The following is a 57671-nucleotide window of genomic DNA, read 5'->3' as shown; positions in this document are numbered from 1 at the left end:
GGTTGCTGGTACCTTCAATTTCTACTACAATAAACCCCAATTCGGCAAGAGCGCCATTGTCTCCGCGTTCAGTAGCGAACGACCAACTGCCCACACTCCCACCTTGCGGACCAGGATAGATATAATCAATAACCGGATATTTTTTATTTGGATCAATTGTTTTTGGCACCCACATTAAGCCATATATATCTGTTTTGCCATCATGCGCTTTAACAGAGAAAGGAATTACAGGTTTCCAGCCGGTAGCGCTAAGTTTGGATAGATCATTTTTTTCCAGTTCGGTAATTTGTTTGCCCTTCATATCACGTAAAACCGTAACCGGCGGAACATCAGGCTTAGAATAAGTATCTATAATATAATTACCCATTGGCGAAAAGCTTGTAGTATGGTTGCCAGAACCCGGAGTTAACACAGTGAAACCTTTACCATCAAACCCGATCTTGCAAAGCTGCGTGAAATAAGGATTCTCCGTTTCTAATCCCCCTGCCGTAAAATAAACAACCCTATTTTTTTCATCTATTTTATCTATTCCTGTTACCACCCAATCACCTTTGGTTATCTGGTTCTTAAGCTTACCGGTAGTAGCATCATATAAATAAAGATGCCCCCAATTATCACGTTCAGAGAACCAAAGTATCTCGTTAGTCTTGCTCAGGTATCTCCAGTTTACCGCTGCCCATCCAGATTCGAATTGGGTGAGTACAGTTTCTTCAAAAATTTCGCGCACGGCGCCTGTTTCGGCATCAGCCATACGTACCTTTTCTTGTTTATGATCGCGGTTGGTAGAGGCAAAGACCAGCTTGGTAGCGTCGTCGCTCCAATATACATCTGCCCATCCGGCACCGCCTTTAATGTCATCACTTAGTGTAGATCTATGCGGATCAGGGGCTACCTGTAATTTAATTACTTTTGGATTTTCCACGTTAATAATAACGCGGGTAAGCATCGGTATTTCTTTATCACCCGGGAAAGGATATTTCCATGCTTTTAAGGTTGGCGCACCTACTTTGGTGGGCACCAGGTACATATTATTTACTTTACGCTCATCCTGCTGAAAGGTGGCTATCTTTTTTGAATCAGGCGACCACACCAGGATGGCCCTTTCGCTTGCGGCCCAGCCGGCATTGTCAGTTGCGTAACCATTATCCTTTACCCCATCAATAGTTAATTGAGTTTCCTTACCGGTTGGCACGTCACGAACCCATAAATTGAAATCTTTTATATAGGCAGCTTTCTTTTTATCTGGTGACAGCACGTCATTTCCCCCTCCAATCCCACCACCGCGGCGGCCACGGCCGCCAGTCAATGCAACTACTTTTACCGTGCTGGTATCAGTTACAACCTGGTTGTTTTCAAATCTCCATTGTTTACCTTCTGCCTGGAAGATGACGCCCTTTCCATCTGCTGAAAAACTAATAGCCTGGAAAGGTAATTCGGTTGCTTTATATTGCTTGCCGGTAGCTGTTGATAAAGTAGTTGCCAGTTTTTGATGATCAAAAGCGGCAACTTTAGTTGCCTTAGCAGGATTGAATAAAATGAATTGATTGCCTTGGGCAACTGGTGTACGGTAATAAAAACGGTCATCAGTAAGCCACGTAGGGCGTATTCCTGTATGCTCAACTAATGGCTCAGTATTATAAGCCATCATACTTTCGGCACGTTCGTAATCTTTTGCGGTTAAAATTTTACCCTGTTGGGCATGTGTAGTTAATGCCAGTACCAAAGGCATAGCGGTAAGAAAAAACTTATTCATAGCGATTTTAAGACAGTTAATTTTAGGCAACCAATATACAGCTATTTATGTTTTTCAAGTACCTGTATGGAAAATTATGCTTTAGTGAAAATAGCTATATAGTTGTTCCGCTTATTTCTAAGTGGATATTTGAAGATTTAAGTTTTACAACCAAGCCCGGGAGATTCAAACCAGGGGTTTAATATTCTTAAACCCCTAACCAGTTTGCGCTTACATAATATTTATTTTGATTAGCCAATTGGCAGCTCGAAGGAAAAGGTTGCCCCTTTACCTAATTTACTTTCAACCCACATTTTACCTTTATGCCTGCTGATAATTTCATGGCAGATATACAAGCCGATACCCAGGCCAGACATATGCGCCGCCAAATTCTCTACACGATAAAACCTGGAGAATATTCTCTCTTGTTGATTTTTAGCTATACCAATACCAAAATCTTGTACCGATACATTTATTTTATTGCCTAAAATTGCCGCTTTTATAATAACCTTATCAGTGCCCGGCGAATATTTGACCGCGTTAGTGATAAGGTTAATAATTACCTGCTCCATACGTTGATGATCTGCCCTAAGCAGGATAGGCTGCATATCATATTGCAGTTCTATTTTATGGCTGTTATAGCTTTGCTGCATCATTTCTATAACTTCGGTTAACATATCAACCAAATCAAACTGAGTGTAAGATAGTGGTAGTTTACCGGTTTGAATTTTGGATACATCCAACAGATCAGATATCAGTGTTGTGAGTTTATTAACTTGTTGCAAAGCTTTACTTATAAAGGCTTTGTTTCTGTCGTCAGACGAAAGGTTACGTTTAATAATTTGCAAATAGCCACTAATACTGGTTACAGGTGTTTTTAATTCATGGCTGGCCAAACCAATAAACTCATCTTTTTTGGCATTTAATACATGTACTTCTTCATATAGCTTAGCATTGTCTAAAGCTACAGATGCTTGAGCAGCTACTCCGGCTACTAATTGCTCATGTTCTTTTTTAAACATTGCGGGCTCAGGGTGCCCAAAAAATAACCCGCCAATAATCTCTCCTGTTTTAGAGGTTACAGGTACAGCCAAATAGCTTATTACTGGCAAATGCCCTTCAGGTATACCTGCATAGGGCGGGTTCTTGCCATATCTTGGATCTTTTGTAATATCATCAACCCGTACTATACCTTCGCCATTAAAGGTTGAAGCAAAAACAGTTGTATTGCGCGGCATGCCAAATTTTTCAAATGCTTCACGGGGGGCACCGGATAATGTATACAACATATATGATTCGCCTTTCTCATTAACCTGATTATGAAAAAAGCCTCCAAAGGATGCGCCGGTGAGCTGAGTGGTGGCATCGGTTACTTTTTGTAATATACTTTCCGTATCTAAACCGGCCGATATGGTCTGTCCTATTGAGTTCAATATTTCTAACCGCTCTGCATAATTTTTCAATTGCTCATCGGCTTGTTTTTGCTTGCTAATATCGCGTACAATTTTAGAAGCGCCAATTACTTGCCCCTCTTCATTCCTTATAGGCGATACAGTAAGTGAAATAGGAATTTCAGCACCCGATTTTGTTTTCCGGATAGTTTCAAAATGGTCAATCCGTTGGCTGTTTCTTATTTTTTCAATTATTAATCGCTCTTCCTTTTGTCTATCTTCCGGTATAACTAAAGTGATATGTTTGCCAATTGCTTCATTTTCAGTATGTCCAAATAAGTTTTCGGCTGATTGGTTCCAGCTGGTAATAATGCCATCTAATGTTTTACTGATGATAGCATCCTCTGATGATTCAATAATGGCTGCAAGCATGGCCTGTTTATCTTTACTATCAGTAAGCTGTTTTACAGATAATTGCAGGCTTCTTTGAGTATCTGCCAGCTCTTTATTGGCAGCGGCTAATTCTTTATTATAATACTCTTGAAGCTTTAAAGTTCTTTGATTTTGTAAAAAATCTGATTCTGTTTCGGCAAGCTGATCAAAAGTGGTTAAATGATTAGAGATCAATTCGGCAAAAAAGTTAAACATTCCTGTTACCGCCGGCGAACTAACATTAGCCGGTTTAGAGTCGATAGCGCAAAGCGTACCAAAAAAATTTCCATCTTTACGAAAGATAGGAACCGAGATATAACTTTGAAAACCATACATAGCTGGGATATGATGCTCACAAAAAAAAACATCTTTCAAAACATCATCAATAATAACCGGTTTACCGCTTTGACGTATCTCATTACAAATGGTGGTTTCCAACTGTAACTCTCCACCTGCCTCTATTCCAAAGCTTATTTCATCACGCACACTGCAGGCTACCCACCTATCCTCTGTTACACGCGCTATAGCAGCAAAGCCCATGCCTGTAGTACGACATATAACTTCAAGCAAGGTTGATACCATTGGCAAATTACTAACCGCTTCAATATCGGCTTGAATATTAGGGTCAATATGTTTTTTCAGGCTTCTGTTATCTTCTTCTATCACTTATTGGGGTATACTTTATGCAATTATAAATATTTGCTGTAAAAATATTGATGTGCTTATTATAAAAAAAGACTTATCTGGTCATTATTTATCTTGAATACAACAATATTGTGCCATTATGGTTTTATACTAATAAACTATTTCTATGGAAAAATTCGAGATATCCGTTACCGATAATAATGAAAACCTCCATTTTGAGGTTTTCGACTATATGCATCACGACGGCGAAAATTGTAAATATGAAGTATTTAAGAACGGACAATTTGTAGGAAGTTTTGAGCCTGATGGACATAAAATTTTACATATCTGTAAAAACCCGGGGGTTATTAAGAAAAGCATGTTACACCTTATTGCTGATCAGTTAGAGAGCTACAATATTTAACTAAAAACCAAAAAGTTGAATGATATGAAAAGTAACGAAGTATTAATTGCTGGCTTTACCGGCACAACTTTTATGACCCTGTTTAGCTATCTGGTTTCTGTAGCCGATGATGAAAATTTTAGTGAACCTGAAAGATTGGGGCAACTGACCCATGCCTTGTTACCTATGCTTAATGAGGAAGAAACCCAGTTTATGGGGTGGACCGGACATTATGCCGTTGGTTTATTATTCGCGATGGTGTATGTAGAGCTTTGGCGCAGGAAAAAGATAAAATCATCTATAAAAAACAACCTGGTATTGGGTGCAGTAAGTGGGCTTGTTGCCGCAGCTATATGGAAAACCACTTTTAAAATGCACCCGCTACCTCCTGCAATGAGCTTTAACAAGTACTACCTGCAGCTTGTACCGGCGCACGTAGTATTTGCTGTTTTTGCCGGGATTGGGTACCAATTGTTTAAGAAATTTGGTGAGGGTAAAAGGATAAAATAAGACCCAGACAACAATTAAACATATTAAGTTATTGTGGGTTCGATATAAGAATTGATATTATAAATGATATCGCCCCATCGTTAACTTATTTCTTCTCCACCATTAAGGCCGTCAACTCTGCAGCAACCTTTTGCGCCAATGCGGTATAACCAACAGGCAATGGATGCGCGCCATCGCCACCCTGATAATATTCGGGATGATCTATAACCGTTTCCCATAGGTCATCCACCTTTATATCTTTTTGAGCGGTTACATAATCAAGCGCTATTTTATTACGGATTTTTATGCGTTCTATCTTTAGGTCGAATATTTTGGCATCGGCGCGGGTATGTAATGGTGTAAGCGTTGCCCACATTAGCTTAGCATTAGGCGCGTTTTTACGTATGCTTTGTACAAAGGCCGGGAAAGCTGCCTTGTATTCATCTTCGGTATAATCAAACCCGTGCAGGCCATTATTAAACTGAACGATATCAAATTTATAATAGCTCATTATCAGGTCTATCTCTTTTAGCAGCGCCGGGTCGCACAGGCTTTTTGAGGTAGCTAAACGTGCTACGTAGGCTTTACCTTTCATCAGCTCAACAACCTCGGGATAATATCCCCTGGTAATCGAATTACCAATCAACAATATCCGCGGTAAGGCCGAATCATTAGTGTTTGGCATAAATGCGTCTATCCACTCGGTACCTTCTCTTCTTGGTTTGGTATCCTGCGCTATGGCTGGTACCGCGATAGCAAATAATAAAATAGCGGTTAGTAAAAATTTAGGTTTCATTTTATATGGTTTAGATAGGTTGATCTTCTTCTTTTTTTTCTTCCGCGGTTTCTTGTCTTTCAACAACAATGGTGCACTCGCCAATTAATGCCGCTATAGCTCCTACAGCTGCAAACATAGGCATCAATAACATACCTATCACGCCCAGTGTTAGCGGAAAACTTGCTATTTCCTTTCCTGCCTTATCAGCAATAGTAATGCGGGTTATATTACCTTCTGCTATTAGTTCTTTTACCTTTTTAAGCAGGCCCTCTCCATTTATAGAGAAGAATTCTTTGTTGGCCATACAGTATTGGTTTTAATATTATTTGTTCGCTTCACCTTAAATGCAGAGGACTTTCTATCCGCTTTTATTTAATCCCTATCCTTTGGAGAGGAATCGGGGTAAAACTAAATATAATTGAAGATAATATTTTAAATAAAACATTAGCAGTACAAACCATTTATTAAATACTTGGTTTATACTTTATGAAAGCTAACGGACTGTCGCAACCACTTGCAAAAGCGTTAAACGACCAAATGACCAACGAGGCGCGTAATGCGCAGATGTACCTGGCGTATGCTTCATGGGCAAGCGAGAATGAGTATACTGGTATTGCAAACTTCCTCTTCAGGCATGTAAACGAGAGGCGTAATTACATGATGAAATTCCTGGAATATATTTTAAAACGCGGCGCTAAAGTTGTGGTTAAAGCTATACCTGCACCCGGCCCGGACCCGATAAGTATAAATGATTGCTTTGAAAAAATATTCACATCAGAAGTTGAAAACATATCCAAAATATATGCCATTGTGAACATGAGCATGGCCGAAAAAGACTGGGCAACCTTTAGCTTTATGCAATGGTTTATTAAAGAACAAACAGAAGAAGAAACCCTTGAAATGGACCTGTTAAATAAAATAAAAGCTGCCGAAGATCCGGATGCCAAAGACGACGATACCGCTTACGCATTGGATAAGGACCTTGTAGAAACGCCAGCGATGCCACATTGGCACAGGATGTAACCGTAGAGAAACCATAATCAATTATAAACCAATAGCTCACACCATTGGCAAGCGGATGATATTAAAAGATCATCCGCTTTTTTGTTTTAATGAATTTTTTTGTAATATTTAATTATCCTTTCACATTTAAATATTATAGTTATGCCTAATCATTTATCCATCCTTGGCATTATACATACTGCAATCAGTATCCTTGCCTTATTAGCAGCTTTTTATTGTTTGTTTCGCGATGGTAAGATCACCCCATTAAACGGCTCTGGAAAACTATATATTTTATTAACGGCCATTACCTGCTTAACAGCCTTCCCTATCATGAAAACCGGGCATTTTACCGCTGCTCATGGCGTTGCCATAGTAGTTTTAATATTGCTGCCCATTGGTTTATATGCAAAAGCCATACGTGCATTAGGGAAAAGCGCGGCGTATATAGAAACTATTGCAATGTCGACAACATTATTTCTTTCGGGTATTCCAACTATAGTTGAGACGTTAACAAGGCTACCTATATCTCACCCCATAGCAAGTGGTCCTAACGACCCGATCATACAAAAGGGACTAATGGTGTTAGTTGTGCTTTATACTGTTGGTATAGCCTACCAGCTATACAAAATCTGGAAAAAGAAAAAATCTGCCCAAACGCCTGATAGTACCGTAAAGCTTAGCTAAATTTTATTGTTAATTATTGCCGAAAACCCCTAAATTGGCTGCCCATACCTGTAAGGTATTATTATAGCAACCAATAAAAATTCAGCTTTCAGCAATAAATCAATGAGATCAATTAGTTTTTGTTTTGTATTATTATTTGCAGCAGTAGTTAGTACCGCTTTCGCGCAGGAAACTGACCTGGTTAAATACGTAAACCCGTTAGCCGGAACGGCAAACAGCACTACACCATCCGCGTTAAAGCATGGTTATGAGGCGCTTACTAATTATGCCAATACAGCACCATCTGTAACTACACCGTTTGCCATGACGCAATGGATACCACAAACACAGGCAGCCGAACAAAAATGTATCCCGCCATATTATTATAAAGACAACGCTTTCTCTGGCTTCCGTGGCTCACACTGGATAAGCGGCTCCTGCACGCAGGATTATGGCAGTGTAACCATTATGCCTATAACCGGCAAGTTAAAAACAACAGGTTATGCCGCGCAGTTTACGCATAAAGATGAAAAGTCTACCCCCTATGTATACCGTGTTAATTTGCCATCTTATAAAATACACACCGCTGTTACTGCTACCCCGCGCGCAGGCATTATAGAAGTTACTGCCGATGCCGCCGACAGCCTGTATCTGTTAATTACACCAAACAGCGACTGGGGCGAAGGTTATGTTAAAGTAGACACAAAAAACAACGAGATATATGGCTATAACCCGGCGCATCGCATTTACCAGGGCTGGGGCAAAGCGGCTGGATTTAGCGGGTATTTTGTTATTAAGTTGGAAAAGAAAATTGGCACAAACGGAATGTTCCTTACTGATAATTCTAACATACCTGATAGCCTTAAGGGAAGAAAAAACAAAGGCGCTTATGTGGGTTTCAGGGTACAAAAAGGCGAGAAACTGCATATCCGTATAGGTACATCATTTACCAGTATAGATGGCGCACGTAAAAATTTAGCAGCCGAATTACCGGGATGGGATTTTGAAGCTGTTGCCGCCAAATGCAAAGCGGTATGGCAACAGGCTTTAAAGCAAATTACGGTTAACACCACCAATACAGTTGATAAGCATATTTTTTACACATCGTTTTACCATGCCATGCAGGTGCCGCGTTTGTATAATGATGTGGATGGCACTTACCCTAAATTTTCATCAAACTATAAACTGGCTAAAATGCCAAAAGGCGGCAATTATTATGATGATTTCTCGCTGTGGGATATTTTCAGGGCAGAGATACCATTGTTTGAAATACTGAAACCAACCTATGTAAATAACTTTGTACAATCGCTTTTAACCAAAGGCGAACAAGGCGGATGGCTGCCTATTTTCCCATGCTGGGATAATTATACATCAGAGATGGTGGGCGACCATACCACATCGGTTATTTCATCAGCTTATTTAAAAGGTATCAGTACAGGTAATGTAGAAAATGCCTACCGCCTGATGCGCCAAAACGCGTTCGATCAGCCTAAAACCAGGGCCGAGTATGTAGAGGGTAAAGGTCGCCGTGCTTTAAATTCGTACATTAAATATGGTTATATCCCGTTAGAGGATAGCGTGTTGGAAGCTTTCCATAAAATGGAGCAGGTGAGCCGCACATTAGAGTATGCTTATGATGATTACGCGCTGGCCCAGCTATCAAAAAAATTAGGCAAGACGGATGATTATGACAAGCTTTTAAAAAGGTCAAAAAACTATGTTAATGTATTCGACCCGTCTACAGGTTTTGTAAGGGGGCGCTATCAAAATGGCAGCTTTATAAAGCCATTTAACCCCGACTCTAAACAAACCTATATAACCGAAGGCACACCAAGGCAATATACCTTCTATGTGCCACAGGATGTACAGGGATTAACCAAGCTAATGGGTGGTCGCCAAAAACTGGAAACCGCTTTAGATAGTCAATTTATTAAAGGCGAATACTGGCACGGCAACGAGCCGGGGCATCAAAGTCCGTTTATGTATAACTATACTGCCAGCAGCTGGAAAACACAAAAACAAGTACGCGCCATATTAGCGGCCGAATACAGCAACGGCCCGGGTGGTTTGGGTGGTAATGATGATGCAGGGCAAATGTCGGCGTGGTATATGTTTGCCTCGATGGGTTTTTACCCGGTTAGCCCAATATCCGGCGAGTACATCTTATGCTCGCCCCTATTTGATAATGTAACTATTAACCTAAACGACGGTAAAAAGCTGCAGATAATTTGTCATAAAAAATCTAAAAATTCCATGTACATCAATGCGGTAAAATGGAATGGACAGGCCTATGCAAAAAATTACATCACTTATGCCAACATTGTAAAGGGTGGCACACTTGATATCTACTTACAGGATACGCCTGATAAAAACTGGGGAGTAAACCCTGCACAGCAGCCAACGGGTGTACCAGCGGCGGTTAAATAATACTTCACTTGTTACATTTTGTTTCACGAAATAGTGTAACAAAATGTAACAAGTGAAACAAGATTTTGACTTAAAATATTGATTGTTAGACAATTGCGAAAAAGTGATGTAACAAAATGTAACAACTTATTCGTCAGTATTTTTAAGTGTAATTTTAAGTTTTATCATTGATAATCAAACAATTGCAGATTGCCAATTTTTGAAGTGGTGAAACAAATTTTTGAAACAAGATTACCGTCTGTGAAACAAAAAATAGGAAACAACTTATCGTCAGCTTTTTTACGAATAAATTTAATTCATAACCTGATAATCAACCAGGGAATATCAGTCAGCTACAATAATTATTGCTTCTTTTCATCCAATGGGTTAACAAAATAATCTATTGGTACCAGGTCGGCTGTTCTTAACCATGACCAATATCCGGAATATCTAAAACCTTTTGCGAGCCATTCGTAATTTTTGTCTATCGTTACCACATCCATAAGCGATATGATTTGGGATACCTGCATGTTACGCCTTTGCTTTGCCGGAAGCGGTATAGGCAAATTATAAGACTGGCCCGTTTTATAGAACAAAGGCGATTGTTTTTGTCCCGTATAAATAATAAGTAATCCCAGCCGTGCAACATCCTTCTTCAGCGTTTTAAAGTTTTTCTTATCATCAATAAACAAAGAATTGACATCTGAAATTTTAACAGCATACCTTTTTATTTTGCCGGTAGGTGCAGTTTGATAAAATTCAATAATTTCTGCCGGTGATCCTTTATGCACCGCCGTTATTATGGCAGGGTCATTTATATTTTGATAAACCAGATAACCTTCGGCTTTTGTTGTATTATTCATTACCGCCCTAAAAAAATGCCTGCTGGAGCTTAAATACGTTATTCGGCGGTTATTCGCCCATTTTTTTTGTTCGGCTGCCGTTCCTTTTAAGTCCTCAAAATACAGCGACCCTATAATACCACATATATAATTATTTATATCCAACTCAAACTTGGTTAACAGATATTTAAGCCTATAACCTAACGCTTTATTTTCAACTACAATAAAGTCATCAGCGCTTGCTGTAAGAAATTTTGTTGTTTTGTTATAATGAAAACTTAAAACTTCAGGATTTAATATTTTGCAGTGTTGTGCATTTACAGTTTCACCAATAAAATTTTTAATAAATTGCGCCAGATATTCTTCCCTTTTTGGATCAGGACGCCCACGTATGGTTACTGAATTAAGTATGGTGTTACTTGCTTTTAACCGGATAGATAAGTAAACCGGTTTTTCCTGAACTATAACACTTTGAGTAACCGCAATAAACCCTGCCATTTTAATAACCACCTCATAACTGCCCGATTGTAATTTATTGAAGCTAAATTTCCCCGCATTATCTGTTGAAGTGACATACTTAGAATTAGTTAAAAAAACGGTTGCCCCGCTAACAGTTGCCCCTTTTTCATCGGTAACCGTACCGCCTATAGAATAAGTTTGTGCCTTTACGTTAAAAGCTATAAATACCAATAAAACACAAACCAGTTTTTTCATATTATTTCTTTTCCTCCAATGGGTCAACAAAATAATCCAGAGGTGTTAGGTCGGCTATTCTTTGGCTTGCCCAGTAACCATTAAAATAAAAGCCATTACCTGGTGTTATAACACCTCGCTTATCAACCGTTATGGTATCAACAAACTGCTTTATCTGGCTTATCTGGTTCAAATAGTAAATATGCAGGGTAGATCTTATCGTGTCCTTTTTTAAAACTGTCTGGCGGGCCAGCATCACTTTAAAATTTTTATTAACCGCCACCATTTCCGAATCAACATCAATAAGCCGTCTTAACGGCGACTCTTTTGCTGATAATTTTTGCCTGTATTCATAAGTATAAAATCCCTGCGCGCGCGAATTGCCGGCCATTACCGCTTTAAAATAATGCCTGCACGAGCCCAGGTAAGCTGCTATCCTGTTTTTCTCCCATTGCTTTTGCTCCTCGTCGGTGCCTTTCATTTCTTCAAAATAGGGATCGCCTTCAAAATAACATATTGCGCTTCTAAATTGGTACTGAAACTTAGTTAGCAAGTATTTCAGTTTATAGCCAAGCGCGTCGTTCTGTATCACCAGGAAATCATCTGCTTTAGCCTCCAGCATTTCGGTTTTGTTATTTTTTTTAAAGCTCAGCACTTCGGGGTTTAATATTTTGCATTGTGGTGCATTGCCAGAAAAACCAAGAAAACTCGACGTAAATATTCTTAAATCCTGCGGATCTTGCTTTATAGCTTTGCCTTTTATGGTAACCGTTCTAAGCATGGTGTTGCTTTCTTTTAGCTTAAAAGCAATATCAAGCGATTTCTCTTCTAATTTGATGCTTTGTTTATCAGAAATAAAACCAATCATATTTATAACTACTTCGTATGATCCCGGCTGTAATCCGTTCAGCATAAATCTGCCCGAAGCATCTGTTGATGTTGCTTTTTTTGTATTGGTCAAAAAAACCGTAGCGCCGGATAGCGCCCCTTTATCATCTTTCACAGTACCGGTTATAGAATAAGTTTGAGCCTTTATGCCTATGCTGATAAATATCAGCACCAGGCAGATGAAGTTTTTCATTAAATGTTTTTAGGTTAGATTTAATTGTTTACAATATCGGTTATTGTTTTGATTGTTCGACATCATTGTGAACTATACTAAAATTAACACCCTCCAATTTTAATTCTTTTCTTTTTTGTTCAAACTCATTTAAAGATAATGGGCCTATCAACCCAAAATCATTACCGGTTTTCTTTTTACCTTTTAATGGCAAAATATAATAATTAACAATATCATTGCTATTGTTGGGATGCTGCTGTGCTATTATATACTTGTTATTATAGCCTGCTGCAAAAACATTTTCTTTAATAACAGGTTTAAAATCATTTGCCGCACGATCAAAGTAAGATATGCTTTGTTTATCCGCAGCATCTATGGCTACCAAATGATATTTATCAGAAATATACTCATCTGGCAGTTGCTCTGCAAAATAATCTAAAGGTGTCATATCAGCCACACGTTGATATGTCCATTTGCCCCAAAAACTAAAACCCACACCATCTGTAATACCCCTATTTCCATTAATTGCAGACCGACTATTAAAAAGCTCATATCCGGCAGATGAGGTGCTCCCGTTTTTATCAATCATTACCGTATCAATGCACTGGGTTACCCAGGTTAATTGACTCACGTTCTTAATATCTTCGTATTCTTCATATGCTATCCTTGTATAATAAATGTACAGATCGGGCCTGAGGGTACCGTAAGGTTTTAATATAAATTCTTTATGATCTTTGTTAATTGTTACCGCCAGGCTGTCAATATTAAAAGGTTTCAGCCAGGGTGCGCTTTTATTTAAAACATATGTATAAAACCCTTCCGTTCTTGATGTATTATTCATAACGGATCGAAAAAAATGCCGATACGAACCCATGTAAGCTTTTCTTCGGTTATTTGCCCATTGTTTTTTCTGTTGTTCATTGCCCTCAAGCTCTTCAAAATAAGGGCTGCCGTCATAATAACAGATATCGTACTTATAATAATAGATGAATTTTTTTAATAGATACTTAATTTTGTAGCCAAGCGCGTCATTTTCAATTATCAGAAAATCATCAGCGTTTGCTTCAAGTATATACTGCCCTTTTTTTCCCGGATGCAGATTAAGTACTTCGGGATTTAAAATTTTGCATTGAGCGGCATTGACAGAGGTACCAATAAAATTTTTGATGAATGATTTTAAGTCTCTTTTACTTTGCTTACCGGGAGGTATAGCTTTTATTGTAACCACATTAAGTAATGTGTTACTTTCCTTAAGTTTAATATTAATATTGATAGATTTATCTTTGATCTTGATCGTCTCTATATGATTTGTAAATCCTACCATTTTGGCTACCAATTCGTAATCTCCGGTTGGTAGTCCGTTTAATATAAATTTTCCGTAACCATCTGTTGACGTAGCTTTTTTTGTATTAGTTATAAAAACAATAACACCGGTAAGGATTGTTCCATTTTCGTCTTTCACAGTACCGCTTATTGAATAAGTTTGTTGGGCAACTTCTTTAATTACAATTGTTCTTTTATACATAGTATAATCGAGTGGCTGTCCTAAAAACATCAGCCTTAAAGCTTCATTTAAGGGTAAGTTGTTTATTTCTACATTTACAATGCTGGCTTTTTTTAGTAGCTCTTTTGTATAAATAAAGGTATAATTGGTTTGCTTTTCTATTTCCTTGAATACTGTTTCAAGATGAGCATTTACTTCTTTAAGATTTATTTGTTGGGCAGATACCTTTGCGGTAGCATTTATACAAATACCTAATAGCAATATGATGCTAAGCTTCATGGTAAGCAATATTTAATTGGCATTACTAATCTCATCATTTATATGGATATATGCTAAATACTCCATTTTTAAAAAACCGGGGGATAGATACAATCATTTATCCCTGTCTTTAATCATCCCTAAAATTGTCTTGTACGCACCCTGTTATTGCTGTTTATTGAAACTATATTTGTTTATAGGCAAATGCAAACAATAAACCTATACCCGTTAAATATTATTACTGTACTGTACCATGTACACGTTGGTACACCTTGGTACACCTAAAATTGCAATACATTGAAAATAAACATGTTAAATAATTGCCAAATAAACCAACTATTAAGCATTAACCTAATAAAGAAATTATGAGCAAGATAACCCCGTTTTTATGGTTCGACAACAATGTTGGCGAGGCCATAGCATTTTATACTTCTGTATTTAAAAACTCAAAGCTATTGTACGAGGTAAAATATACCGATGCCGGTCCCGGCCCAAAAGGAACCATCATGACCGCCACATTCGAGCTGGAGGGTCAAAAATTTATGGCATTGAACGGTGGCCCCATGTTTAAATTCACAGAAGCTGTATCGTTTTTTATAAGCTGCGAAAGCCAGGACGAAATAGATTATTACTGGGAACAGCTATCTGCAGGAGGCCAAAAAAGCCAATGCGGCTGGCTTAAAGATCAATTTGGCTTATCATGGCAGGTTGTGCCTTATAATCTTGGCGAGCTGTTGCATAACAGCGACCCCAAAAAAGCAAACAACGTAATGCAGGCCATGCTTAAAATGAGCAAGCTGGATATTGCAGTATTGAAGAAAGCCGGTGAGTAAGCCCCCTTTTTAAAGGGCGAGAACGGCGGCGAAGACTCACCCGGTCTTTGCTTCGCCCGACCACCTTCACGGTAAAGAGGGTTAATTTCGCTCAAACGGCCCTCTTTCCGCGCAGCGAAGAGAGGTCGACAAGCGTAGCGATGTCGGGGTGAGCAAAAGGCGCAGGGTTACTATTTTACAACCTCCCCCATATCGCTATTACTAACAAAAGCAATCTGCTTACTATCAGGCGACCATGATGGGGTGTTGATAGAACCTTGTCCGCCATAAAAATAGGCCAGTACCTTTGGTTTGCCACCTGCCACAGGCATTAAACGGATATAAACATGCTTGTATGCCGGATGCGCGCCCGGCTCAACTTCTTCTTTTAAAAACGTAATAAAAACCATCCATTTCCCATCAGGCGAGATATGGGCGAACCAGTTATTGTAATCATCGTTGGTTACCTGCTCCTGCCCGCTTCCGTCGGGCTTCATGCGCCATATTTGCATCAATCCCGAGCGTACAGAGTTAAAATAGATGTACTTTCCGTCGGGCGTATATTCGGGGCCGTCATCCAGTCCTTTGGTGTTGGTTAGCTGTACTTCGGGACCGCCACCTGCGGGTACTTTATAAATATCGAAATCGCCATTTCGTTGTCCGCAAAAAACCAGGCTCTTCCCATCCGGCGACCAACCATGCAAATAAGACGGCCCCGTAGGTGTAATTTGCTTAGGGGTGCCGCCTGCAACCGGTACTGTATAAACAATAGAACCCTGTTTGGTATTACTGCTCAGGCCAAGCATTTTACCGTCAAAAGAAAGCACATGGTCGTTATTATTCTTTACACCGGGGGTATTAATTATTGATGATTTACCACTTGCCAGGTCAAAATTATATAATAGCCCTTTTTCATCATTGAATATCAATTTGTTATCCGGTGTCCAGTTAGGTGCTTGTATAGAGTACGGAACGGTATAGACAACCTTACGGTTGCCGGTAGCTATTTCCATCAGCTCTACATTACTGCCCAATATCATTCCCATTTTCTTATTATCCGGGAAAGGTACCGCTATCCGCACATTGCTGAATGCAGCGGTCTCATTAGCATCAGCATTATGTGAGCCAATAAAAACGCCAACGTATACATCATCGCCTAAATCAATATCTGTTATTTGTTCGGTAACAAAAGGCTCACCGTATTTAGCTACGCGCATGGTATAGGTTTTGCCCTTGCGCTCTAACTGTATAATACTGGCATGATCTGTTTTTGAATGGATCTCCTCGGTCTTAGCACCTGCCGTGCGCCTAAATTGCAGTGAAGTAAGCCCGTCGCCATGCACAACCGTGTTAACATGTGCCGAATTGCCATCCAGTGATTTACGTACCATCCAACCCATTTTACGATGCATCTCTACACCGTTCCATCCCAAAAAATCAGCACGGGCGTTAAGGATAAAATCACCCTTCATTTTCTTGTACATAAAATGAAACTCATCGCTGGCGTTCCAGATATTTTCGCCGGCACCCGAAAGGATATATTGCTGTGTTTGCGGCAAATATGTGCCCGAACCGGGTTTGGTTTTTGCACCAACATCGGCTTGTCCATCAAAAACACCTAAAGTATTTTGCTGCGCTAATGCGGATAAACTAAACAAAATGGCAAATACTGCCGAAAGGAACGCGAATTTTCTCATTATTACAGGTTTAAATTGAGGGATACAATTGGTAAATATCCATTGCAATTTAATAAAATTTCTATCTTCACGCTATAGAAGCGGGTACAATTTCAGGGCAAACGGCATTAAAATTTCTTTGCCCTCTTTCCGCGCAGCGAAGAGAGGGCCGACCAGCGTAGCGTAGTCGGGGTGAGTAATCGCCACCGGGCATTGGCGGTAATGTCGCTTTGTTAGTACTCACCCGATCATCGCTAAGTCGCTCGATCACCCTCTCTTCGCTGTGCGGAAAGAGGGTTGGGATGGTGGATTTTTTTTTAATGCATTTGCCCTGGGTACAATTTCATGGCACGGAAAAAATAAATCCTGATTTTATTTAAAAAAATCAGGACCTTGCAGCGGTTAAAAAATTCACTCCTCTAAATGAAAAAAATAACAGAACAAAACGCCGCAAAATATACGCTGGTATTAATAATTGTTACTTTTTTCATCCGCTTGCTTATTGCCGCGTATACGGGTTTGGGTAATGGCGAATCATATTATTTTAGGGGGGCCATCCATCTTGACTGGAGCTATTTTGACCAACCGCCTTTGTTTTTCTGGCTGGGCGGATTAAGCATCCGGCTATTGGGCTTAACCAATTTAGGGCTGCGCTTTCCTGATGTGTTAATGTTTGCCGGTACAAGCTGGCTGTTGTTTATTCTTGGTCGTAAATTGTTTAATGCTGCAGCCGGATTTTGGGCGGTAACCGTCATGAATTTAAGCGCATTATTTACCGTAGGGGTTGCCTGTTGGTACCAACCAGACGCACCGTTAATGTTCTTTTGGTTACTTAGCACCTGGTACATAGTTAAGGTATTAGGCATTGGCGACGCCCTCCCCCCCGACCCAAAAACCAATAGCCGCAAAGTGTATTTACTATGGATAACCATTGGCATATGTATGGGGCTGGCTACATTGAGTAAGTACCACGTATTATTTCTGTTTGCCGGGGTATTTATGTTTATCAGCACCAATAAAAACCAGCGGCACTGGTTAAAACATCCCGGCCCATACCTGGCAATATTAATAACCATTATAATGGCCCTGCCCATCATCTGGTGGAACTATAAAAATAACTGGGTATCGTTTGTTTGGCAGGGTCAAAGAGCCGGTACACGCCATGAGCCTTTCCGGATACATTTAGATTGGTTCATCCGCAGTATATTAGGCCAGGCAGTATGGTTGTTGCCATGGATATGGTTCCCTACCATAAAGCAATTATTTATATCCTACAAAAAACGCGTACAGGCCGAATATGGTTTTAATTTCTGGATGTCGGTATTACCTATAGTATTCTTTACTGTAATTACTTTATGGGCCGATCTGCAGTACCATTTTCACTGGCAGGCACCCGGTTACATGATGCTGTTTATGCCGTTGGGATTTGCTATTGATAAAAGATTAAACAGTGCTGATGAGAAACCAAAACGCCTCACCCGCAGGTGGCTTAATTTTTCTATCTACTTCACTATTATAACTATTACCGTACTTGGTTTGCACATGACCACTGGTTTCTGGCAAAGCTATGGCCCTAAATGGGTAGTGAGCCTGGGCGGGGGTACAGTTGACCCTACCATTCAAGGGGTTGATTTTGATGACATCATGACCCGCTTTGAAAAAGAAGGCTGGATAGCAAATAAAAACGTTTTTGCCGGCAGTACCCGCTGGTGGCTAACCGGCAAGGTTGACTGGGCGCTGAAAGGTAAAAAAGATATTATCTGCTTTAACCGCGATACCCGTAACATGGCTTTTTTAGTTGATCCGAAAACGCTGGTAGGCAAAGATTGCGTTATCGTTGGCGAAGATCACCAGGAAACGGTTGATAATGATGCCAAGCCATTTTTTGACAGTGTTACTAAACTGGCTGATATCCCCGTAATACGCGGCGGAATTGTGGAGGAGCATTTACAGGTGTACTATTGCAAAAATTTTCATGAATCGGCTAATAAGTTTCCGGACTATCCGCTGTACAGACAGTTGATGGGTTTACCGCCGTTTGGCAATTAAAAAAAGCCTCATCTAAAGGCTGTATTGATATTACAAAAGTGAAACAGCATTATATTTTCGGATACAGCGCTCTGCGTTATTTTGTGACTCCTTTGTGTACTTTGCGGTAAAAATTTAACCGCAGACCGCAAAGTGTAGCCTTACGGGGAGGATGTTCGGGTAATGCTAAAAAGTCTGCATTACTTTCTTATCAGGATAATCCAGCTTCTCGCTTTTGCGGGTACCGTTAACCGTCATGTGTACAATGTTTAACTGGTCATTAAACTGGTTATGCAATAAACTTATCTCGGCATCTATTTTTTTGGGGGTGGGTGTCTTTTCCGATTCAAAATAAACATTCACTGCTTCTTTGTTTATTTCATAACCAATGTAATTAAAGGACAAGGGCACAGCAGTGGTTTTTATATGCACATTTGCAGACACATAACTTTTTACCATTTTATCCATAGCTGCATGCATGTCTGATTTAGTAAGGTCTGTGGTGGTATGGTATTGCTTTGCCAAAGCAGCTTCAAAATCATCTGTAAAAATGGTGCATATTACTTCCAGTTTATTGTCCTGAGCATTATAGCTAATGTCGGTAGTGCTTACATGCAGGGGATGTGGAGCAGGCTTTTTACCAAACATTGCTCCGGTTAACAGGCAAAAACACAATATAGATTTATAAAACAAGGAGGCCATAGCACAATAATGTAAAAACGTGCTAAATTTAGCGCTTTCAACGCTAATTCTTATTATGTCTGATTTTGTTTTTTATTTCGGCCTTGGCTGGCACCACATCATTAGTGTCGACGCGTTGGATCACCAGTTGTTTATTTTGGCATTGGCATCTGTATATACCTTTAAAAATATTAAACAGGTATTGATACTGGTTACGGCTTTTACCATTGGTCATTCCCTAACATTAGCATTAAGCGTTACGGATGTCATCCGCTTCTCCACTAAATGGGTAGAGTTTTTAATACCCTGCACTATATTTATCACTGCATTAAACAATATTATACAGATCGACAGAAAAGGCGCGAGCGCAAAAATTAACTATTACCTGGCATTAGGCTTTGGGCTGATACATGGCATGGGGTTTGCCAATGCCGTACGTATTATGCTGGCTAAAGATCAAACCATTGGCATGGGTTTGTTTGGTTTTAATGTTGGTTTAGAGGCCGGGCAAATATTTGTTGTAGGAATAATTTTAATATTTGCCTATCTTTTTCTATCTTTCGGCAAGATGCCACGCAGAGACTGGATATTTTTTTTATCCGCAGGAGTTTTTGCGTTAGCAATTAAAATGGCAGTTGAAAGACTGCCGCTATAAAATAAAACTGATTTCTTATTACACATAAATTAACTTCACTAACAAGTATGAAACTACTTTTTACAAGCGTTTTGTTAGCTATGGCCTCAACGGCCATACTTGCCCAGGATATTCAAAATAATCCGGGCAGTAATCATGGCAACAAATTTGAGCAGTTAGGCACTATTTTAAATACGCCTAACGAGCAGCGTACTGCAAGCGGCGCACCGGGTACCAAATATTGGCAACAGCGTGCCGATTATAATATTAAGTGCGAGCTGGACGAAAAGACACAAAAGCTTACCGGCAGCGAAACCATTACCTACTACAATAACTCGCCTGATCCGCTTACTTATATATGGCTGCAATTGGATGAGAATGAGCATAACAATTTAAGAAATGCCGCCTACCCAACCAGTTCAACTGCTCCGCGAGGCGGCGGATCGGTACAAGCCCTGGATGCATTTACAACTTCCGACAATCATTCTGCAGATAACGGTTACGGTGATATTATTACCAAACTGACGGATGTTTTAGGTAATAAACTAAAATATACTATCAACAAAACAATGGTGCGTATTGAATTGCCGGAAACTTTAAAACCTGGCCAGCAATTTGTATTTAATTTAGACTGGAACTATAAAATATCCGACAGATTAAAATTTGGCGGCCGTGGTGGTTATGAGTATTTCCCGGGTGATGGTAATTACCTTTTTACCATGACACAATGGTACCCGCGCTTATGTGTTTACAGTGATTTCCAGGGATGGCAAAATCACCAGTTTGCCGGCCGCGGCGAATTTGCGCTAACGTTTGGTAATTTTAAAGTACAAATTACTGTACCTGCCGATCATGTAGTTGGCGGTACAGGCGAGTGTATTAACTATGCCGCTGTATTAAACCCTGAAAGATTAGCCCGTTTCCAAAAGGCCCGTACTTCAAAAGTACCGGTTGAAGTAGTAACCCTTGCCGAAGCTAAAAAGGCAGAAACTGCCCCATCCCCGGCAAAAAAGACCTGGGTATTCCAAGCCAATAACGTGCGCGACTTTGCATGGACATCATCACGTAAATTTATATGGGATGCTATGGGCCAGGATGTAAGCGGCAAAAAAGTAATGTGCATGAGTTTTTATGGCAAAGAGGCTTATGGGCTTTACAGCAAATACTCAACCCGTTTAGTTGCTCATACCGTAAAAACCTATTCAAGTTTTACCTTTCCATATCCTTATCCTGTTGCACAAAGTGTTGAGGCATCAAACGGTATGGAGTACCCAATGATCTGTTTTAATAATGGCCGTACTCAAAAAGACGGCACCTATAGCGAAGGAACCAAAAACGGTATGATAGGGGTAATTATCCACGAGGTTGGGCATAACTTTTTCCCGATGATAGTAAACAGTGATGAGCGCCAGTGGACATGGATGGATGAAGGATTAAACTCGTTTGTAGAGTATTTAACAGAAGAGCTATGGGACAATACTTTCCCAAGCAAAAAAGGCGCTGCTTATACCATTACAGATTATATGAAACTGCCAAAAAATGAGTTGGAGCCAATCATGACCAATTCTGAAAACATTGTACGCTTTGGCCCTAATGCCTATACCAAACCGGCAACTGCATTAAACATATTAAGAGAGACTGTAATGGGTAGGGAGCTGTTTGATTATTCATTTAAAGAATATGCTAAGCGCTGGGCCTTTAAACACCCTACCCCTGCCGACTTTTTCCGCACAATGGAAGATGCCAGCGGCGAAGATCTTGACTGGTTTTGGAGAGGCTGGTTCTACGGTACCGAAGCTTGCGACATCGCGTTAGATTCTGTAAAAGTAGCAAGGGCTGATATAAATGGAAAACCAGTTGCCGGAAGAGGTTTTGGCGGAGCCGGTGGTTTTGCTCCCGGCAATCCAAATAAGGTAGCTCCCCCGGCTGTAAACAGCTTTGATGATATATCTAAGATCAAGAACCGTAATGATAAGAGCAAGCCATTTCAAACTGACCTGGATACTGCTACACATGACTTTTATTGGAAGTATGACAGGGGCCTGGTTGGGGTTGATACCGTTAAGTTTGCCGCCATGCTAAAAAACATGCCACCAGCAGGCGGTATAGCAACTGATCCGCTTAGCAGTGATGAAGCAGCAAAATATACCGGTAAATATTTTTACACATTATCTTTTAGTAATAAAGGCGGATTGGTGATGCCTGTTATTGTTGAGTTTACTTTTACCGATGGCACCAAAATGCTTGACAGGATACCTGCACAAATATGGAGGCTTAATGAAAAAACAGCGTCTAAATTCTATGTGCAGGATAAAGAAGTAGCGTCAATTAAATTAGATCCATTGCGTGAAACAGCCGATATTGATGAAAGCAATAACTATTGGGGTAAAATGCCTGCACCATCAAAATTCGCAATATTTAAACAGAAAACTGCTGCTGCGGGCCGTGGCCAATCTGTGGGTGTAAACCCAATGGAGGTTGCTAAATAATATTAAGCAATCTTTCCTAACAAAAAAGCCGACTATACAGTTGGCTTTTTTGTTAGGTTCTTATCCTCCTAAAATCTTTTTTGTCGTTCTGAGTTATAAAATCCCAAGGACTTTGAAGCTAAAAATGACACGTTACGATTAAAACATGTCATTATAAAACGCGCTCTCATTTCGAGCGGTAGCGGGAACTATCTCTTGAATGATAGCGAAAAAATATAGGCATTTCAATCCGCCTGCTTTGCTATCATTCAAGAATGACAATTTTGAAGAACTCTATTTAGTGTTCCATTTAAAATTCTTAATGCCAATCCCGGCAAATATAATTACGTAACCTAATGATACTAAAACGGTAGCAGTAGTATCATTATTCCATTTAACAGGGTCCATACTTGCTGCCAGCATGAGTTTAACTGAACCGTATGGCGACCAATGCACGCCCTGCTTTACCTGGGGGCCCAATGCTCCCATTTCGCCAAACATGCCAACCATCATAAATAAGAAATAGGTAAGGCGCGTAGTTGCATTAACAGTTTCGGGGTTTTTAACAAGGCCCACAATTAACTGCCCAAGGCTAAGATAAACCGCTCCGCCCAAAATGGCTACAGCAAAGGTGAGTAAATATCCCTGCGCGCTAAGTGCTATTTTATCATATTCAAATCCTACAATAAAAACCGCGAGGGTTAATATCATGATCATAACCAGCTGGATGCTTATGCGGCTTGCCATGATTGCCCAGCCGGGTACCGGCGCTACACGCAAACGCTGAAAAATGCCTTTATCTCTATCGCGTGATATAGATATAGTATAACCCATTAAACCTATGGCCATTAACCCTATGGTTATTGCAGTAGAAAGTGCAAACGGACCACCCATTTGCGGTATCATCCCTTTCCAAGATATAAGGATAATAACAGGTACTAATAATGAAATTATAACCGACCGGCGATTACTGAACAAAGTGGCCAGATCGGCCCTTAGTAAAGTTATAAATACGGTGGATGTTTTAGGTATCACTGTTTCCATTTGATTTTTAAATTAGGCGCGCACAGCGCTGCCGGTTAGGGCAATAAACACATCTTCTAAAGTTACTTTTCCACGGCGCGAAACGGCTATTACTTCCGGCTCGTCTCGATGTTTATCAATAAGCGATTGTGGCGTATCAATAGCTATTACGCGGCCATGATCAATAATAGCTATCCGATCACAAACGGCTTCTGCCTCTTCCATAGAGTGTGTGGTTAATAAAACCGCGTGGCCCTTTTCGCGTATGGCTTCAATACGTTCCCAAAGCTGGCGGCGCGATTGCGGGTCAAGGCCTGTTGTAGGCTCATCTAACAGCACCAACCGTGGGTTATGAATAGTTGCAATTACCAGCGATACGCGTTGCTGCTGCCCGCCTGATAACTGCCCGAATTTTTTAGTAGCAGCATCCTCCAGGTTAATATCTTTTAAGGTACCCTTAATCTGATCTTTACTCATCGGCACACCATAAACACCCGAAAACAGTTGAAGTATTTGCACCACATTCAACTCCGGCTGAAAGCTGGTTGATTGCAGCTGTACACCCATTGATGCACGCGCGTGTAAAGGCTTTTTTTGTACGTCTTGCCCATCAACAATAATAGTTCCGTTTTTAAATTTCAGCAGTCCCTCAATAGCGCTAAGGGTACTGGTTTTACCCGCGCCATTAGGCCCAAGCAAACCAAAAATTTCTCCTTTTAATACTTCAAATTTTACATTATTTACCGCAACAAAGTTGCCGTAGTTAACATAAAGGCCCTCTACTTGTAAAATGTACTTATCGTCTTCAATAGCCATATTTTATTATGATTTAGGTGTTAGAGTGCAGTAACTTTTTTTTATTACAATCAAGGCCATTAAAACTTAAACCATAAGGTACCGCTTATAGGTTCGCCGGTGTTTTTGTTTTTCTGGCTTTGCGGCCCCATAACTCTTGCCGGCTGAAATTTGGTACCAATAGCACTTATTCCGTTTAAAAACCCAATATTGCCATCAGGGAATGGCGGCTCTACATTATTATCCTTCAACGCATCCTTTTCTCTTGCCGGGCGCAGCATTTGCAGGTACATGTTTTTATTATCGGTATAAACCGTAAAAGGTGATTCTTTATTTTCAATAACGGCCCAGCTAACCTCGGCATGATAGCCTTTAAATTCGGGGTATCCCCAAGTCTCGCCGGTAATAGTATTATTATAGGCCTTATGCCATACACCAAATAGTTGACCGCGCAGCCTGTTTTTCCAAACACGGTACGGACCACGGCCAAGCCATTTCATCCCGGTAATTTTTTCTTCGGGATAATTAAAGGTAATACCCATATAATCGGCATCGCCGGTTTGGGCGTAGGTATATTCAAGTTTAACAGGCCCGCCGGTAGTGAATGTCCATTTAACATGTAACGTTGCTGCGCCCTGGTAATCAGCCTCTACAACATATTGTTTGTCTACATATTTGTAAGTAAATTCTTTCAATGTTGTGCTAACGCCCGCCAGTACGGGGCCACCGGATAACGAAATAATTGATTTAGCTTTAACTACCTTTTCTATATACCCGGTACGCTGATCAAAGTAATATTCAATATTATTACATTTAACCACTAACTCATTACCTGTTGCTATACCTGCTATTGCAGATTTAGGTGCTAATACAATGGGATTGGCTATAGCAGCCGGTAATTTAATAGCCCAGCTCCAGGTAAACAGCTTTTCATTATGTGGCCCGTAAGCGGTTAAATACAACGCGTCGTTTTTTGCCCATGTTGCAGGCAAATGCAGGTCGAGCATTCCTTTTTCGCCAGGTGCCAGTTCAACTGCTAATGGTGCCCCGGTAGCTATTGTAACGGGCATAGTGCTTTTGCTTTCTGCCGATGGAAATTTAACCAGCTGCCATTTAAACTTACATTGGCTTAATTTGGTAAATGCGTATCTATTTTCGACTGCTATTTTTCCATTGAACGTATTATCAATTGGCTGCGGGTTAATATATATAGGCGACCATATCTCCTTTATGGTATAAAAGCTGGCTTCCTTTTCGCGATGCGGGCCAACTATACCGTCAGGCGCGTGATTGCCGTCACCATCATATATATTACCTTTATCTGTTCGAATAATAGACTCATCCAAAAATGCCCAGATAAACCCGCCTGCCCCATACGGGTGCTTAAGCATCAGGCTCCAAAAATCATCAAGCGCTGCTCCTGCCCCACCATCATATAGGCCATGCATAAATTCTGTAGGAAAAAAAACATCCTTTTCTGTAGCTACCGATTTTACTATGTATTTATAATCAGGATAGTGTTTGGTATTGGTACCATTAAATCTCTCCCATGGGTGTATTACGGTACGTTTTTGCGGATCATATAAGGCATAGTCGTTATCTAACAAGGTGTTCCAGCCACCCTCGTTACCATTATCCCAAAAAATAATTGATGGGTGGTTTACATCGCGTACCACTAATTCTTTCACCAGTTTATGGCCAACTAATGTATCATATTTTGCTTCCCAGCCGGTTAACTCATCTAATACATATACACCCAACGAGTCGCACACGTCAAGAAAATCCTGATCGGGCGGATAGTGCGACATACGTACTGCATTCATATTCATTTCTTTCATCAGTTTCACATCCATTAAATGTACCTGATGGCTTAGGGTGCGCCCCGTCTCGGGCCAAAAGCTATGGCGATTGCTGCCTTTTAATATCATTTTGGCTCCGTTTACATAGAACCCATCGTTGGTACGTATTTCGACCGTACGAAAACCAAACTTTTGCTTAACGCGATGTACAATACCTTGTTTATTTTTTATAGTAACAACTACCTGGTATAAATTAGGATATTCATCACTCCATAATAAGGGTTTGTTAAAAGTGCTTTTTAGTTCCAGATGATCTTGCTTAGCATCAGCAATTACAGAAAAAGGCTTGCCTACATTTTCACCATTCAATTTTTGCACCTGTGCCTCAACGACTTCATCATGCAGGTTTAGCGCATATACATCCAATTGGAAAGAACCATCAGCTTTTGCATTTACAGCAGTTCGGTCAATAAAAGTTGCAGGAACAATCTCCAGGTAAACAGGGCGATATATACCACCAAATACCCAAAAATCACTATTTTTTCGCTCAGCATCATTTACAGAAACATTTGCCGATGTTTTATCTACCGTAACCTCCAATAAGTTTTGGGAATTGTATTTGACCAGATCGGTTATATCATATTTAAAGCGATAAAAGCTTCCCTGGTGTATGGGGCCGGCTTGTTTGCCATTAATTATAACTTTAGTATCAGTCATGGAGCCTTCAAAAACTATGTATACTCTTTTGCCTTTCCAGCTTTCTGCAAAAAATTCATGCTTATAAATTCCTTGCTCATTTGCCTTTACTTTATCGTGCCCATAATTATAAGTACCAAATCCCTGCTGTTCCCAGTTAGATGGTACAGCAATTTTTGCCCATTTGCCGCTCAATCTGCCGTCGGTACAGTAAAAATCCCATTGCACAGTATGATCTTTATCCGTTCCGGACAAATATTTAACTACAGTGGACTGCGAAAAGGATGTTAAAGAAAAAATTAAAAGAAAGGGCAACAGTAGTTGTCTCATGAGCAGGTTTATTAATTATCTGTGATACAGATTTTTTTAAGGTTTATAATTTCATGGTTAGATGGGTAAATATAAGCATACTACTCAAAAGACATTGCATTAACTCCATTTTATGAGAAAGCATAACTTTTGGGCCAGTCTTTAAAATAATTATATATATTTATTAAAATATTAAAAACAAAACCCGTGATTAGCGTACCAACCACACTACTTACATGTTTTAACAAGTAAAAATCAGTCCTATACCTAACAATACATAAAAAATTAATGTTAAAAAATTATAAATTTCATAATTATCAATTCTCAAATCATTATTAATCATAAATATTACAAAATAATACACCATTTATAATTTTATTTTCATTTATTCATTTAATTTATTGATAATAATGAAATAAAAATCAAAATAATTATATTTGAGTCAAAGTTAATTGCCAAAATGAGTAAAATTTGCGAAAATTATTTACTATTAACCGAAAAAGAGCTTGTAGAGTCGCTAAAAAATGGCGATAAATACGCTTTTGAGCAATTATATCACAATTACAAAGTCAGAATATACAGAAACCTATTAAAAATGGTAAAATCTGACGAAATAGCTGAGGAATTATTACAAGATCTGTTTGTAAAAATATGGATAAGCAGGGAAAAACTTAATCCTGAAAAGTCATTTCGTTCTTATTTATTTAAAATTGCCGAAAATTTAGTTTATGATTTTTTCCGAAAAGCGGCACTTAATAAGAAACTTGAAACTTATTTAATATCAGTTTCCGTACCTACAACATCCCCTATTGAACAGCATATATATTATAAAGAAGGTAATTACGTACTGGCAAAAGCAATTGAACAATTGCCCCCTAAGCGTAAGCAGGTTTATATATTATGTAAAATAGAGGGAAGAAGCTACGAAGAAGTTAGCCGGCTACTTGGTGTATCCGTATCAACAGTTAACGAGCATATAGTTAAAGCTTCCAGTGTAGTAAAAAAATATTTTTTACTATCAACCAATATAAGCTGATAGAGCTTATCCCTATAGATTTTCATATATATTGAAAATCATCTTACATCGCCTGTATAAATCTTTACAAGCAGTACAGTAAAAATTAAATAATATTTTTTTTAAACAGAGCAGATGTAATTTTCTTCCCGTACGTATTAGCATACAAATACAAGGAAATTGGAAGATCAACATCTGCTAAAAGAAATCTTTCAGCGTTATATTAATAATGAATGCACCGAACAAGAAATCAAGTTCTTACTGGAGCATTTTAAAACAGATAACAACGAAAGTACTTTAAGGCAAATTATAGTCGAGAAGTTAAATGAATATGCGTTAGATGACTTTGATCAAATGCCCGAAATGAGTAGGACATTTGATGAAACATTTAACAGCATATTGCAAAAAATAGATACTGTTGAGGTAAACAACGAGGAAGTAGAATCTGAACCAACCTCTATCCGCCCGTTAATTTTGAAATTAATGGCTACTACCACCATTATGCTATTAATATTTCAAAGTATGTACACTTATTATAAATCTGCTAACAAAGCAGAAATTAACAAAGTTGTAAAAAGCAAAGAGATAAAAACGAATATAACCCCTGGAAGTAACAAAGCTATACTAACGTTACAGGATGGCTCTAAAATAGTTTTGAATGATGCAAAGGATGGCACACTTGCCCAACAAGGCAATGCTAATGTAGTTAAATTGGCTAACGGGCAGTTAGTTTATAACAAAACAAATGCCGAGCCCGAAAAAGTATTGTATAACACAATGACTACACCCCGGGGTGGCCAATACAAATTAACCTTGCCGGATGGCACAGAGGTTTGGCTTAATTCGGCCTCTTCTATCACTTATCCTACAGCTTTTGTAGGTAAAGAGCGTAATGTAAATATAACCGGCGAAGCGTACTTTGAAGTAGCAAAAAATAAAGAGAAGCCTTTTCGTGTAAGATCCGGCAACCAAACTATAGAAGTATTAGGTACACACTTTAACGTGATGGCTTATGCTGATGAAGATGCTATTAAAACAACATTGCTTGAGGGCTCGGTAAAAATAGTAGAGAATAATGAGGCAAGTATATTAAAGCCGGGCGAACAAGCAATTGTTGATAAAAATGGCAGCGTAAAAATTGGCCCCGCATTAGTTGATGAAGCTTTAGCCTGGAAAAATGGATATTTTAAATTTAACCGGGTTAATATTAAATATATAATGAGGCAACTGGCAAGGTGGTATGATGTTGATGTTTTATATGAGGGCAATATAAAGAATGATGAGTTTGTTGGAACGATAGGGCGGGGCGAAAATATAAGGCAGGTGCTGCACATATTAGAATTAGATAACGTGCATTTTAAAATTGAAGATAAAAAGATAATTGTATTACCATAATTAACAAATTGTTTAACCCCTAAAAAATAACAAAAAATATGAAAAAACGGCTATGAAAACACACATTAAAGCTAATCACAAAAAAACCGGAAGTGCTACCAACACCCCCGGCTTACTGATATGAGTTAGCTAAAAAAGATCCCTGACAGAATCACATTTATTCACTCAAACCTTGCAAAGATATGCAATTAAATTCTCTCTGTAAAGACCGTAAAAAGTTACGGTTCTTATCCTCCAAAGTGTTTATTATTATGAAATTAACTGTATTTATTATTACAATTTCATGTATGCAATTAAGCGCTAAAGTATACTCTCAAAAAATCACCTTATCGGGCGAGAATATTACTTTAGAAAAAGCCCTAAAAACAATTGAACAGCAAAGCGGCTATTTCTTTCTTTATAAATATAATGAGCTTCAAAAGGCCAAGCCTATTTCGGTTCATTTTGAAAACAAATCTATTACCGATGCCTTAAATCAATGCTTAAAAGGGCAACCGTTTACTTATACAATAGAAAATAAAACTATTGTTGTAACTCCAAAAAACGAGACTCCCGAAAGTGTTCAACCTGTCCTTAAAAGTATAAAAGGAAAAGTTGTTGACGAAAAAGGACAGCCATTACCAGGCTCATCGGTTATGATCAAAGGAACCAAAATTGGTGCAGTTACCAATGTTAATGGCGAATTTGAACTTAACAATGTTCCGGATGCGGCTATATTAACAGTTTCATTTATCGGCTACAAAACAAAAGAAGTTTCGGTTAAAAACATTTCATCAGTTGTTACTATTGCGTTAGATCTGGATGAATCTTCTTTAAATGAAGTAGTGGTTACCGGTTTGGCAACCAGCATAAAAAGAAGTAATGCGGCCAGTTCAATTTCTCACCTTTCATCTCAACAATTAGCAGGTACTACCCCGCCGGTTACTATTGATGGTGCCATGAGCGGAAAAATTGTTGGTGCAAACATTAACTCAAATAGCGGTGCACCGGGCGGTGGTATATCAGTTAAATTACGTGGTATATCATCAATTAACGGTTCTTCAGAGCCCTTATATGTAGTTGATGGTGTATTTGTAAACAACTCACAATTTAGTACAGGTGCAGGTGCAAGTGCATTTAGCGGTGCTGGTACAAACCAGGACCAGGCTACAAACCGTTTATCAGATATTAACCCTGCCGATATTGAATCAATAGAGGTATTAAAGGGCCCAAGTGCCGGTGCTATATATGGTACCCGTGCAAATGCAGGTGTTGTAATTATTACTACTAAAAAAGGTAAAGCGGGCCAAACGCGTGTAAACGTTAGCCAGGATGTAGGTTTTGTTTCCGCCGAAAAGCTATTAGGTGCTGAAGGTTGGAGCCTTGACCCTATAGGCCCGCAAGGACAAAACAAATTTGACTATGTTTTTGGTACCGGCGTTGCAGGCAGCGGTAGTGCTACAGAAATTGCAGCATGGAAAGCAGCTACGGCAGCAGGTAAAATATATGATTATGAAAAAATTATTTACGGCAATATTGGTAAAGTAAGTAATACAACAGCAAGCGTATCAGGCGGTACTGATAAAACCAAGTATTATTTAGCCAGCGGGTTAGATAATGAAACAGGTATTGAAAAACGCACCGGCTTTCAACGCCGTTCGGTTAAAGTAAACCTTGATCAAAAATTAACTGATTTCTGGAGCTTCTCAATTGGTTCTAACTATTTAAACACAGGTAACCAACGTGGCTTTAGCGGTAATGATAACAGAGGCGTATCTGTTCCGTATACTTTAGCTTACACGCCAAATTATGCGCAGCTACTTCCTGTAGATGGCAAATACCCGGATTCACCTTATACCGGTGATAATCCTCTTGCTATATCAGACAGAGCTGTTAATAACGAAATAACCAACCGTTTTATACAATCATTCAGCTCTACACTTTATTTAATGCAAAAACCTAATCAAACTTTAAAGTTTGCTTTCTCGGGTGGTTTGGATTATGTACTTACAGAGGATGAGATCTATTTTCCGGATGATTTGCAATCGCAAAGAACCAGGGCCAATGGCGCCGGTGCTTCGCGTTTCTCAAAAAACAGGAGCTTTAATACCAATTATCAAGGCTTTTTAATTGATAACTGGAAAATTAAAAATATTGATTTCACCACGCAAGTAGGTGTGGTAAAGCTTTCTACCAAGAATGATTTTAGCTGGATACAAGGCGAAGGCTTATTGCCGGGCCAGGAAAATCCAAACAATGCTACTGTTAGAACTTCGAGCGAAACTTTTCAGAACTGGACAGATGTTGGCTTTGTTGGACAACAAGAAATTAACTGGGATGATAAAGTTATTGCTACCGGTGGTATAAGGTTTGATAAATCAACCTTAAATGGTGATAATAATAAATTATACGCTTTCCCAAGAGCCTCGGTTGCTTTAAACTTAACCAAATTTGATTTTTGGAAAGCGCAAACTATTAATGAGTTTAAACTAAGGCTTGCTTATGGCCGTACAGGTGGCGAGCCTGCTTTTGGTAATACCTTTACCTCATTAGCTACTACAAGCTATGGTGGTTTATTAGGTACGGTAACACCAACTACAGTAGGCAACTCAACTATTCAGCCAGAAACTGCCCAGGAAATAGAAATGGGTACAGATATAGCTTTGTTTAATGGTCGGTTAACATTTGAAGGTTCATATTACATTAAAAATGTATATAATCTGTTAAATCCTTATGTTCTATCAGACGGCACCGGGGTATTATCATATATAGCTTATCCGGTAGGCGATTTACAAAACAAAGGTATTGAACTCGCTTTAGGCGGTACACCTGTTAAATTGCCAAATTTTGCATGGACCACAAACCTCCAATTTTGGAATAACAGGACCAAAGTAACCCGCCTGGTTATACCAAATACAACCGTAGGTAGTGGTTTTAGTATATATGGCCGTAACCAGTTAAGATTGGGCCAGTCTCCCAGCGCATGGTATGGTTCACCAAACGTGGTTGACGCGTCAGGAATTGCACAGGCTACACAATATGAAGATGCACAGCCTAAGTACCAGGTATCATGGTCAAATACATTCACTTTTCTTAAAAACTTTGATTTTTCGTTCTTATTACATAGAAGCTACGGTAACTTCAACTCTAACCTTACCCAAAAGCAAAAAGATGCCGGCGGTACGTCAATCGATTGGAGCCATAACGACAATTTATGGGGCCTAACAGGCGTGCCAAATGGAAAGGCAAGGTCTCCTAGTAATCCAAATGTAACTGCAAGAGAGTTTATACAAGATGCCAGCTACCTGCGCTTAAGAGAAGTTGCGCTATATTATAATATTCCAAAATCATTCCTTACCACTGCTTTTCATAATACGGTACAGAGTGTAAAACTTGGTGCATCAGCTACTAACTTGTTTACAATAACGCAATACCAGGGATATGACCCTGAAGCATCAAACTTTGGTAACCAATCAGTTGGAGCAAGTGTTGACAACTCGGCATTCCCGAGCAGCAAGAGAATATTTATACGCTTAGCGGTTGGATTTTAGAACCTAATTTTAAAACTTAAAAACATGAAATACTTTAAAATAAAATCCCATATTCTATTGATCGGAGTATTGTTCATGCTCCCTGCATGTAGCGTATTCGAGACAAAAAAGGTAGTTGACCCTAACTTACCATCGCAAGAATCTGTATTAACAAATGCAACAGCCGTACAACTTAATGAACTGGGTGTTGGTTTACAATCTGTAATGCGTAACGGTATACAAAACTATCGTTTAGTAACCGGATCCATCGGAAGAGAAATGTACAATCTAAGTTCGGTTGAATTAACCTGGACTACTGAGCTTTTAGGCACTACAAATGGCGGCTTTAGCTTAACTACGGGCTTCAACGCGTCATATGATGATTTTTCGCAAACCCGCAGGCGCGCAGAATTATTTATGAGAGGCGCTAATGCCAGTACTGCTCTTAACGAAACACAAAAAAATAGCATCAGGGGCTTTTGTAATACAGTTGAAGCTTATGTAATGCTTAAAAACTTAAATATGCAATACCAAAATGGTATACGTATTAGTTTTACTGACTTAAATACACCCGGCGATTTGCTTAAACCCGGACCGTTTGTATCATATGACGCAGCGTTAACAGAAATTAAGCGATTACTTGATCTTGGCAACACGCAACTGGCCTCAGCCGGTACCGCATTTGCCTTCCCGATGACAACCGGCTGGGCAGGATTTTCAACTCCGACCACCTTTTCTACATTTAACCGCGGCCTGGCTGCCGAAGTGATGATGTATCAAAAAGACTGGAATGGTATGTTAACAGCCTTAGGTGCATCTTTTATGAATCTTAGCGGTCCGTTAACAACCGGTCCGGTGTTTACTTTTTCAACTACATCCGGCGATATTTTTAATCCGCTTTATCAACAAAAAAACACAACCTCGGCACCTATGGTAGCGCAAGCCTTATTTATTTCGCAGGCAGAAGCAGGCGATACCCGGGTACCTGCTAAAGTAGCTTTAAGAACTACACCACGTGTACTTAACGGGTTAACCGGTGCTTATGACGTGTATATGTATCCTACAAATACCTCTCCTATATCAATTTTACGTAATGAGGAGTTGATATTAATGTATGCAGAAGCACAAATTCAGCTTAATACGCCAACTAGTTTAATAGCCGGGGCAGCAGCACTTGATGTTATAAGGGTTGCATCAGGACTACCAACTTTGGCAATAGCAAAACCAACTGTGTTAGGTAACCAGGCTGCATTAATAACAGAAATGCTAAATCAACGCAGGTATTCTTTATTTTTTGAAGGCCACCGCTGGTTTGATATGCGCAGGTATAATTTATTAAGCACCTTACCTAATGATCTGCCTACAGCAAAGGTATATACGCAATTAATAAGACCGTTTGCCGAAGTGCAGTGGGACGCGAAAAATCCTCAATAGTTAATTAATTTTAACATAAAAAAAATGAAAAACAAATTTTTAATAGCATTGCTATTTTTAAGCGGAGGATTATTAAGCGTTAACGCACAGCATAAAGCTGTTGGCAATAAAACGGATTTTAAACTGGCGTTTTCTTCAACTGCAAGTAAAGAAGCCATAACCGGGCGCATGTTTTTAATAATATCTCATTCTGATACTATTGAACCGCGTTTGCAGGTTGGTCGTTACGGTCCTCAGCTTTTTGGTGTGGATGTTGTAAACCTGAAACCATCGCAGCCGGTTACTGTAGATGCTACAACACTTGGGTATCCTGGCAATACACTTAAAAATCTGCCTGCGGGCGATTATTATGTGCAGGCGGTATTAAGTAAATACACCAAGTTTAAGCGGTCAGACGGGCATACCCTGTGGATGCACATGGATCAATGGGAGGGGCAAAACTGGACACGATCACCTGGCAATATTTACAGCAAGATGATGAAAATAACTATTAACAAAACCCCTAACCAGGTTGTAAAGTTAACTGTGGACCAGATTATTCCGCCTATCGCTGTTCCGCCGGATACAAAATGGGTTAAGCATATTAAAATACAAAGTGCAAAGCTTACGGCTTTTTGGGGGCATCCTATTTTTATAGGTGCCACCATACTTTTGCCTAAAGGTTATGAGGACCATCCGGAAAAGCATTACCCAACTGTTTATGAGCAGGGTCACTTTTCTACAGGGGCGCCGTTTAGGTTTAAAGATGCACCGGATAATAAGTTTTACCAGGATTGGACATCTGCCGGTTTTCCTGAATTTATAGCGATAACTATTCAGCACCCATCACCTTATTTTGATGATTCGTATGCGGTAAATACACCTAACAATGGCCCTTACGGCGATGCGATACATGAAGAACTGATACCCGAAATTGAAAAGCAGGTTCGTTGTATTAAAGAAGGATGGGCCCGTTTACTAACAGGCGGCTCAACCGGTGGTTGGGAATCGTTCGCGCTACAATGTCTTTATCCTGAGTTTTATGGTGGTACCTGGTCTTATTCGCCAGATCCGCTTGACTTTCATAACGTAGAAGGTATCAATGTTTATGAAGATAAAAACGCGTTCTACAAAATTCATGAATATTACAAGGTACCTACAGCCAATACCCGTTACCCGCTAACCGGCGATGTTCGTTTAACATCAGAGCAGCGCAATACCATGGAAGTGGTAAATGGCACGCTTGGCCGTTCGGGTGGGCAATTGGATATCTGGAGTTCGATATTCGGCCCTATCGGTCCGAATGGTTATTTTAAACCATTGTTCGATAAAACAACCGGCGACATGGACCCTGCCGTAGCCAAATACTGGATAGACAACTGGGATATGCGTGTTTACCTGGAAAAAAACTGGGCAACTGTTGGACCAAAACTGGTGGGCAAACTAAATGTTATTGCCGGCCGTACGGACGACTTTTTCCTGAACTTTGGTGTTTATCATATGGAAGACTTTTTGGTGAAAACAAAAGATCCTTACTATGGCGGTACCATCACTTATGGTGACAGGGGCGGACATAGTTACCGCAACTACACCAGCGGCGAGTTGATTAAAGTTATGGACGCGCATTTAAAAAAGATGCATCCGGCTTATAAATAAGTTTACATTATTTATATTAAAATTTGGTTATGAAGAAGAACTTTAATGGCTCACCAAAAATGAGTTTAATTAAACTAAACCTGGTATTGCTAACAGCAATATCAGGTTTAACTACCTCGCCTTTAATGGCACAACGCGGTGGCAGAAGCGCAAGTACAGCTGCGCCGGCAAGAATGGTTAATAAAGAAGACTCTGCCTATATCAGGAACAATTATAAAAAGATAGAGATCATGATCCCGATGAGGGATGGTGTTAAGCTTTATACTGCAATATATGTACCTAAGGACGAAACTAAAAGCTATCCTATTATGATGAGCCGGTCGCCATATGGCTCTGGCCCTTATGGAGCAGATGTTTATAAAACATCGTTGGGCCCATCTATGATATTTGCAAAAGAGGGTTTTATTTTTGCTTACCAGGATGCACGCGGGCGTTTCATGTCTGAGGGCGATTTTGTTGCAACCAGGCCCTATGTGCTTAAAAAAACCAATAAGGATATAGATGAAAGCTCTGATACTTACGATACCATCGATTGGATGATAAAAAACCTTCCGCACAACAATGGTAAAGTAGGTACCTGGGGTATATCAGCTCCGGGCTTTTATACTACTATGACGGCTATTGAGGCTCATCCTGCCTTAAAAGCGGTTTCGCCGCAGGCACCGGTTACCAACTGGTTTATGGGCGATGACCGCCACCACAATGGTGCTTTCCAGGAGATGGGAACATTTGCTTTCCTTTCGGGCTTTGGTGTTGCCAGGCCGGTACCTACACCAATAAATGCACGCGCGTTTTCTGCATACGGTACGCCTGATGGTTATAAGTTTTATTTAGCTATGGGGCCATTAAAGAATTTTGATGACAAAATTCTTCATCATACCAATAAACTTTGGAATGAAATGATGGAGCATGATACCTATGATGAGTATTGGAAAAGCCGTACACCCGAACCGCATTTAAAAAACATAGTGCCTGCAATGATGACCGTAGGCGGTTTCTTTGACCAGGAAGATCCATACGGACCGTTAAAGGTAAACGCCAGTATAGAAAAAGGCGGCCATAAAGACAGGAACATTTTAGTGATGGGCCCATGGTACCACGGTGGGTTTTCGCGCGGCGATGATGAAACTGTTGGCAATATCCAATTAGGATCAAAAACAGGCGTATTTTATCGTGAAAATATTGAGTTTCCATTTTTCATGCATTATTTAAAAGACGCGCCTGATCCTCAACTTCCAAATGCTTATATGTTTGAAACCGGAACCAACGTGTGGAAAAAATACAGTAAATGGCCACCTGAAGAAGCTAAACAGGGCGCTATATATTTGCAACCGGGTAACAAGCTTGCATTTACTACACCACAGGCAAATACAAAAATGTTTGATGCCTACGTAAGTGACCCTGCTAAACCGGTGCCTTATACTGCCGAGATACGCACCATTAGAGGAAGCGAATTTATGGTAGAAGATCAACGTTTTGCAGCCAACAGGCCCGATGTATTAGTTTATGAAACTGAGGTGTTGGATAAAGACGTTACCGTTGCGGGCAATGTAACAGCTGATCTGTTTGTTTCAACAACCGGAACTGACGCTGATTTTGTAGTAAAGGTAATTGACGTATATCCTGACGATGCTCCTGATAACGCCGCACTAAATCCGGCCATAAAAATGGGTGGTTTTGAGATGCTGGTAAGAGGTGAGATAATGCGCGCCAAGTTCAGGAACGACTTTGGTAAACCTGAGCCAATGGTACCCGGTAAGGTAACCGAGGTTAAATGGGATGTGGAAGATATTAACCATACCTTCCTGAAGGGCCATAAAATAATGTTCCAAATACAAAGCACCTGGTTCCCATTGAATGACAGGAACCCGCAAAAGTTTGTAAATATTTATAAAGCCAACGAATCTGATTTCCAGAAGGCTACCAACAAGGTATATTTTACGCCTCAATATCCATCGCATGTTGATGTGAAGTTGATAGAAAAATAGTGTTTAAATAAGTTGTTTGTTTGATGACAAGGCGGGGCCGGATTTATCCGGTTCCGCTTTTGTTGTTTATAGGGGTATTCCAAAAGTAAAAGAACAGATGGAACACTATAGAAAATATTACCTCTTTCCCTTCTGCAACTGCAGCATCTTTACCGCATAACGCCTGCCTAATACCTGGGCTGATGAGCTATTAAAGTGTAAAGTATCACCACGATGCACCAAATCTTCTGATGTGACTAAAGCTGTGAAAGGTACCGTTGCGGGTAGTTTTGCCAGTTCTGTATTAATATACACAAATTCAGGGCGGTATCTGCCCAACTCGCCTGCCACAAACGGCAACCTTGGATTATTTACCAGCGAGCGCAAACGCCCTATCAATTCTGTTAATTGCGCTAAGTAAACCTTTGCTTTTTCGGGTGTAGTATTTGATTCGCCCTGGTGCCAAATAATGCCTTTAATATCGCCAAATTGCATAGCGAACTTTATGCGCTTTATAGCATCATCATAAGGATGCGTTTTTGTTGCCGCATCATAAGCACCCGGTAACCAATGCTCAATAGGCGTACCACCCACCGCGCAGGGTATTAAACCGATTTTAATATTGGGGTTGGCATTGGTCATTGCTATTGCGAAACTCAATCCCGGGCCAACGCCTGCAGTAGGTTTATCAAAATGAACCGGGTGTTTGGCTAATACCCATGTACTATCCTTAGTAAGCATGTATACTTTATCGTTACCCTCGTTCTTAATATCATCGGTTATATATCCACGGCCTGCCATGTTTGATTGCCCGGCAAGAATATACAATTCAAATTTAGGATCAGGTTTTTGTGCATTACTGTTAATAGCGGCAATTAAACAAATGAGTAAAAGAAAATATTTTTTCATGTTAATTATGAATAAATGGAAGAGAAATACTTTTATAAGCAGACTTTTGCACTTGCAATTTTAGCTTCTTAAAGCTTTGTAACGGACCTTCGGCAATAAATATATTAATTAGCCATGCCGGTGCGGCACCGCCGGGATCTATTTGTAAAAAATAAGTAACGTTAACCCGGTCATTGCCGACAGGTGTAATTACCCATTTACCTTTTGACTCATGTATCCGGAAAATATTATCTTTTTCGGGTACCAGACCTACCACCGACGGTGCATCAACAGTCACCACTTTAGTATCACGGTTTTGGCTAACTGTAATATGGGCCGCAAAATCGCGGTTTTGAGCGGGCCAGGGCATATCGATCTCCGCATAATAATAAAGTTCGGCAGGCGACACCTGCTTAATCAATGTGGTTAATTTGGTTTTATATACCCAATCTGTATAATGCTTAATATCCAGCAATACTGCAACCAATTGTGATGCTGTGGCATTAAAGGTGCATTCAACTTTAATTGGTTTAACTTTTGCCGCAGATAAGATGTTGTTATAAACCTTTATGCCTTCGCTTTCTGTTTTAAATACCCAATGCTCTTGTGCATGCAGCAATTTTGAGCCGGCAAATGATAGGATAATTAAAAATATTTTATAATTCATGATAATTTTCCATATTAATAAACTCATTTTTACTCATCCCGCGGCACTTCCTCCCCCCTTTCCGCCAAAACAAAAAAAGGGTTGTAGAGCGAAGTGATGAGCGGTGAGTACCGCCATCTTATATCCCTGCTACCCACTTACCTATAAATGGCAGCTTACTTAACAGCCACACCAATAATAATGATAGTAAAAAGCATATAATTGCTGTTACGGGTATACTTGTCAATGGCGCACAAAGCTTATAATTTATACCAAACAAATCATCCAAAAAATATAGAACCAGCGCGTGGCTCAAATAAATGCCAAAATTAAATTTACAGGCAAAATCCTGGGCTTGTTTAACAAATGCCGGTAATTCCATCTTCGTAAACCGCCCCATTAAAAACACTGCCGATGCTAATAATACAATTGCCGGGCCAAGTGGTTCATATAGTAAAGTAATAAAGCTGGCATATTTGTAAACCAGGTAAGTGCCCCAAAATATTATGCATAAAATAGACACAAATAAAATAAACATCACCAATACAATGTTTTTCCTTCTATCAAAATTAAAAGTAAGATAATGCCCCAAAACCAAATAACCTGCATAGCCGGCAAAATAATGCAAATTAACCTGTGGATTAAATCTTACTATATATGGCTGACTAATTATCATTACTACCAACCACATTATTAAAAAATATTCAATCTCTCTTTTTGTAGCGTTACGTACAAACTTGCTTATTATCGGTATAAAAAAGTAAAGCCCTATCAGCATATATACATACCATAAATGGTAACAGCTGCCATATTTTAGCTGATGTAAAACCTGTTTAATGTTTGCCAGGGTATCACCGTCAAAAACCAATTCTTCATTATACCAGGAGTAACCTATATATACCAGGCTCCAAAATAAAAAGGGTGCCACTACCCTGCTTAAACGTTTTTGCAGGAAATTGCCCAGCTCATATTCGCGGTGCAGTAAAAGCGCGCCGGTTATCATTACAAATACGGGTACAGCAAAACGCACCAAGCTATTGTAAAGATCGGCAGCGAGCCAGGTATTGATAGGTATATGGCCATATTGCCCCAGCGGAATAGCAGCGGTATGTAATACAATTACAGCCAATAAGGCAATAAGCCTTAAACTATTTATCCATTCAAAGTTTTGCGATTTGGCCGTGGTCATTAATAAGAAATGTTTATAACTGCATGTGTGTTTAAAAGTAATATAATTCTGTATAACAACTAACACAAACTTAATTAAGCCTTAACATGCAGCTTTTACTTTTGTACATTATTCATTTGATGTACTACCCACTTGTTCTTTTTTCATTGAACTAATAAGATCAGTTAATAGTAAAGAGAGTTTTCGGCTCTCTTTATTTATTTAAAACTATTTCTTTTCAAATACATTACCCATTATTATGAAGATATTATATGCTATACAAGGCACCGGCAACGGGCATTTAAGCCGCTCGATGGATATTGTGCCCCTGCTTAAAAAAATGGGCGATGTTGATGTATTGGTAAGCGGTACGCAAGGCGATTTGAACCTGCCTTTCGCCATAAAATACAAACTGCATGGCTTTGGTTTTGTATTCGGTAAATCAGGCGGGGTAGATCTTTGGAAATCGTTTTTAAGATCGAGGTTCCGCAAATTTATCAAAGAAATAAATACTCTGCCCATTGATAAATATGACCTGGTGATCAATGATTTTGAGCCGGTATCGGCATGGGCATGTTATCTTAAAAATAAACCTTGCATAGGGCTTAGCCATCAGGCAGCTGTTTTACATGAGAAAGCCCCAAAGCCCGATGAAACCGATATGATAGGTAGGCTCATTCTTAAAAACTACGCACCTGTTACAGCGCAATATGGCTTTCATTTTAAATCATTTGATAAAAATATATTTACCCCGGTAATACGCCAACAGGTACGTGAGCAGGAAATTGAGAACAAAGGGCATTATACCGTGTATTTGCCGGCTTATGATGATAAGCGATTAATAAAAAGACTATCAGAATTTAAAGATGTGCAATGGGATGTTTTCTCTAAACACAACAAAAAGGTATATAAGCATAAAAACGTTGCTATACAGCCTATTGATAATAAAGGCTTTATAAAAAGCATGGCCCAAAGCGTGGGTGTGCTTTGCGGTGGTGGTTTTGAAACCCCTGCCGAAGCCCTGTTTATGAAGAAAAAATTATTGGTAATACCTATGAAGAACCAATATGAGCAGCAACTAAATGCAGCTGCTTTAAAAGATATGGGCGTACCTGTTATAAAAAGCCTTAAACCAAAGCATGACGAAAAGATATTGGATTGGATAAATAACGGCCAGCCAATTAAAGTAAACTACCCGGATAATACACAGCACGTAATTGATCTGCTTTTTGAACAGTTTGCAGAAACGAGTTATTTCAAAACCAGTTTGGTAGCGCAGTAATACATACAATTCCCTCCCCAGCGGGTGCGGTCGGATGTGTGCAAAAGCAGGGAGGGGTAATAGTAAAATGATGTATAAACCCTACCTTCCCGAGGAAAGGAATCGCACTTGTCCCAGCTTTTACTCAGACCGTATCTACTTCAAAACCACCCTGGTAGCCCCATAACCAAACTTTTCTTTAAGCGCATCCATAAAGGTTTGCACTTTAGGATGTTTGCTTAGTGTTTTTTGTATTTCGTGCCGTAAAACACCATTGCCCGCGCCATGTATAAAAACAACATCATGCAACTGGTGCACAATGGCCGAATCAAGCGCTTTATTAAAATAGTCAAGCTGAATTTTTAATATTTCGGCACTGTTTAAAAATTGATGATCATCGCGCAGCTTTTCAATGTGCAAGTCTGTTTCGCGGGCGGTTTTTTCAAGTGCTACCTTTTCTTCGGCAGGTTTATAAAAGCTTTCCTTTAGTTGTTGGGCATCTATTACAAAATCAGGCTCGTCTAATTGTATCAACCAGCCTTGTTCGTTTAAAACCGGAAGTAGTTTTTTACTTCCCGAAAAATCTTTGGCTTTAAACTTTTCTTTTACAGTTAATGAAGGGGGCAACTCTACATTTTGCGTTGTATAAAACAGGATATTAAAAATAAACTTTGGCCATAGTTGCAGATCGGCCAATTGGGCAGAATAAACTTTAACAACAGATTTAGGCGCAACTATACCGGCATATTCTCCTCTAAAAATCTGCTTTTCGGTAGTTAAACTTGCCAGTAATTGATAGGATGTATCATTTATTAAATTGAAATGCACTACCGAATTTGCTTTAGCATCAGCAATTACACCTATATAAATGCCTTTGTTTTTAAATTCGCCCTGCTGTATCTGTGCTTCTTCGGTTATAGTTGTTTTGGTACCCGTGGGCTCATATCCATGCACCATGGTCACTTTGCTTGCCAGTACCTGTATTTCAAAATCATCCTCGCCGGTTACCCCTATCATAACCTCATCAATAATGCGGGTAATAAAGCCTTCCATCTTTTCGTCAACAAACCTTACAAAGTCACCTAATTTATATTTCATATACAGCAATAGCGTTAAAGAGGCAAAGTTACCTTATATATTTACTATAAATAGCAACATATAAAATGTATTAATTGTTATATTTTTAAACCTGGTTAGGTAATTTTAGGCAGGAACCCTCATTAAAAAAATTAAGCCACTTGCTTATGCAAGTGGCTCGTTATAGCTATTTAATACCCCTATTAAAATAACCTGATGTAAAGTAAAAGAATATTTCAACATCTACCAAATCAATGCTTCAAATATTATTAAAAACATACTTATAAGTATGTTTTTGTGATATTTTGAGTAAAACATCTTATTTCTTTAATTTTAATAATCACAAAAAAGGCCTGCCGGTAGCAAGCCTTTTAATGAGTGAATTAGCCTTATCCTAATAAAACAGCTTTAACCACATCAAGTATTTTAAATGAGTCTGCAGAGGTTGGCGCTTCGGCATAAACGCGAAGTACCGGTTCTGTTCCTGATGGGCGTATCATTACCCAGGTTTCATCTTCAAAGAAGAATTTGAAGCCGTCCATATCATCAGTTTTTACAACCTTTAAATTTCCAAAGCTGCTATATACGCCGGTTTTGCTTTTGTTAATGATCTGTTGTTTCAATTCTTCGGTTACGTGCAGATCATAACGCTCAACTGCAAATTTGCCTACAATGTCATAAATTTCCTGTACCAGGTCGCTTAAGCTGCGGCCGGTTTTGGCCATAAACTCCCATATAATTAACCCTATCCAGATACCATCACGCTCGGGGATATGCCCCACGGCAGCAATGCCGCCAGATTCTTCGCCACCAACCAAAAATGGTTTGCCCGAGTTTACTATCAAATCGCAAATATATTTAAAGCCAATTTTGGTTACCGTATTGTTTAAACCATAAACATCGCAAAGCTTTTGTATTTTGCTGGTACAAGAGAAGGTTGAGTAAACTTCGCCGGTTTCCTTTTTAACTTTATACAGGTAGTGAATAAGTAGCAACAAAATATGGTGCGAATCTACAAACGTACCATTCTGGTCATACAAACCAATACGGTCGGCATCACCATCAGTAACTAAGCCCGAAGCAATCTCGCCTTCTGATAACTTAATAATATCCTCAAATTCGGTTAAATTACGTTGTATAGGTTCTGGTGCCTGCCCATCAAAGCCCGGGTTGGCATCGCAGTGCAAAAAAGTAATGTCAGGGAACAGGCGGCGCATTACATTTTGCCCGGCACCGTACATGGCGTCATAGGCCCAGCCCAATCCGCAGGTACGTATAGCTTCCAGGTCGAAATTATTTTCAACATGGGCAACATACATGTCCTCCAGGTTTATATATTCTATTAAGCCATCTTTTTGATATTCGATCAATGATTTTAAGCTGAGTTCAAGCGTATCTGGTATCCTGGCTTCTACCTTTTCAATATCAGATGGTACAGCGGGGCCGCCAAAGTCGGCTTTTATTTTAAAACCATTGTATGATGGAGGATTATGGCTCGCGGTAATAATTATACCTGCTGATGCATGTTTGCGTACCGTTCCTAATGATATCATCGGGGTAGAAACGAACGAGTTTTCGGCACGGAAAACCTTCACACCTTGCGATGCCAATACCCTTGCGGTGGTATCAGCAAACAACGGACCGGCAAAACGCGGATCGCACCCTACAACTGCCGAAGGATCTTTAAAATTCTCTTTTAGCCATAATGCAGTGGCGTACGAAACACGTTTTACGTTTTCAACCGTAAAATCATCCGCTATGATAGCTCTCCAGCCATCAGTACCAAATTTTATTTTTGTCATTTTTGTATATGATATATAGTAGTTAAAATCCTAATTTAGGCGCCTCAAACTTGATACAAGAATATCAATCATTTGTGGTAAACAGAAACAAAAAATGAAAGTTTTAAAATTTGGAGGAACATCAGTAGGTAGCCCGGAGCGAATGAAGAATTTGCTGGATATTATTGATGCTCGTGAAAGACAGATCGTAGTATTATCGGCCGTATCGGGCACAACAAACAGTTTAGTAGAAATTGGCCAGGCTTACCTGGCCGGCGATAAGGATAAGGCGGCACAATTAATTACTGTTTTAAAAGATAAGTACGAGGTTTTTATAAATGAGCTGTTTGCCCAATCCGAGTTTTTAGCCCAGGGTAAAGAAGTTATAGATTATCATTTTTCGTTATTAAGCGGTTTGGCTAATGATTTGTTTACTTCGATTGAAGAGAAGATAATTTTAGCACAAGGCGAATTATTATCAACCACCCTATACCATGTATACTTAAAAGAAATTGGTGTACCATCTGTTTTATTGCCTGCATTGGAATTTATGAAAACAGATGAAGATAATGAGCCCGAGGTTGATTATATCACCTCACACCTTACACCTTTACTGGAAAAAGCACCTGATAATAATCTTTTTATTACCCAGGGATATATTTGCCGCAACGCCTATGGCGAAGTTGATAACCTGCGTCGTGGCGGAAGTGATTATACCGCATCATTAATTGGTGCAGGTATACGCAGCGAAGAAGTACAGATATGGACCGATATTGATGGCATGCATAACAACGATCCGCGGATTGTGAAAGGTACCAGGCCAATTGCCCAACTATCATTTGATGAAGCTGCCGAGCTTGCTTATTTTGGTGCTAAGATATTGCACCCGCAAAGTGTGTTCCCGGCGCAAAAGTATAAAATACCGGTGCGCCTGTTAAATACAATGGATCCGCAAGCTAAAGGCACCTTGATAACCAACGAAAGCGAAAAGAATCAGATCAAATCAATAGCTGCAAAGGATGGTATAACTGCCATTAAAATAAACTCAAGCCGTATGCTGTTAGCCTATGGCTTTTTGCGCCGTGTGTTCGAGGTGTTTGAGCGTTATAAAACATCAATAGATATGATCACTACATCAGAAGTTGCGGTATCATTAACTATTGATGATACTACACATTTAGACGAGATATTAGATGAGTTAAAAGCTTTTGGCGATGTTGAAGTAGATACAGACCTTACCATTGTTTGTGTAGTTGGTGATTTTGCGGCCGATAAGCATGGTTTTGGCTCGCGTGTGTTAGACTCTTTAAAGCATTTACCACTACGAATGATATCCTACGGTGGCAGTGACCATAATTTATCTGTTTTAGTTAAAACAGTGGATAAGGTGGAAGCTTTAAGAAGTTTGCATAGCCGATTATTTTAAAAAATTAAACCGCATTGCGGGGACCGAAGCAATCTCTACATAAGCTAAAAGAGATTGTCGAAGATCGCAAAGCGGTAAACAAATTAAATTACCACAAGAATGAAATTATCCTCATGCCTTATAAGAGCAGAGATTGCTTCGTTCCTCGCAATGACGTAAAGACAATGTTCAATCCAGATACCGTTACCCGTTTTCAATCTATAGAAACCCCCTTTTATTATTATGATATGGGGGTGCTTCGCCAAACATTGGAGGCTTGCCATACCGCTTCGGTTAAGTATGGTTTTCATGTACATTATGCCATGAAGGCTAACTTTAACCCTAAAGTGCTGGATATGATCCAATCATTTGGTTTTGGTGCCGATTGTGTGAGCGGCAACGAGGTAAAGGCAGCCATTGAACATGGCTTTGGTAAACAGAATGTTGTTTTTGCAGGTGTAGGTAAGTCAGACAAAGAAATAAACCTTGCACTTGATGCCGATATATTTTGCTTTAATGTAGAGTCTGTACAAGAGCTGCACATTATAAATGATCTGGCGAAAGCCAAAAACAAAACAGCTAAGGTAGCTATCCGCATTAACCCTAATGTTGACGCACATACGCACCATTTTATTACTACCGGGCTTGACGAAAATAAATTCGGCATTAACACCTGGCAGTTACATGATGTTGCCGAAGCCCTGCGCGCCTGCCCTAACCTGCAATTTTTAGGCATCCATTTTCATATAGGCTCGCAGATAACTGATATGGAAGTTTATAAAAGCCTCTGTATCCGCATAAACGAGATGCAGGATTGGTTCGAGGATCATGGTTTCCAGGTAAAAGTATTAAATACAGGCGGTGGCTTAGGGGTTGATTACCATAACCCGGATACTAACTCCATAAGTGATTTTGAAAGCTACTTTAAAGTATTTAAAGATTTTTTAAATGTAAAGCCTGGCCAGGAAGTTCATTTTGAGCTGGGCCGTGCGCTGGTTGCCCAAAGCGCTTCGCTTATATCAAGAGTGCTGTATGTTAAAAACGGGCAAAAAAAGAATTTCCTGGTATTAGACGCTGGTATGACCGAACTGATACGACCAATGCTATACCAGGCCTATCACGTGATAGAAAATCTAACTCAAGACTCAAAACTCGAAACTCAAGACTTAAAATATGATGTTGTAGGGCCAATTTGTGAGAGCACCGATTGCTTTAGAAAAGATGTTGATCTGCCTGAATCATTTCGCGGCGATTTAATAGCAGTACGTACAGCAGGTGCATATGGCGAGGTAATGGCATCAAGCTATAACTTGCGCGATAGGGTGCAGAGCGTATATTCTGTCTGAACACCATTTATAAGATTTAATTATTATGATTTTATCTTGAAATCATAATAATCATTAAATCGTGTCAAGACATTTAAAACTTATACCCTACCCGTAAAAAAATAGCGTTTCCGGCTTCTATTGTACCAAAATAATCTTTGTATTTGATAAAATAACTGGCTTTGGGGAACAGGCTGCGAAACATCCTGGTTGTTGCCGTTTCGTCTTTATAATAGGTATCGTTTAAATTATTATGACCAACAGTTGTTCCTAAAAAACCACGTATACCATGCTCAAAATCATTATTATTTTGGTTATGAAATATTACCTCGGTAGTTAAGCCTATAGTGAACAGATCTGTACGCGGATCCACGTAATAGCCGCCCTGGTTTTGAAGCATTTGCCTATAAGTGGCATAATCGCCAAATTCATGACTGTAGGCTGCTTCTAAGCCAATAAACCTAAAATCTGCCCGGTCGCTGTGAACATAAGCATTGATCGATGCCCTGCCGCCAACAGCGCCAAAAAACTTGTCATTAAAATAATTTGCTTTCGATTGATCAGATGATCCATTTTGATAATCGCCTAAAACACCAAAAGCGCCATAAGCAATATTAAAATTATCAAAAACATAACCGCGGCTTAAATTAAGCTGGCCACTTACAACTGCATCATTTAAATTGGTGTTAGTATAGGTATTTAGCCCTGCCGAAATATAGCTGGCTGCTTTTTCTGTATCAAACGATGCAGGCTTTGGCTGATAGGCAATATCCTGATGATAAAGCGCCGGCGAATAGACATGTGTGCAGGCACTTAGTAAAAACAGGCAGCTTATCGTAATAAGGATTTTAAATTTCATAGGCATGTATATTTAAAAATACAGGTTATTACACTACACCAACTATTTATTATCAATATTATTATCGATAAATAGGTAAGCCAGGCAGGTGTTGCGTTGTGCATCCCCGCTACATGCTGCAACACTCCGATACATCGCTAAATTCAGTCGTTCACCAGCTTCTCAAAAAAACCGCCTGTAAAATCATCAGAAAAATACAGCACATTTTTTAAATGGGCAAACTCATGTTGCTCATGTGTTGTAGTAATTACAACGGTTTTCATACCGGCATTTGCTGCTGCTTCTGCACCTTTGGGTACATCTTCAAACACTATACAATCTGTAGCAGGTACCTGCAAGCGCTCTGCCACCTTTAAATAAGTTTCGGGATGTGGTTTACTCAATACTACATCATCCGCGCTTACAATGGTTTTAAAGTAGTGGCGTATATTAAGATTGTCCAACACAAAATCAATATTGAACGGTATAGCTGCCGACCCAATTGCCATGGGTATATTTCCATGATAAGCCTTTTCTAAAAATTCGGCCAGGCCGGGTAATAGTTTAAGGTGTGGTAAAAAAACTTGCTGGTATTGCTTTTCCTTCTCAAGCGACAAGTTATTCATTTCATCCAAAGTAAAACGGTCCGGACCAAACATACGTACCAGCACTTCGGGATTTTTGCCATACATCTGTTGTTTTACTTCGTCCCAGGTAAAGTTCCCGTCCAATTCATCATTTAACAGTTGCATCCATGCCCGGGTATGATGTTCCATATCATTAATCATGGTACCGTTCAGGTCGAAAATAAAAGCTTTCATTAAATTATATAATATTAGTAAATAACATAGCGGCGATTGCTCATCGTGCCGCAAAAGTATTTTAAAATAGCTTTAAAGGCAACCTTTTTGGCTCATGCCAACGTAATTAAAATAACAGTTTTGTTTATAGCTTTAATTAATAGCTAAAAATAAATACTTGTACCATAAAAGTTACCTGAATCCTAAATTTCACTGCATAATTTTTTAATAATATTGAACGCATATAATGCACCTTACCTTTACCGCAACTAACATGAGTGAAGAACTTTACCGCCTTAATGCCGTAAGCAGGTTTAAACAACCAGACGCCGCAGTTACTACTGATCTTAATGAAATTGTAAACCTTGCGACGCAAATATGTGATATGCCGGTGGCCCTTATCACCTTGCTTGATGAAGATACACAATGGTTTAAAGCAAGTAAGGGAGTTGACATTGATTGTACCGCCCGCGAAGTATCGCTTTGCAATCACACTATACTACAGAATAACTTATTGATAGTGAACGACACCCGCCTTGACGAACGCTTTAATAATAACCCATTAGTTATAGGCGAACCTTTTGTATGTTTTTATGCAGGTGCTACTTTAACTACAACCGACGGGTATGCTATAGGCAGTTTATGCGTAATTGACTTTGAGCCGCGCGAGTTAACTGAGCTGCAGCAAAATTCATTAAAAGTACTTTCAAAACAAGTAATGAATTTAATGGAACTGAATCATACGCTGAATAACATGCAACGGCAGCAGGAACATTCGCAAAAGCAAAATACACTTATTGAAGAGTCGGAGTTAAAGTTGAATGCTATTTTTAACAGTACTAAAGACACCCATATATTAGTAAATAGCAAATTAGAAGTAATGGCTTTCAACAGGGCATCGACTGCTTTTGTGCGTAACGCTTATGGTAAAACCATTAAACCCGGCATCTCGGTTCTGGAATATGCAGATAGAGAAGCGGTTGAAACATTTGCAAACTATTTTAAGAACGCGTTTGCAGGTAAAACTATTAAGGTAGAATGGCACATGAGGCCGGGTACAAAGTTTGATAGCTGGAAAGAGCTGGAATTTATACCTGTTAAAAATAGTGCAAAAAAAGTTATTGGCGTAGCATTAAACTCTACCGACATTACAGAACGTAAACTTCAGGAAGCCCAGATCAATATACAGAATGCTGCTTTAACACGTATAGCCATCATTCAATCGCATGAGTTAAGGCGGCCGGTGGCTTCATTACTGGGCATTATGGCATTAATTAAAATGGAGCAAAATAGCAGTCCGGATTATTTTGATATGATGGAAGTAACCGTAAAAGAATTGGACCTTAAAATAAGAGAGATTGTTAAAGATTCTGAAACTACCATTAATAACCATTTGGCTATCGTAGCTTAGTCATTAGTCATTAGTCATTAGTCATTAGTCATTAGTCATTAGTCAAAAATACCAGCTTGTCGCTTCAGTATAAAATAATAATAATCCACAACTCATAAAATCAGCGGTTCAGATAAGCTACTGTAGTTTTATTTGTTCCGGATCGGTAATTACAATTTCGGGTTTTCCTTTATAGTCGATAACCTGTCCTGTAATACATACTTTTTTACCTTTCAGGTCTTCTTCTGGCGCTGTTTTAAACTTTTTACGGTCATCACCTTTAATAATCAAGGTAAGTAATTCATTTGGATGACTGCCGCCAACATCAATTAAGGTTAGGTTTGATCCGCTTAAAAATTTCCCGCCAAAAATCTGGTCGCAAACGGTTACCTTCTCATTTAAGTGTTTGGCTGCTTCTTTTGCAGTAATAGTAGTTTGACCAAAAGATATAACGGTGATACCCATAACAAGGCCAGCAAGCAGGATAAATTTTTTCATTTTTATAAATTTAGTACCTAACAAAAATACGAATTATAGCGTTTTATCAGTCAATTATTTAACTGTAAACTAGTAGGGGGTTCCGATGGAGCCTCTTATTCTCACAAACCGGATAATTACTTAAGCATTGCATTCGGTTTAGATAATTATACTTACCTTTGTGCTTTAATATTTAAAATAATGCAAAAAGAAGGAACAGTAAAATTTTTTAATGAAACAAAAGGATTCGGATTTATTACACCAAGCAATGGTGGTCAGGATGTATTTGTTCATTCAACAGGCCTAATCGATGAGATCCGTGAAAATGATAAAGTTGAGTTTGAGATCGAAAATGGTAGAAAAGGCTTAAATGCGGTAAATGTAAAGGTTATTTAATTATAATATAATCATTTTAAACGTATTCAAAAACATCCGCCAATTGGCGGATGTTTTTTTTTGTCCTCACTTTAACCCGTTGCCTTAAAGAGGCATTTATTACAAAGAACTGGTTATTAATACATTGTATTTTATCGCATTTCAAGATGAATTAGGCTGAGCCTTTGGCACTGTTGTTGCATTATACCCCATAGCTACAAAAATGAAAAGCATATGAAAGATCAAGCAAAAATTATTGCCGCCCTGTTAGCAGGAGCCGCAGCAGGTGCTGCCATAGCATTATTATTGGCCCCCGATTCCGGTGAAGCAACCCGAAGCAACCTGGGCGAATTTATAAACGACGCAGTAGGCAAAGCAAAGGATAAAGCACAATCTGCAACTGATAATCTGAAAGATTATGGCAATAATGTTGCAGACAAAGTAAAATCAAAATATAGCGAGGCTGTTAACGACCTGTATAATTATAGGGATGGCGTTAGCGATAAAGTAAGATCGCACGCTGATGATATAGCAGAATCAGCAAAAAACCAGGTTGATAATGCCAAGTCAAAAGTAAAAAACGCGTCTAATGATGTGAATGATTCTATACAACAGGCATAAACCCCCTCCGCCCCCTGAAGGGGGAACTTTGAGGTTATAAAACAGCAAAGCCCCCGATAACTCGGGGGCTTTGCTATTTTATAACAATTAGGTTAATTACAATTTACCTAATTCCTGAACTAAATCGATCAATTTGTTTGAGTAGCCCCATTCGTTATCATACCATGATACTACTTTTACAAAGTTATCATTCAAAGCTATGCCTGCTTTAGCATCAAATATTGATGTGCGTGCATCACCTTTAAAATCTTCAGATACAACGTCATCTTCGGTATAACCTAAAATTCCTTTTAGTTCACCTTCTGATGCAGTTTTCATAGCTGCTTTAATGGTTTCGTAAGAAGCGCCTTTTTTCAAGCGAACAGTTAAGTCAACTACAGATACGTCGGCAACCGGAACACGGAATGACATACCTGTTAATTTTCCTTTCAATTCAGGAAGCACCAAAGTAACCGCTTTAGCAGCACCTGTTGATGAAGGGATAATATTTTGGTAAGCACCACGGCCGCCTCTCCAGTCTTTAGCCGAAGGGCTGTCAACCGTTTTTTGGGTAGCTGTAACAGCATGTACAGTAGTCATTAAACCTTCTTCAATACCAAAGCTATCATTTAACACTTTAGCAATTGGCGCTAAACAGTTAGTGGTACATGACGCGTTTGATACGATGGTATGTGCAGCGGTTAAGCTTTTATGATTTACACCCATTACAAATGTAGGGGTATCATCTTTAGCGGGGGCGCTCATTACAACTTTTTTGGCACCTGCATCGATATGTTTTTGGGCTGATTCGATAGTTAAAAACAAGCCGGTTGATTCGATAATTATCTCTGCGCCTACTTCGCCCCATTTAAGGTTAGCAGGATCCCTTTCGGCAGTTACACGTATAGTTTTACCGTTTACAACCAAATGCCCGCCTTCAACAGCAATAGTGCCTTTAAAAGGACCGTGAGTTGAATCGTACTTTAACATGTAAGCCATATAATCAGGCTCAACCAGGTCATTAATACCAACAACTTCAATGTCTGATCTTTCAATTGCAGCTCTAAATGCCAGACGGCCAATACGGCCGAAACCGTTAATTCCTATTTTCATGATTTTTTAATTTTTATTTGAATAATACGTTAATAGATTGTTTATAGGTTCTTTTATAATGCCCGTAATTTCAAGACCGGCTTCGGCGGCCGTCTCACGCAGATAATCCTGGAAAGCGAAAGCTACCGAGCCTTCAAAATGTAAAGGCGCTTGCGGGTATTGTTTGTGTAAAGGTAGCAAGTATGTGGTTATTAGTTTATTGAAACCACTTTTTATGACGCTCTTCAGATATTGGTCATCACTATTCTCTATAAAGAATTCGCTGAATGAACTTAAATATAATGCTGTCTGTTTTTGGCGATAAACTTTTTCAAGCAGTGTTTTTCGATCTGCTTCATACTTGTGGGCAAATTTTTTTCTCAGGTTCTCAGGTAACATTTCGTTCATGAAGCTTCTTATTAACTGCTTGCCCAGCCAATTACCAGAGCCTTCATCAGCTAATATATATCCCAGCCCGTAGTTATTAGGTTTTACCTTCTTACCATCATACCATGCCGCGTTTGAACCGCTGCCGCATATACCAATAATACCGGGATTGTTTCGGCAGCATGCAATAGCCGCTCCGTCAATATCATGGGCAACAGTAATCTTAGCAAACTTAAAAAACGTGGAAAGCGCATTAAAAACAACCGCCTTTAATTCTGTAGACGAAGAACCGGCACCAAAAAAGTAAATACGTTTTACTTCTTCGGCATGATGTATCAGGTTTATATTTTTATTAAGTAGTTGTATGATGTGCTTTTCGTCAATAAAATAAGGATTGATGCCATTTGTTTTAAAAGAAGCAATAGTTCTTCCTTTATCAGACAGTCGCCAGTCAGCATTGTTCGATCCGCTATATACAACAGCTATCATTATATGGAAAGTACCTCCACCATTTGTAAAAGATCGGCCTCCAGCTTAAAATCATGATGACTAAGCGCTTCGTCAAGTGGGGTTATTTTAATATCATTAGCCTCAAGGCCCACCATTTTTTGGCTATGACCAGCAATTAAAGCGTTAACCGCGGCAAAGCCTAACCGGCTGCCCAGTATACGGTCAAAGCTACTTGGGCTCCCCCCTCTTTGCAGGTGGCCCAGTACGGTAACCTTTATATCGTAATTTTTAACTTCTTTTTGGACCGCTTTGGCCAAATCATAAATACCGCCGCTTTTATCACCTTCGGCAACAATAACTATGCTTGACGATTTCTTTTTTGATTGGCCATCTTTTAATTGCTTGATCAGATCATCAATTGCTGTTGATTTTTCGGGAAGCAAAATAGCTTCGGCACCGCATGATATACCTGCGCGTAAAGCAATAGCGCCCGAATCGCGGCCCATTACTTCAATAAAAAATAACCGATCGTGCGAATCGGCGGTATCACGTATTTTATCAATTGCTTCAATAACAGTATTTGTGGCAGTATCAAATCCTAAAGTGTATGTTGAGCCATACAGATCATTATCAATTGTACCGGGTATACCCATTACGGCTATATCCGGATATTTTTGCGAAAAACGCAATGCTCCGGTAAAAGTACCATCGCCGCCAATAACTACTAAAGCATCGATCCCGCGTGCTTTTAAGTTTTGATAAGCTGTTTCCATGCCTTCATCTGTACGAAAAGGCAGGCAACGGGCCGTTTTTAAAATGGTACCACCAAGGTTCAATATATTACTTACAGAACGGGTATCCATATCATACATATCATTCTCAATCATCCCCTTATAGCCCTGCCGTATACCAACAACATTTAAGTTGTTATATATAGCCGTTCTTACAACCGACCGTATACAGGGGTTCATTCCCGGTGCATCGCCGCCTGATGTAAGTACCCCAAGTTTAGAAATTTTATGCATTTGTCTTTACCAAAAAAATTTTGCACGAATATAAGGTGTGAAAATTACACCATTAAATTTATTTTTATTTATTTTTGATGATTATAAGCATAGTCTTAACAATTATAAACTTAATTATAACGCCGTTTGGAAGAAAAATTACCCACAATCGATTCCGTATTCTCAATAGATTGTTTAATTTTTGGGTTTGACGCAGGAGAACTTAAAATATTATTGATTGAACGCAACGAAGAGCCGTTTAAAGACTGGCTTGCTTTACCCGGCTATTTTGTAAAACAGGAAGAAAGCCTGGACGACGCAGCCGACCGTATATTATATGAGTTAACCGGTTTGCGAGATCTGCCTATGAAGCAGTTCCATACGTTTGGCGAAGTAAACCGCCACCCCCAGGGAAGAGTAATAACGGTGGGTTATTATGCATTGATACGCATTAACGGGCAAAAAGAGCTAAGGCCAATAAGTCATTACGCTAAAAAGGCTATATGGCACTCTGTTAATAACTTGCCCAGGCTTGCTTTTGACCATACAGAAATATTTAATAACGGCTTTGGCAAAATACGCAGGCGGTTAAATTACCAGCCTATTGCCTTTGACTTGTTACCTGAAAAATTTACACTTACCCAACTACAGGGACTATACGAGGCTATTTTAAACAAGAAACTTGATAAACGCAACTTCCGCAAAAAAATGCTGAGCTATGGCTTTTTGAAGGAACTGGTTGAAAAGCAAAAAGGTGTATCATACCGCGCAGCTAAACTCTATAAGTTTGACAGGCGCAAATACTCAAAGATATTTCAGAACGAAATGGGTGTGTGAGGGAGATACAAGAGCCAAGAATCAAGATGCAAGATGCAGTTATTAAACCTGCATCTTTTTTTTATCCAAAAAAGCCAAGAACCAAAAATCGGATAACCCGCGTCTTTAATTCTTGACTCTTAATTCTTGCTTCTATCTAAACCTTGGTTGCTGCAGCTTCCATGTGGTATTTTACCAGGTTATCTATAGGCGAGCGTATAATATTGCCAACCACCATTCCGTTTTCTGTAGCAACTTCTTCCAAAACATTGCGGAAGTTGTAACCAACAGAACCAATACAGTTAAAAGTATATTTTTGATAATCAGGATAATGAGTTACCAGGTTCTTGAAAAAATCCTCGAACGAAGTTTTTACCAGGTTGCGTGAGTACTCTATATGTACATTATTATCATAAACAAATTTGCTAAACCCGGCACAAAAACGATTGGCAAGTGGTTTAGTATAAACCTCTTCATTAATATCATCAGGTGTTAGCTTGTAAGTATCCCAAAAAAGCGAACGTACAACTTCAGGCATATATCCCCTTAAATAATCAGTCAATAACTTTTTACCTATGTAGCAGCCACTACCCTCATCGCCTAATATATAAGCGCCAGAGTCGATGTTGTTAGTAATATTTTTACCGTCATACAAACAAGTGTTGGTACCGGTACCCAATATGGCAGCAAAGCCCGGGCCGTTACCTAACAAAGCTCTTGCAGCAGCAAGCAGATCATGCCCTATGTTTACTTTTGCGCTGGTAAACACCGCGCTCATGGCGATTTCTACCTGTTTACGCTTTTCTTCGGTAGAGCAGCCTGCACCGTAATAGTCAACTTCAGTTATTTTGTCTATCTCCAAATCAGTGGGCAGGCTTTCATGCAGCGAATTAATAATGTATTCTATACTTGAAAAGTATGGGTTATACCCTTCAGTATTAAAATATACTTTTTTACCATCCTCAGTAAGCAAACACCAATTGGTTTTTGTGGAGCCTCCGTCAGCAATTATTATCATATAATTTAAATTTAATCGCTAAATGTATAACTTCTTATCGTAATTAGAATACATGCATATAAAAAAATTACCGTTTTTAATACGCTGTCAAAAATGCGTTTATTAGCTAATTGTAAATATTACACTAACTTTAATATAATTAACACCAATATCCTATTAAATTTATGTTAAAAGCATACAAATATTGCCTAATTTACAATGACACTATTAGCAAATTATTTGCGCAGAATGATGATGAATTACCGCTTATATCCTGCCAGAAATACGAGAAGGGGTGCACAACTTAACTGCTTATGATTGGGAGAATTTCATCAATTTTGCAAATTGGCATTATACCATAAAACAGTAAGTTGATTTTTGTACTTTATTTTTAAGCAGTTTTTTGCATCTTTGCACCGCAAAAATAATTTGCGATGGTCCCATAGCTCAGCTGGATAGAGCAACTGATTTCTAATCAGTAGGTCTCTGGTTCGAATCCAGATGGGATCACTGAATCACTTACCGTAAGTTCAACGTATGTTGAGCTTACGGTTTTTTTATTATGGATTAGTTGCTCTTTGTTTCATCCAAATTCATTTAAACTGACTTTGATAATAACTAACAAGTAAATATTAGGAAATGGAATTCAATCCAAGCAATAATGTAGTCAAACTCTGTCTTCAAGGTATGGGCATGGAAGAAAAAGGCAAACCTGAAGAAGCGAGTAAGTTTTTTCTT

46 protein-coding genes and 1 tRNA gene (1 of these 47 running past the window's edge) are annotated in these 57671 nt (G+C 39.3%); 23 read left to right on the top strand and 24 right to left on the bottom strand.

Annotation, left to right across the window (positions count from 1 at the left end):
* Both JWR23_RS00380 and JWR23_RS00375 read right to left on the bottom strand, forming a co-directional pair.
* A protein-coding gene (locus tag JWR23_RS00380; RefSeq protein ID WP_299511517.1) for a DPP IV N-terminal domain-containing protein crosses the window boundary here: on the bottom strand, window positions 1-1753 show its 5' portion. The gene continues 566 nt to the left of window position 1, outside the view; the window shows 1753 of its 2319 coding nt (coding positions 1-1753); its start codon is at window positions 1751-1753; its stop codon lies off the left edge, out of view.
* Window positions 1754-1983: 230 nt separating this feature from the next.
* On the bottom strand, window positions 1984-4221 hold the full coding sequence (locus JWR23_RS00375) for a PAS domain S-box protein (protein WP_299511514.1): 2238 nt from the start codon (window positions 4219-4221) through the stop codon (window positions 1984-1986).
* A gap of 145 nt (window positions 4222-4366) precedes the next feature.
* Between JWR23_RS00375 and JWR23_RS00370 the strand changes: the two genes are divergently transcribed.
* Both JWR23_RS00370 and JWR23_RS00365 read left to right on the top strand, forming a co-directional pair.
* Window positions 4367-4603 (top strand): hypothetical protein, encoded by a 237-nt coding sequence (locus JWR23_RS00370; protein WP_299511511.1) that lies wholly within the window; start codon window positions 4367-4369, stop codon window positions 4601-4603.
* A 24-nt stretch (window positions 4604-4627) separates the two neighbouring features.
* Window positions 4628-5092, top strand: a complete 465-nt coding sequence (locus JWR23_RS00365) for a hypothetical protein (RefSeq protein ID WP_299511509.1) — start codon at window positions 4628-4630, stop codon at window positions 5090-5092.
* 85 nt (window positions 5093-5177) lie between these two features.
* On the opposite strand, the gene JWR23_RS00360 is transcribed toward JWR23_RS00365, so the two are convergent.
* Window positions 5178-5867: an SGNH/GDSL hydrolase family protein gene (locus JWR23_RS00360; RefSeq protein WP_299511507.1), complete on the bottom strand. Its 690-nt coding sequence runs from the start codon at window positions 5865-5867 to the stop codon at window positions 5178-5180.
* Between the two features lie 10 nt (window positions 5868-5877).
* The gene (locus tag JWR23_RS00355; protein WP_299511505.1) at window positions 5878-6153 is read right to left on the bottom strand and encodes a DUF4342 domain-containing protein; all 276 of its coding nucleotides are present in this window, start codon (window positions 6151-6153) and stop codon (window positions 5878-5880) included.
* A gap of 182 nt (window positions 6154-6335) precedes the next feature.
* Here JWR23_RS00355 and JWR23_RS00350 point away from each other — a divergent pair, with 182 nt between their 5' ends.
* The 3 genes from JWR23_RS00350 to JWR23_RS00340 all read left to right on the top strand — a co-directional run bounded on the left by JWR23_RS00350 (window position 6336) and on the right by JWR23_RS00340 (window position 9944).
* Window positions 6336-6872, top strand: coding sequence for a ferritin (locus JWR23_RS00350; protein ID WP_299511503.1), 537 nt, complete (start codon window positions 6336-6338; stop codon window positions 6870-6872).
* A gap of 141 nt (window positions 6873-7013) precedes the next feature.
* Window positions 7014-7538, top strand: a complete 525-nt coding sequence (locus JWR23_RS00345) for a hypothetical protein (RefSeq protein ID WP_299511501.1) — start codon at window positions 7014-7016, stop codon at window positions 7536-7538.
* A gap of 102 nt (window positions 7539-7640) precedes the next feature.
* The gene (locus JWR23_RS00340) at window positions 7641-9944 is read left to right on the top strand and encodes a GH92 family glycosyl hydrolase (RefSeq protein ID WP_299511499.1); all 2304 of its coding nucleotides are present in this window, start codon (window positions 7641-7643) and stop codon (window positions 9942-9944) included.
* 341 nt (window positions 9945-10285) lie between these two features.
* Here the strand turns inward: JWR23_RS00340 and JWR23_RS00335 are convergent, their stop codons facing one another.
* The 3 genes from JWR23_RS00335 to JWR23_RS00325 are packed head-to-tail and all read right to left on the bottom strand — an operon-like array spanning window position 10286 to window position 14301.
* Window positions 10286-11479 carry a carboxypeptidase-like regulatory domain-containing protein gene (locus tag JWR23_RS00335; protein ID WP_299511496.1) on the bottom strand — a complete coding sequence of 398 codons (1194 nt, stop codon included), beginning with the start codon at window positions 11477-11479 and terminating at the stop codon, window positions 10286-10288.
* Between the two features lies 1 nt (window position 11480).
* Window positions 11481-12539, bottom strand: coding sequence for a carboxypeptidase-like regulatory domain-containing protein (locus JWR23_RS00330; protein ID WP_299511494.1), 1059 nt, complete (start codon window positions 12537-12539; stop codon window positions 11481-11483).
* A 40-nt stretch (window positions 12540-12579) separates the two neighbouring features.
* A complete protein-coding gene (locus JWR23_RS00325; RefSeq protein ID WP_299511492.1) occupies window positions 12580-14301 on the bottom strand; it encodes a carboxypeptidase-like regulatory domain-containing protein in 1722 nt (573 codons plus the stop codon).
* Between the two features lie 344 nt (window positions 14302-14645).
* Here JWR23_RS00325 and JWR23_RS00320 point away from each other — a divergent pair, with 344 nt between their 5' ends.
* Window positions 14646-15113, top strand: coding sequence for a VOC family protein (locus JWR23_RS00320; RefSeq protein ID WP_299511490.1), 468 nt, complete (start codon window positions 14646-14648; stop codon window positions 15111-15113).
* A 170-nt stretch (window positions 15114-15283) separates the two neighbouring features.
* Here the strand turns inward: JWR23_RS00320 and JWR23_RS00315 are convergent, their stop codons facing one another.
* A complete protein-coding gene (locus tag JWR23_RS00315) occupies window positions 15284-16789 on the bottom strand; it encodes a hypothetical protein (protein WP_299511488.1) in 1506 nt (501 codons plus the stop codon).
* A gap of 402 nt (window positions 16790-17191) precedes the next feature.
* On the opposite strand from JWR23_RS00315, the gene JWR23_RS00310 reads away from it, so the two are divergent.
* Window positions 17192-18817: a glycosyltransferase family 39 protein gene (locus JWR23_RS00310; RefSeq protein WP_299511486.1), complete on the top strand. Its 1626-nt coding sequence runs from the start codon at window positions 17192-17194 to the stop codon at window positions 18815-18817.
* 165 nt (window positions 18818-18982) lie between these two features.
* Here JWR23_RS00310 and JWR23_RS00305 read toward each other — a convergent pair whose 3' ends face one another.
* Window positions 18983-19498 carry a DUF6702 family protein gene (locus JWR23_RS00305; protein WP_299511484.1) on the bottom strand — a complete coding sequence of 172 codons (516 nt, stop codon included), beginning with the start codon at window positions 19496-19498 and terminating at the stop codon, window positions 18983-18985.
* 55 nt (window positions 19499-19553) lie between these two features.
* Between JWR23_RS00305 and JWR23_RS00300 the strand changes: the two genes are divergently transcribed.
* Window positions 19554-20132, top strand: coding sequence for a HupE/UreJ family protein (locus JWR23_RS00300; protein ID WP_299511482.1), 579 nt, complete (start codon window positions 19554-19556; stop codon window positions 20130-20132).
* 47 nt (window positions 20133-20179) lie between these two features.
* Window positions 20180-22600, top strand: coding sequence for a M1 family metallopeptidase (locus tag JWR23_RS00295; protein ID WP_299511480.1), 2421 nt, complete (start codon window positions 20180-20182; stop codon window positions 22598-22600).
* Window positions 22601-22873: 273 nt separating this feature from the next.
* Here the strand turns inward: JWR23_RS00295 and JWR23_RS00290 are convergent, their stop codons facing one another.
* The 3 genes from JWR23_RS00290 to JWR23_RS00280 are packed head-to-tail and all read right to left on the bottom strand — an operon-like array spanning window position 22874 to window position 27222.
* Window positions 22874-23623: an ABC transporter permease gene (locus JWR23_RS00290; protein WP_299511478.1), complete on the bottom strand. Its 750-nt coding sequence runs from the start codon at window positions 23621-23623 to the stop codon at window positions 22874-22876.
* Window positions 23624-23635: 12 nt separating this feature from the next.
* On the bottom strand, window positions 23636-24418 hold the full coding sequence (locus tag JWR23_RS00285; protein ID WP_299511476.1) for an ABC transporter ATP-binding protein: 783 nt from the start codon (window positions 24416-24418) through the stop codon (window positions 23636-23638).
* 59 nt (window positions 24419-24477) lie between these two features.
* Window positions 24478-27222: a glycoside hydrolase family 2 TIM barrel-domain containing protein gene (locus JWR23_RS00280; protein ID WP_299511475.1), complete on the bottom strand. Its 2745-nt coding sequence runs from the start codon at window positions 27220-27222 to the stop codon at window positions 24478-24480.
* Between the two features lie 439 nt (window positions 27223-27661).
* Between JWR23_RS00280 and JWR23_RS00275 the strand changes: the two genes are divergently transcribed.
* The 6 genes from JWR23_RS00275 (at window position 27662) to JWR23_RS00250 (ending at window position 38177) form a co-directional block, all read left to right on the top strand.
* Window positions 27662-28237, top strand: coding sequence for an RNA polymerase sigma factor (locus tag JWR23_RS00275; protein ID WP_299511473.1), 576 nt, complete (start codon window positions 27662-27664; stop codon window positions 28235-28237).
* A 159-nt stretch (window positions 28238-28396) separates the two neighbouring features.
* A complete protein-coding gene (locus tag JWR23_RS00270) occupies window positions 28397-29611 on the top strand; it encodes a FecR family protein (protein ID WP_299511471.1) in 1215 nt (404 codons plus the stop codon).
* A gap of 251 nt (window positions 29612-29862) precedes the next feature.
* On the top strand, window positions 29863-33141 hold the full coding sequence (locus tag JWR23_RS00265) for a SusC/RagA family TonB-linked outer membrane protein (RefSeq protein ID WP_299511467.1): 3279 nt from the start codon (window positions 29863-29865) through the stop codon (window positions 33139-33141).
* 24 nt (window positions 33142-33165) lie between these two features.
* Window positions 33166-34554: a RagB/SusD family nutrient uptake outer membrane protein gene (locus JWR23_RS00260; protein ID WP_299511464.1), complete on the top strand. Its 1389-nt coding sequence runs from the start codon at window positions 33166-33168 to the stop codon at window positions 34552-34554.
* Window positions 34555-34578: 24 nt separating this feature from the next.
* Window positions 34579-36189, top strand: a complete 1611-nt coding sequence (locus JWR23_RS00255) for an alpha/beta hydrolase-fold protein (RefSeq protein WP_299511461.1) — start codon at window positions 34579-34581, stop codon at window positions 36187-36189.
* Window positions 36190-36218: 29 nt separating this feature from the next.
* Window positions 36219-38177, top strand: a complete 1959-nt coding sequence (locus JWR23_RS00250; protein WP_299511457.1) for a CocE/NonD family hydrolase — start codon at window positions 36219-36221, stop codon at window positions 38175-38177.
* 117 nt (window positions 38178-38294) lie between these two features.
* On the opposite strand, the gene JWR23_RS00245 is transcribed toward JWR23_RS00250, so the two are convergent.
* The 3 genes from JWR23_RS00245 to JWR23_RS00235 all read right to left on the bottom strand — a co-directional run bounded on the left by JWR23_RS00245 (window position 38295) and on the right by JWR23_RS00235 (window position 40879).
* Entirely contained in the window at window positions 38295-39065 is a 771-nt protein-coding gene (locus JWR23_RS00245; RefSeq protein ID WP_299511453.1) for a sialate O-acetylesterase, read from the bottom strand.
* Window position 39066: 1 nt separating this feature from the next.
* A complete protein-coding gene (locus tag JWR23_RS00240) occupies window positions 39067-39738 on the bottom strand; it encodes an START domain-containing protein (protein ID WP_299511451.1) in 672 nt (223 codons plus the stop codon).
* A gap of 91 nt (window positions 39739-39829) precedes the next feature.
* On the bottom strand, window positions 39830-40879 hold the full coding sequence (locus JWR23_RS00235) for an acyltransferase family protein (RefSeq protein WP_299511448.1): 1050 nt from the start codon (window positions 40877-40879) through the stop codon (window positions 39830-39832).
* A gap of 238 nt (window positions 40880-41117) precedes the next feature.
* On the opposite strand from JWR23_RS00235, the gene JWR23_RS00230 reads away from it, so the two are divergent.
* Window positions 41118-42140 carry a glycosyltransferase family protein gene (locus tag JWR23_RS00230; RefSeq protein ID WP_299511444.1) on the top strand — a complete coding sequence of 341 codons (1023 nt, stop codon included), beginning with the start codon at window positions 41118-41120 and terminating at the stop codon, window positions 42138-42140.
* A 135-nt stretch (window positions 42141-42275) separates the two neighbouring features.
* Here JWR23_RS00230 and JWR23_RS00225 read toward each other — a convergent pair whose 3' ends face one another.
* Both JWR23_RS00225 and JWR23_RS00220 read right to left on the bottom strand, forming a co-directional pair.
* A complete protein-coding gene (locus tag JWR23_RS00225; RefSeq protein ID WP_299511442.1) occupies window positions 42276-43217 on the bottom strand; it encodes a Smr/MutS family protein in 942 nt (313 codons plus the stop codon).
* A 368-nt stretch (window positions 43218-43585) separates the two neighbouring features.
* Window positions 43586-44998: a phosphoglucomutase/phosphomannomutase family protein gene (locus tag JWR23_RS00220; RefSeq protein WP_299511437.1), complete on the bottom strand. Its 1413-nt coding sequence runs from the start codon at window positions 44996-44998 to the stop codon at window positions 43586-43588.
* Window positions 44999-45092: 94 nt separating this feature from the next.
* On the opposite strand from JWR23_RS00220, the gene JWR23_RS00215 reads away from it, so the two are divergent.
* Both JWR23_RS00215 and lysA read left to right on the top strand, forming a co-directional pair.
* A complete protein-coding gene (locus JWR23_RS00215) occupies window positions 45093-46403 on the top strand; it encodes an aspartate kinase (protein WP_299511434.1) in 1311 nt (436 codons plus the stop codon).
* Window positions 46404-46567: 164 nt separating this feature from the next.
* Complete coding sequence (gene lysA / locus JWR23_RS00210; protein ID WP_299511431.1) at window positions 46568-47728, top strand: diaminopimelate decarboxylase; 1161 nt, start codon at window positions 46568-46570, stop codon at window positions 47726-47728.
* A 73-nt stretch (window positions 47729-47801) separates the two neighbouring features.
* Here the strand turns inward: lysA and JWR23_RS00205 are convergent, their stop codons facing one another.
* Together JWR23_RS00205 and JWR23_RS00200 are read right to left on the bottom strand one after the other, a co-directional pair.
* The gene (locus tag JWR23_RS00205; RefSeq protein WP_299511428.1) at window positions 47802-48566 is read right to left on the bottom strand and encodes a hypothetical protein; all 765 of its coding nucleotides are present in this window, start codon (window positions 48564-48566) and stop codon (window positions 47802-47804) included.
* 143 nt (window positions 48567-48709) lie between these two features.
* Window positions 48710-49366 (bottom strand): HAD family phosphatase, encoded by a 657-nt coding sequence (locus tag JWR23_RS00200; protein ID WP_299511425.1) that lies wholly within the window; start codon window positions 49364-49366, stop codon window positions 48710-48712.
* Between the two features lie 253 nt (window positions 49367-49619).
* Between JWR23_RS00200 and JWR23_RS00195 the strand changes: the two genes are divergently transcribed.
* The gene (locus JWR23_RS00195) at window positions 49620-50756 is read left to right on the top strand and encodes a sensor histidine kinase (RefSeq protein ID WP_299511420.1); all 1137 of its coding nucleotides are present in this window, start codon (window positions 49620-49622) and stop codon (window positions 50754-50756) included.
* A gap of 117 nt (window positions 50757-50873) precedes the next feature.
* On the opposite strand, the gene JWR23_RS00190 is transcribed toward JWR23_RS00195, so the two are convergent.
* Window positions 50874-51233 (bottom strand): hypothetical protein, encoded by a 360-nt coding sequence (locus JWR23_RS00190; protein WP_299511417.1) that lies wholly within the window; start codon window positions 51231-51233, stop codon window positions 50874-50876.
* A gap of 180 nt (window positions 51234-51413) precedes the next feature.
* On the opposite strand from JWR23_RS00190, the gene JWR23_RS00185 reads away from it, so the two are divergent.
* A complete protein-coding gene (locus tag JWR23_RS00185) occupies window positions 51414-51608 on the top strand; it encodes a cold-shock protein (RefSeq protein ID WP_299497811.1) in 195 nt (64 codons plus the stop codon).
* Between the two features lie 213 nt (window positions 51609-51821).
* Entirely contained in the window at window positions 51822-52208 is a 387-nt protein-coding gene (locus tag JWR23_RS00180) for a YtxH domain-containing protein (protein ID WP_299511415.1), read from the top strand.
* 96 nt (window positions 52209-52304) lie between these two features.
* On the opposite strand, the gene gap is transcribed toward JWR23_RS00180, so the two are convergent.
* The 3 genes from gap to pfkA are packed head-to-tail and all read right to left on the bottom strand — an operon-like array spanning window position 52305 to window position 55141.
* The gene (gap, locus tag JWR23_RS00175; protein ID WP_299511413.1) at window positions 52305-53300 is read right to left on the bottom strand and encodes a type I glyceraldehyde-3-phosphate dehydrogenase; all 996 of its coding nucleotides are present in this window, start codon (window positions 53298-53300) and stop codon (window positions 52305-52307) included.
* A gap of 6 nt (window positions 53301-53306) precedes the next feature.
* Window positions 53307-54155 (bottom strand): hypothetical protein, encoded by an 849-nt coding sequence (locus tag JWR23_RS00170; RefSeq protein ID WP_299511410.1) that lies wholly within the window; start codon window positions 54153-54155, stop codon window positions 53307-53309.
* The gene (gene pfkA / locus JWR23_RS00165) at window positions 54155-55141 is read right to left on the bottom strand and encodes a 6-phosphofructokinase (RefSeq protein ID WP_299511407.1); all 987 of its coding nucleotides are present in this window, start codon (window positions 55139-55141) and stop codon (window positions 54155-54157) included. Before pfkA ends, JWR23_RS00170 begins: the two co-directional genes overlap by 1 nt.
* Window positions 55142-55267: 126 nt before the next feature.
* On the opposite strand from pfkA, the gene JWR23_RS00160 reads away from it, so the two are divergent.
* On the top strand, window positions 55268-55957 hold the full coding sequence (locus JWR23_RS00160; RefSeq protein WP_299511404.1) for an NUDIX domain-containing protein: 690 nt from the start codon (window positions 55268-55270) through the stop codon (window positions 55955-55957).
* Window positions 55958-56093: 136 nt separating this feature from the next.
* Here JWR23_RS00160 and JWR23_RS00155 read toward each other — a convergent pair whose 3' ends face one another.
* Window positions 56094-56954 carry an N-acetylglucosamine kinase gene (locus tag JWR23_RS00155; protein ID WP_299511401.1) on the bottom strand — a complete coding sequence of 287 codons (861 nt, stop codon included), beginning with the start codon at window positions 56952-56954 and terminating at the stop codon, window positions 56094-56096.
* Between the two features lie 415 nt (window positions 56955-57369).
* Between JWR23_RS00155 and JWR23_RS00150 the strand changes: the two genes are divergently transcribed.
* Window positions 57370-57443: transfer RNA gene (locus JWR23_RS00150), tRNA-Arg, on the top strand.
* Window positions 57444-57671: the final 228 nt, after the last annotated feature.

Origin of the sequence: Mucilaginibacter sp. (assembly GCF_028288205.1) — a bacterium.
Classification (GTDB): Bacteria; Bacteroidota; Bacteroidia; order Sphingobacteriales; family Sphingobacteriaceae; genus Mucilaginibacter.
Note: the sequence above shows the minus strand (reverse complement) of the source record. Positions and strands in the feature narration are given on the sequence as shown.

What these genes read in the sequence shown, in the direction of transcription:
- JWR23_RS00250 (WP_299511457.1), top strand. Translation starts at nt 36,219, where the DNA reads ATGAAGAAGAACTTTAATGGCTCACCAAAAATGAGTTTAATTAAACTA.
- JWR23_RS00225 (WP_299511442.1), bottom strand. Translation starts at nt 43,217, where the DNA reads ATGAAATATAAATTAGGTGACTTTGTAAGGTTTGTTGACGAAAAGATG.
- JWR23_RS00330 (WP_299511494.1), bottom strand. Translation starts at nt 12,539, where the DNA reads ATGAAAAACTTCATCTGCCTGGTGCTGATATTTATCAGCATAGGCATA.
- JWR23_RS00325 (WP_299511492.1), bottom strand. Translation starts at nt 14,301, where the DNA reads ATGAAGCTTAGCATCATATTGCTATTAGGTATTTGTATAAATGCTACC.
- JWR23_RS00305 (WP_299511484.1), bottom strand. Translation starts at nt 19,498, where the DNA reads ATGGCCTCCTTGTTTTATAAATCTATATTGTGTTTTTGCCTGTTAACC.
- JWR23_RS00355 (WP_299511505.1), bottom strand. Translation starts at nt 6,153, where the DNA reads ATGGCCAACAAAGAATTCTTCTCTATAAATGGAGAGGGCCTGCTTAAA.
- JWR23_RS00340 (WP_299511499.1), top strand. Translation starts at nt 7,641, where the DNA reads ATGAGATCAATTAGTTTTTGTTTTGTATTATTATTTGCAGCAGTAGTT.
- JWR23_RS00275 (WP_299511473.1), top strand. Translation starts at nt 27,662, where the DNA reads ATGAGTAAAATTTGCGAAAATTATTTACTATTAACCGAAAAAGAGCTT.
- JWR23_RS00205 (WP_299511428.1), bottom strand. Translation starts at nt 48,566, where the DNA reads ATGAAATTTAAAATCCTTATTACGATAAGCTGCCTGTTTTTACTAAGT.
- JWR23_RS00190 (WP_299511417.1), bottom strand. Translation starts at nt 51,233, where the DNA reads ATGAAAAAATTTATCCTGCTTGCTGGCCTTGTTATGGGTATCACCGTT.
- JWR23_RS00240 (WP_299511451.1), bottom strand. Translation starts at nt 39,738, where the DNA reads ATGAGTTTATTAATATGGAAAATTATCATGAATTATAAAATATTTTTA.
- JWR23_RS00230 (WP_299511444.1), top strand. Translation starts at nt 41,118, where the DNA reads ATGAAGATATTATATGCTATACAAGGCACCGGCAACGGGCATTTAAGC.
- JWR23_RS00180 (WP_299511415.1), top strand. Translation starts at nt 51,822, where the DNA reads ATGAAAGATCAAGCAAAAATTATTGCCGCCCTGTTAGCAGGAGCCGCA.
- JWR23_RS00345 (WP_299511501.1), top strand. Translation starts at nt 7,014, where the DNA reads ATGCCTAATCATTTATCCATCCTTGGCATTATACATACTGCAATCAGT.
- JWR23_RS00315 (WP_299511488.1), bottom strand. Translation starts at nt 16,789, where the DNA reads ATGAGAAAATTCGCGTTCCTTTCGGCAGTATTTGCCATTTTGTTTAGT.
- JWR23_RS00155 (WP_299511401.1), bottom strand. Translation starts at nt 56,954, where the DNA reads ATGATAATAATTGCTGACGGAGGCTCCACAAAAACCAATTGGTGTTTG.
- JWR23_RS00260 (WP_299511464.1), top strand. Translation starts at nt 33,166, where the DNA reads ATGAAATACTTTAAAATAAAATCCCATATTCTATTGATCGGAGTATTG.
- JWR23_RS00215 (WP_299511434.1), top strand. Translation starts at nt 45,093, where the DNA reads ATGAAAGTTTTAAAATTTGGAGGAACATCAGTAGGTAGCCCGGAGCGA.
- JWR23_RS00200 (WP_299511425.1), bottom strand. Translation starts at nt 49,366, where the DNA reads ATGAAAGCTTTTATTTTCGACCTGAACGGTACCATGATTAATGATATG.
- JWR23_RS00365 (WP_299511509.1), top strand. Translation starts at nt 4,628, where the DNA reads ATGAAAAGTAACGAAGTATTAATTGCTGGCTTTACCGGCACAACTTTT.
- JWR23_RS00220 (WP_299511437.1), bottom strand. Translation starts at nt 44,998, where the DNA reads ATGACAAAAATAAAATTTGGTACTGATGGCTGGAGAGCTATCATAGCG.
- JWR23_RS00370 (WP_299511511.1), top strand. Translation starts at nt 4,367, where the DNA reads ATGGAAAAATTCGAGATATCCGTTACCGATAATAATGAAAACCTCCAT.
- JWR23_RS00285 (WP_299511476.1), bottom strand. Translation starts at nt 24,418, where the DNA reads ATGGCTATTGAAGACGATAAGTACATTTTACAAGTAGAGGGCCTTTAT.
- JWR23_RS00360 (WP_299511507.1), bottom strand. Translation starts at nt 5,867, where the DNA reads ATGAAACCTAAATTTTTACTAACCGCTATTTTATTATTTGCTATCGCG.
- JWR23_RS00350 (WP_299511503.1), top strand. Translation starts at nt 6,336, where the DNA reads ATGAAAGCTAACGGACTGTCGCAACCACTTGCAAAAGCGTTAAACGAC.
- JWR23_RS00280 (WP_299511475.1), bottom strand. Translation starts at nt 27,222, where the DNA reads ATGAGACAACTACTGTTGCCCTTTCTTTTAATTTTTTCTTTAACATCC.
- JWR23_RS00310 (WP_299511486.1), top strand. Translation starts at nt 17,192, where the DNA reads ATGAAAAAAATAACAGAACAAAACGCCGCAAAATATACGCTGGTATTA.
- gap (WP_299511413.1), bottom strand. Translation starts at nt 53,300, where the DNA reads ATGAAAATAGGAATTAACGGTTTCGGCCGTATTGGCCGTCTGGCATTT.
- JWR23_RS00290 (WP_299511478.1), bottom strand. Translation starts at nt 23,623, where the DNA reads ATGGAAACAGTGATACCTAAAACATCCACCGTATTTATAACTTTACTA.
- JWR23_RS00265 (WP_299511467.1), top strand. Translation starts at nt 29,863, where the DNA reads ATGAAATTAACTGTATTTATTATTACAATTTCATGTATGCAATTAAGC.
- JWR23_RS00195 (WP_299511420.1), top strand. Translation starts at nt 49,620, where the DNA reads ATGAGTGAAGAACTTTACCGCCTTAATGCCGTAAGCAGGTTTAAACAA.
- lysA (WP_299511431.1), top strand. Translation starts at nt 46,568, where the DNA reads ATGTTCAATCCAGATACCGTTACCCGTTTTCAATCTATAGAAACCCCC.
- JWR23_RS00320 (WP_299511490.1), top strand. Translation starts at nt 14,646, where the DNA reads ATGAGCAAGATAACCCCGTTTTTATGGTTCGACAACAATGTTGGCGAG.
- JWR23_RS00255 (WP_299511461.1), top strand. Translation starts at nt 34,579, where the DNA reads ATGAAAAACAAATTTTTAATAGCATTGCTATTTTTAAGCGGAGGATTA.
- JWR23_RS00245 (WP_299511453.1), bottom strand. Translation starts at nt 39,065, where the DNA reads ATGAAAAAATATTTTCTTTTACTCATTTGTTTAATTGCCGCTATTAAC.
- JWR23_RS00335 (WP_299511496.1), bottom strand. Translation starts at nt 11,479, where the DNA reads ATGAAAAAACTGGTTTGTGTTTTATTGGTATTTATAGCTTTTAACGTA.
- JWR23_RS00295 (WP_299511480.1), top strand. Translation starts at nt 20,180, where the DNA reads ATGAAACTACTTTTTACAAGCGTTTTGTTAGCTATGGCCTCAACGGCC.
- JWR23_RS00185 (WP_299497811.1), top strand. Translation starts at nt 51,414, where the DNA reads ATGCAAAAAGAAGGAACAGTAAAATTTTTTAATGAAACAAAAGGATTC.
- JWR23_RS00235 (WP_299511448.1), bottom strand. Translation starts at nt 40,879, where the DNA reads ATGACCACGGCCAAATCGCAAAACTTTGAATGGATAAATAGTTTAAGG.
- JWR23_RS00170 (WP_299511410.1), bottom strand. Translation starts at nt 54,155, where the DNA reads ATGATAGCTGTTGTATATAGCGGATCGAACAATGCTGACTGGCGACTG.
- JWR23_RS00300 (WP_299511482.1), top strand. Translation starts at nt 19,554, where the DNA reads ATGTCTGATTTTGTTTTTTATTTCGGCCTTGGCTGGCACCACATCATT.
- pfkA (WP_299511407.1), bottom strand. Translation starts at nt 55,141, where the DNA reads ATGCATAAAATTTCTAAACTTGGGGTACTTACATCAGGCGGCGATGCA.